52 protein-coding genes, 1 rRNA gene and 1 riboswitch (1 of these 54 cut by a window edge) are annotated in these 55952 nt (G+C 64.4%); of the genes, 23 read left to right on the forward strand and 30 right to left on the reverse strand.

Annotated elements, in window-relative coordinates; all coding sequences use genetic code 11:
* Positions 1 to 157: 157 nt before the first annotated feature.
* Positions 158 to 1646: ribosomal RNA gene (locus AC0L30_RS09635) — 16S ribosomal RNA — on the reverse strand.
* Between the two features lie 1093 nt (positions 1647 to 2739).
* Here AC0L30_RS09635 and AC0L30_RS09640 point away from each other — a divergent pair.
* Together AC0L30_RS09640 and AC0L30_RS09645 are read left to right on the forward strand one after the other, a co-directional pair.
* A complete protein-coding gene (locus tag AC0L30_RS09640) occupies positions 2740 to 4803 on the forward strand; it encodes a M23 family metallopeptidase (RefSeq protein ID WP_219680432.1) in 2064 nt (687 codons plus the stop codon).
* Positions 4804 to 4959: 156 nt separating this feature from the next.
* Positions 4960 to 6579 (forward strand): NHL repeat-containing protein, encoded by a 1620-nt coding sequence (locus AC0L30_RS09645; protein ID WP_354169049.1) that lies wholly within the window; start codon positions 4960 to 4962, stop codon positions 6577 to 6579.
* Between the two features lie 184 nt (positions 6580 to 6763).
* Here the strand turns inward: AC0L30_RS09645 and clpB are convergent, their stop codons facing one another.
* Positions 6764 to 9403: an ATP-dependent chaperone ClpB gene (clpB, locus tag AC0L30_RS09650; RefSeq protein ID WP_473404192.1), complete on the reverse strand. Its 2640-nt coding sequence runs from the start codon at positions 9401 to 9403 to the stop codon at positions 6764 to 6766.
* A gap of 256 nt (positions 9404 to 9659) precedes the next feature.
* Here clpB and AC0L30_RS09655 point away from each other — a divergent pair, with 256 nt between their 5' ends.
* A complete protein-coding gene (locus AC0L30_RS09655) occupies positions 9660 to 10448 on the forward strand; it encodes an MOSC domain-containing protein (RefSeq protein WP_473404193.1) in 789 nt (262 codons plus the stop codon).
* A gap of 112 nt (positions 10449 to 10560) precedes the next feature.
* On the opposite strand, the gene AC0L30_RS09660 is transcribed toward AC0L30_RS09655, so the two are convergent.
* Complete coding sequence (locus tag AC0L30_RS09660; protein ID WP_473404194.1) at positions 10561 to 11382, reverse strand: TIGR02594 family protein; 822 nt, start codon at positions 11380 to 11382, stop codon at positions 10561 to 10563.
* 209 nt (positions 11383 to 11591) lie between these two features.
* Between AC0L30_RS09660 and AC0L30_RS09665 the strand changes: the two genes are divergently transcribed.
* Positions 11592 to 12455 carry an alpha/beta fold hydrolase gene (locus tag AC0L30_RS09665; RefSeq protein ID WP_219680445.1) on the forward strand — a complete coding sequence of 288 codons (864 nt, stop codon included), beginning with the start codon at positions 11592 to 11594 and terminating at the stop codon, positions 12453 to 12455.
* A 122-nt stretch (positions 12456 to 12577) separates the two neighbouring features.
* On the opposite strand, the gene metW is transcribed toward AC0L30_RS09665, so the two are convergent.
* Together metW and metX are read right to left on the reverse strand one after the other, a co-directional pair.
* Complete coding sequence (metW, locus tag AC0L30_RS09670; RefSeq protein WP_007597293.1) at positions 12578 to 13240, reverse strand: methionine biosynthesis protein MetW; 663 nt, start codon at positions 13238 to 13240, stop codon at positions 12578 to 12580.
* A 15-nt stretch (positions 13241 to 13255) separates the two neighbouring features.
* Positions 13256 to 14458, reverse strand: a complete 1203-nt coding sequence (gene metX, locus AC0L30_RS09675; protein ID WP_473255124.1) for a homoserine O-acetyltransferase MetX — start codon at positions 14456 to 14458, stop codon at positions 13256 to 13258.
* Positions 14459 to 14548: 90 nt separating this feature from the next.
* A riboswitch (SAM riboswitch) is annotated at positions 14549 to 14628 on the reverse strand.
* A 204-nt stretch (positions 14629 to 14832) separates the two neighbouring features.
* Between metX and AC0L30_RS09680 the strand changes: the two genes are divergently transcribed.
* Genes AC0L30_RS09680 through AC0L30_RS09690 form a run of 3 tightly spaced genes read left to right on the forward strand, consistent with a single transcriptional unit; the run spans position 14833 to position 17745 of the window.
* Positions 14833 to 15681 carry a chorismate mutase gene (locus AC0L30_RS09680; RefSeq protein ID WP_354169066.1) on the forward strand — a complete coding sequence of 283 codons (849 nt, stop codon included), beginning with the start codon at positions 14833 to 14835 and terminating at the stop codon, positions 15679 to 15681.
* Between the two features lie 34 nt (positions 15682 to 15715).
* Entirely contained in the window at positions 15716 to 16810 is a 1095-nt protein-coding gene (gene hisC / locus AC0L30_RS09685) for a histidinol-phosphate transaminase (protein ID WP_219680453.1), read from the forward strand.
* Entirely contained in the window at positions 16807 to 17745 is a 939-nt protein-coding gene (locus AC0L30_RS09690; RefSeq protein WP_007597298.1) for a prephenate/arogenate dehydrogenase family protein, read from the forward strand. Before hisC ends, AC0L30_RS09690 begins: the two co-directional genes overlap by 4 nt.
* Before the next feature lie 114 nt (positions 17746 to 17859).
* Here AC0L30_RS09690 and AC0L30_RS09695 read toward each other — a convergent pair whose 3' ends face one another.
* The 4 genes from AC0L30_RS09695 to AC0L30_RS09710 all read right to left on the reverse strand — a co-directional run bounded on the left by AC0L30_RS09695 (position 17860) and on the right by AC0L30_RS09710 (position 22902).
* A complete protein-coding gene (locus AC0L30_RS09695) occupies positions 17860 to 19428 on the reverse strand; it encodes a hypothetical protein (protein WP_219680459.1) in 1569 nt (522 codons plus the stop codon).
* 286 nt (positions 19429 to 19714) lie between these two features.
* On the reverse strand, positions 19715 to 19942 hold the full coding sequence (locus tag AC0L30_RS09700) for a hypothetical protein (RefSeq protein ID WP_354169073.1): 228 nt from the start codon (positions 19940 to 19942) through the stop codon (positions 19715 to 19717).
* 190 nt (positions 19943 to 20132) lie between these two features.
* The gene (locus AC0L30_RS09705; RefSeq protein ID WP_473404195.1) at positions 20133 to 21476 is read right to left on the reverse strand and encodes a GDSL-type esterase/lipase family protein; all 1344 of its coding nucleotides are present in this window, start codon (positions 21474 to 21476) and stop codon (positions 20133 to 20135) included.
* A gap of 241 nt (positions 21477 to 21717) precedes the next feature.
* Positions 21718 to 22902: a DUF2125 domain-containing protein gene (locus AC0L30_RS09710; RefSeq protein ID WP_473404196.1), complete on the reverse strand. Its 1185-nt coding sequence runs from the start codon at positions 22900 to 22902 to the stop codon at positions 21718 to 21720.
* 110 nt (positions 22903 to 23012) lie between these two features.
* On the opposite strand from AC0L30_RS09710, the gene AC0L30_RS09715 reads away from it, so the two are divergent.
* Positions 23013 to 23624 (forward strand): gamma-glutamylcyclotransferase, encoded by a 612-nt coding sequence (locus AC0L30_RS09715; protein WP_007597305.1) that lies wholly within the window; start codon positions 23013 to 23015, stop codon positions 23622 to 23624.
* On the opposite strand, the gene AC0L30_RS09720 is transcribed toward AC0L30_RS09715, so the two are convergent.
* The 4 genes from AC0L30_RS09720 to ftsE all read right to left on the reverse strand — a co-directional run bounded on the left by AC0L30_RS09720 (position 23621) and on the right by ftsE (position 26826).
* Positions 23621 to 24394, reverse strand: a complete 774-nt coding sequence (locus tag AC0L30_RS09720) for a lysophospholipid acyltransferase family protein (RefSeq protein ID WP_219680471.1) — start codon at positions 24392 to 24394, stop codon at positions 23621 to 23623. The two genes, AC0L30_RS09715 and AC0L30_RS09720, sit on opposite strands and share 4 nt — an antisense overlap.
* Positions 24395 to 24427: 33 nt before the next feature.
* Positions 24428 to 25132, reverse strand: a complete 705-nt coding sequence (locus tag AC0L30_RS09725) for a YdcF family protein (protein WP_007597307.1) — start codon at positions 25130 to 25132, stop codon at positions 24428 to 24430.
* Positions 25133 to 25205: 73 nt separating this feature from the next.
* Positions 25206 to 26174 carry a cell division protein FtsX gene (locus AC0L30_RS09730; protein ID WP_027514144.1) on the reverse strand — a complete coding sequence of 323 codons (969 nt, stop codon included), beginning with the start codon at positions 26172 to 26174 and terminating at the stop codon, positions 25206 to 25208.
* A complete protein-coding gene (gene ftsE / locus AC0L30_RS09735) occupies positions 26167 to 26826 on the reverse strand; it encodes a cell division ATP-binding protein FtsE (protein WP_007597309.1) in 660 nt (219 codons plus the stop codon). Before ftsE ends, AC0L30_RS09730 begins: the two co-directional genes overlap by 8 nt.
* A gap of 191 nt (positions 26827 to 27017) precedes the next feature.
* On the opposite strand from ftsE, the gene AC0L30_RS09740 reads away from it, so the two are divergent.
* Together AC0L30_RS09740 and AC0L30_RS09745 are read left to right on the forward strand one after the other, a co-directional pair.
* The gene (locus AC0L30_RS09740) at positions 27018 to 27899 is read left to right on the forward strand and encodes an MJ0042-type zinc finger domain-containing protein (RefSeq protein WP_473404197.1); all 882 of its coding nucleotides are present in this window, start codon (positions 27018 to 27020) and stop codon (positions 27897 to 27899) included.
* Positions 27900 to 27926: 27 nt separating this feature from the next.
* Complete coding sequence (locus tag AC0L30_RS09745) at positions 27927 to 28301, forward strand: response regulator (protein WP_007597312.1); 375 nt, start codon at positions 27927 to 27929, stop codon at positions 28299 to 28301.
* 103 nt (positions 28302 to 28404) lie between these two features.
* Here the strand turns inward: AC0L30_RS09745 and AC0L30_RS09750 are convergent, their stop codons facing one another.
* The gene (locus tag AC0L30_RS09750) at positions 28405 to 29565 is read right to left on the reverse strand and encodes a DUF4175 family protein (RefSeq protein ID WP_007597314.1); all 1161 of its coding nucleotides are present in this window, start codon (positions 29563 to 29565) and stop codon (positions 28405 to 28407) included.
* On the reverse strand, positions 29553 to 31499 hold the full coding sequence (locus AC0L30_RS09755) for a TIGR02302 family protein (RefSeq protein ID WP_473404198.1): 1947 nt from the start codon (positions 31497 to 31499) through the stop codon (positions 29553 to 29555). Before AC0L30_RS09755 ends, AC0L30_RS09750 begins: the two co-directional genes overlap by 13 nt.
* Before the next feature lie 177 nt (positions 31500 to 31676).
* On the opposite strand from AC0L30_RS09755, the gene AC0L30_RS09760 reads away from it, so the two are divergent.
* Entirely contained in the window at positions 31677 to 32060 is a 384-nt protein-coding gene (locus AC0L30_RS09760; RefSeq protein ID WP_007597318.1) for a carboxymuconolactone decarboxylase family protein, read from the forward strand.
* A 222-nt stretch (positions 32061 to 32282) separates the two neighbouring features.
* The gene (locus tag AC0L30_RS09765; RefSeq protein WP_473255049.1) at positions 32283 to 33179 is read left to right on the forward strand and encodes an NAD(P)-dependent oxidoreductase; all 897 of its coding nucleotides are present in this window, start codon (positions 32283 to 32285) and stop codon (positions 33177 to 33179) included.
* Positions 33180 to 33580: 401 nt separating this feature from the next.
* Here AC0L30_RS09765 and AC0L30_RS09770 read toward each other — a convergent pair whose 3' ends face one another.
* The 3 genes from AC0L30_RS09770 to AC0L30_RS09780 all read right to left on the reverse strand — a co-directional run bounded on the left by AC0L30_RS09770 (position 33581) and on the right by AC0L30_RS09780 (position 34741).
* Complete coding sequence (locus AC0L30_RS09770; protein WP_473404199.1) at positions 33581 to 33736, reverse strand: DUF1330 domain-containing protein; 156 nt, start codon at positions 33734 to 33736, stop codon at positions 33581 to 33583.
* A 34-nt stretch (positions 33737 to 33770) separates the two neighbouring features.
* A complete protein-coding gene (locus AC0L30_RS09775) occupies positions 33771 to 33908 on the reverse strand; it encodes a DUF1330 domain-containing protein (protein ID WP_473404200.1) in 138 nt (45 codons plus the stop codon).
* Between the two features lie 134 nt (positions 33909 to 34042).
* On the reverse strand, positions 34043 to 34741 hold the full coding sequence (locus tag AC0L30_RS09780) for a winged helix-turn-helix transcriptional regulator (protein ID WP_354169094.1): 699 nt from the start codon (positions 34739 to 34741) through the stop codon (positions 34043 to 34045).
* Positions 34742 to 34923: 182 nt separating this feature from the next.
* On the opposite strand from AC0L30_RS09780, the gene AC0L30_RS09785 reads away from it, so the two are divergent.
* Positions 34924 to 35442, forward strand: a complete 519-nt coding sequence (locus tag AC0L30_RS09785) for an SRPBCC family protein (RefSeq protein ID WP_473404201.1) — start codon at positions 34924 to 34926, stop codon at positions 35440 to 35442.
* A 57-nt stretch (positions 35443 to 35499) separates the two neighbouring features.
* On the opposite strand, the gene lysA is transcribed toward AC0L30_RS09785, so the two are convergent.
* The 3 genes from lysA to argH all read right to left on the reverse strand — a co-directional run bounded on the left by lysA (position 35500) and on the right by argH (position 38571).
* The gene (gene lysA, locus AC0L30_RS09790; protein WP_354126838.1) at positions 35500 to 36765 is read right to left on the reverse strand and encodes a diaminopimelate decarboxylase; all 1266 of its coding nucleotides are present in this window, start codon (positions 36763 to 36765) and stop codon (positions 35500 to 35502) included.
* Between the two features lie 23 nt (positions 36766 to 36788).
* Positions 36789 to 37079 (reverse strand): LPS translocon maturation chaperone LptM, encoded by a 291-nt coding sequence (lptM, locus tag AC0L30_RS09795; protein WP_007597331.1) that lies wholly within the window; start codon positions 37077 to 37079, stop codon positions 36789 to 36791.
* Positions 37080 to 37173: 94 nt separating this feature from the next.
* Positions 37174 to 38571, reverse strand: a complete 1398-nt coding sequence (argH, locus tag AC0L30_RS09800; RefSeq protein WP_219680488.1) for an argininosuccinate lyase — start codon at positions 38569 to 38571, stop codon at positions 37174 to 37176.
* Positions 38572 to 38677: 106 nt separating this feature from the next.
* Between argH and tlpA the strand changes: the two genes are divergently transcribed.
* The gene (gene tlpA / locus AC0L30_RS09805; protein WP_473404202.1) at positions 38678 to 39367 is read left to right on the forward strand and encodes a thiol:disulfide interchange protein TlpA; all 690 of its coding nucleotides are present in this window, start codon (positions 38678 to 38680) and stop codon (positions 39365 to 39367) included.
* Between the two features lie 10 nt (positions 39368 to 39377).
* Here tlpA and AC0L30_RS09810 read toward each other — a convergent pair whose 3' ends face one another.
* From AC0L30_RS09810 to AC0L30_RS09835, 6 genes are all read right to left on the reverse strand, one after another.
* The gene (locus tag AC0L30_RS09810) at positions 39378 to 39572 is read right to left on the reverse strand and encodes a putative motility protein (RefSeq protein WP_007597338.1); all 195 of its coding nucleotides are present in this window, start codon (positions 39570 to 39572) and stop codon (positions 39378 to 39380) included.
* A 145-nt stretch (positions 39573 to 39717) separates the two neighbouring features.
* On the reverse strand, positions 39718 to 40599 hold the full coding sequence (locus tag AC0L30_RS09815; RefSeq protein ID WP_007597339.1) for a 3-hydroxybutyryl-CoA dehydrogenase: 882 nt from the start codon (positions 40597 to 40599) through the stop codon (positions 39718 to 39720).
* Between the two features lie 192 nt (positions 40600 to 40791).
* Entirely contained in the window at positions 40792 to 41736 is a 945-nt protein-coding gene (locus tag AC0L30_RS09820) for an electron transfer flavoprotein subunit alpha/FixB family protein (protein ID WP_007597340.1), read from the reverse strand.
* Entirely contained in the window at positions 41736 to 42485 is a 750-nt protein-coding gene (locus AC0L30_RS09825) for an electron transfer flavoprotein subunit beta/FixA family protein (protein ID WP_007597346.1), read from the reverse strand. The genes AC0L30_RS09820 and AC0L30_RS09825 overlap by 1 nt, the downstream gene beginning before the upstream one ends.
* A gap of 125 nt (positions 42486 to 42610) precedes the next feature.
* Entirely contained in the window at positions 42611 to 43183 is a 573-nt protein-coding gene (locus AC0L30_RS09830) for a cob(I)yrinic acid a,c-diamide adenosyltransferase (RefSeq protein ID WP_007597347.1), read from the reverse strand.
* A gap of 1 nt (position 43184) precedes the next feature.
* Entirely contained in the window at positions 43185 to 43379 is a 195-nt protein-coding gene (locus tag AC0L30_RS09835; RefSeq protein ID WP_035974492.1) for a twin transmembrane helix small protein, read from the reverse strand.
* Between the two features lie 173 nt (positions 43380 to 43552).
* Between AC0L30_RS09835 and AC0L30_RS09840 the strand changes: the two genes are divergently transcribed.
* Entirely contained in the window at positions 43553 to 44446 is an 894-nt protein-coding gene (locus AC0L30_RS09840) for a YihY/virulence factor BrkB family protein (RefSeq protein ID WP_473404203.1), read from the forward strand.
* Here AC0L30_RS09840 and AC0L30_RS09845 read toward each other — a convergent pair.
* On the reverse strand, positions 44373 to 45668 hold the full coding sequence (locus tag AC0L30_RS09845) for an ATP-binding protein (RefSeq protein ID WP_473404204.1): 1296 nt from the start codon (positions 45666 to 45668) through the stop codon (positions 44373 to 44375). The two genes, AC0L30_RS09840 and AC0L30_RS09845, sit on opposite strands and share 74 nt — an antisense overlap.
* Positions 45669 to 45772: 104 nt before the next feature.
* Positions 45773 to 46645 carry a tRNA glutamyl-Q(34) synthetase GluQRS gene (gene gluQRS, locus AC0L30_RS09850; RefSeq protein WP_354126842.1) on the reverse strand — a complete coding sequence of 291 codons (873 nt, stop codon included), beginning with the start codon at positions 46643 to 46645 and terminating at the stop codon, positions 45773 to 45775.
* Positions 46646 to 46756: 111 nt separating this feature from the next.
* Between gluQRS and AC0L30_RS09855 the strand changes: the two genes are divergently transcribed.
* Positions 46757 to 47410 carry a DNA-3-methyladenine glycosylase family protein gene (locus AC0L30_RS09855; protein WP_219680501.1) on the forward strand — a complete coding sequence of 218 codons (654 nt, stop codon included), beginning with the start codon at positions 46757 to 46759 and terminating at the stop codon, positions 47408 to 47410.
* Here the strand turns inward: AC0L30_RS09855 and AC0L30_RS09860 are convergent.
* On the reverse strand, positions 47407 to 48294 hold the full coding sequence (locus AC0L30_RS09860) for a LysR family transcriptional regulator (RefSeq protein ID WP_473404205.1): 888 nt from the start codon (positions 48292 to 48294) through the stop codon (positions 47407 to 47409). The genes AC0L30_RS09855 and AC0L30_RS09860 overlap by 4 nt on opposite strands.
* 176 nt (positions 48295 to 48470) lie before the next feature.
* Here AC0L30_RS09860 and AC0L30_RS09865 point away from each other — a divergent pair, with 176 nt between their 5' ends.
* The 7 genes from AC0L30_RS09865 to AC0L30_RS09895 form a co-directional block, all read left to right on the forward strand.
* Entirely contained in the window at positions 48471 to 49445 is a 975-nt protein-coding gene (locus AC0L30_RS09865) for an NAD(P)H-dependent flavin oxidoreductase (RefSeq protein ID WP_473404206.1), read from the forward strand.
* A 33-nt stretch (positions 49446 to 49478) separates the two neighbouring features.
* The gene (locus tag AC0L30_RS09870; RefSeq protein ID WP_007597363.1) at positions 49479 to 50663 is read left to right on the forward strand and encodes an ABC transporter substrate-binding protein; all 1185 of its coding nucleotides are present in this window, start codon (positions 49479 to 49481) and stop codon (positions 50661 to 50663) included.
* A 22-nt stretch (positions 50664 to 50685) separates the two neighbouring features.
* Positions 50686 to 52194 (forward strand): acyl-CoA synthetase, encoded by a 1509-nt coding sequence (locus tag AC0L30_RS09875; protein WP_354199943.1) that lies wholly within the window; start codon positions 50686 to 50688, stop codon positions 52192 to 52194.
* A 172-nt stretch (positions 52195 to 52366) separates the two neighbouring features.
* On the forward strand, positions 52367 to 52687 hold the full coding sequence (locus tag AC0L30_RS09880; RefSeq protein WP_007597366.1) for a PepSY domain-containing protein: 321 nt from the start codon (positions 52367 to 52369) through the stop codon (positions 52685 to 52687).
* A gap of 12 nt (positions 52688 to 52699) precedes the next feature.
* Positions 52700 to 53329 (forward strand): general stress protein, encoded by a 630-nt coding sequence (locus AC0L30_RS09885; protein WP_007597374.1) that lies wholly within the window; start codon positions 52700 to 52702, stop codon positions 53327 to 53329.
* A 252-nt stretch (positions 53330 to 53581) separates the two neighbouring features.
* Positions 53582 to 55357: an NAD(P)/FAD-dependent oxidoreductase gene (locus AC0L30_RS09890; RefSeq protein ID WP_473404207.1), complete on the forward strand. Its 1776-nt coding sequence runs from the start codon at positions 53582 to 53584 to the stop codon at positions 55355 to 55357.
* A 132-nt stretch (positions 55358 to 55489) separates the two neighbouring features.
* Positions 55490 to 55952, forward strand: partial view of a peptidyl-alpha-hydroxyglycine alpha-amidating lyase family protein gene (locus tag AC0L30_RS09895; protein ID WP_473404208.1) — the 5' end (the start) only. It continues 515 nt past the right edge of the window; the window shows 463 of its 978 coding nt (coding positions 1–463); it begins with the start codon at positions 55490 to 55492; the stop codon falls past the right edge of the window.

A 55952-nucleotide genomic window follows, 5' to 3' on the forward strand; every position in this document is an offset into this window, starting at 1 on the left:
CTGCAAGGTTGCAGCCCCAGCGCGTGTTCGTCCGCGAAGAAAGAGAAACGAAGACGGCGAAATCCCGCCAATGCAGCTCAACGATCCTGACGACCGTTGGCCACTGATGTTTCTAAAACGGTTCGATAGAAGCAAGCTTCTGAAGAACCATCCTTAGAAAGGAGGTGATCCAGCCGCAGGTTCCCCTACGGCTACCTTGTTACGACTTCACCCCAGTCGCTGACCCTACCGTGGCCGGCTGCCTCCATTGCTGGTTAGCGCACCGTCTTCAGGTAAAACCAACTCCCATGGTGTGACGGGCGGTGTGTACAAGGCCCGGGAACGTATTCACCGTGGCGTGCTGATCCACGATTACTAGCGATTCCAACTTCATGGGCTCGAGTTGCAGAGCCCAATCCGAACTGAGACGGCTTTTTGAGATTTGCGAAGGGTTGCCCCTTAGCGTCCCATTGTCACCGCCATTGTAGCACGTGTGTAGCCCAGCCCGTAAGGGCCATGAGGACTTGACGTCATCCCCACCTTCCTCGCGGCTTATCACCGGCAGTCTCCTTAGAGTGCTCAACTAAATGGTAGCAACTAAGGACGGGGGTTGCGCTCGTTGCGGGACTTAACCCAACATCTCACGACACGAGCTGACGACAGCCATGCAGCACCTGTGTTCCAGGCTCCGAAGAGAAGGTCACATCTCTGCGACCGGTCCTGGACATGTCAAGGGCTGGTAAGGTTCTGCGCGTTGCGTCGAATTAAACCACATGCTCCACCGCTTGTGCGGGCCCCCGTCAATTCCTTTGAGTTTTAATCTTGCGACCGTACTCCCCAGGCGGAATGCTTAAAGCGTTAGCTGCGCCACTAGTGAGTAAACCCACTAACGGCTGGCATTCATCGTTTACGGCGTGGACTACCAGGGTATCTAATCCTGTTTGCTCCCCACGCTTTCGTGCCTCAGCGTCAGTATCGGGCCAGTGAGCCGCCTTCGCCACTGGTGTTCTTGCGAATATCTACGAATTTCACCTCTACACTCGCAGTTCCACTCACCTCTCCCGAACTCAAGATCCTCAGTATCAAAGGCAGTTCTGGAGTTGAGCTCCAGGATTTCACCCCTGACTTAAAGACCCGCCTACGCACCCTTTACGCCCAGTGATTCCGAGCAACGCTAGCCCCCTTCGTATTACCGCGGCTGCTGGCACGAAGTTAGCCGGGGCTTATTCTTGCGGTACCGTCATTATCTTCCCGCACAAAAGAGCTTTACAACCCTAGGGCCTTCATCACTCACGCGGCATGGCTGGATCAGGCTTGCGCCCATTGTCCAATATTCCCCACTGCTGCCTCCCGTAGGAGTTTGGGCCGTGTCTCAGTCCCAATGTGGCTGATCATCCTCTCAGACCAGCTACTGATCGTCGCCTTGGTGAGCCATTACCTCACCAACTAGCTAATCAGACGCGGGCCAATCTTTCGGCGATAAATCTTTCCCCGTAAGGGCTTATCCGGTATTAGCACAAGTTTCCCTGTGTTGTTCCGAACCAAAAGGTATGTTCCCACGCGTTACTCACCCGTCTGCCGCTGACGTATTGCTACGCCCGCTCGACTTGCATGTGTTAAGCCTGCCGCCAGCGTTCGCTCTGAGCCAGGATCAAACTCTCAAGTTGGACTTGAACTTTGAACCGGCTGATCACAACGTTTTGACGAGGTCCCACCATTTTTCATCGACCGAAGTCGATGAGCTGCCCGCGATTCACATCGCTGGCAACGATGGTGTAACCTTAAAACGTGTACCGCCGAAGTCTTTCGTCCGGCCCCGATCCAAAAAGCCGAAGCTCTTTAAATGCGAGACCCGCAAGGACTCCGCCGTCCACGTTTCTCTTTCTTCATCTTCACTTGTCAAACAGCCCGGGACCAGGAGGCCCCAACCTTCCAGAGAGGAAGGGTTCCGACACCCTTACCGACGATGGATGAACTCCAATCGACTTACGTCGACTGTTGTGTCACTCAACAAGGTGAGGAGCATCAGTGGCGCGTTCGCTCGCCTTGGTCAGTGACCCGGCGGCGCCGCGCTCAGTGGTCGGGTTATAGGCCCCACCCATCGGGGTTGTCAACGCCGATTGTCAGAAAATCGTCGCACGGTGGATTATTCAAAAAATACACGTAATTACAGCTGGTTAGAAAGGCGCCGAGCGGATGGATCGGGCCGACGCTGAGAAAAAACCCAAAAAAAGATTGGGCCTGAGCGGGCTCCGGAAGCGGCTTGGACGTGACTTGGACGTGACTTGGCGCGGCTTGGCGCGGCTTGGCCGCGGCTTGGCCGCGGCTTGGCCGCGGCTTGGCCGCGGCTTGGGGCGCCCGCCCCTGGAAGGCCCTCGGCCCCCCTGCCGTTCCGGAAACTTTTCCATATTAGGCGCCGTACTTGAGCCACAATCCCCCGGCGTTCTGGTACAGACGAAGCTTGAATCGCATGGATGCCAGTGGGGGCTGCCGGCGGTTTGTGTGGGGTCAGAGGAAGGCGATCATCCGATGAAGCAGCCTTCTTCAGACATTCGAGACACATCGAGAGATCTTTTTCCGCTTAGCTGTTCGTAATTTCGGCCGGTCCGTCATCTGGGCCTTCTGACCGCGGACGCCTATGCGGCTTGCCTTTTCCAGAGACGCCCCAGAGAGGGCGGCGTAAGGAGGGGCTCGAAACAGGACTGTCCGGAACGGGCTGCTCGAAATCGGGCTCTCGGGTCGTTGATTGGGGGACTTGGGTTGAACCACAGGACGTCACGCGGCGCTTACGGGCGTGAGACCGGGATCATCGATCTCGGCCACGAGCCGCCGCTGTCCGTCGATGGTTCCGAAGCCGCTGTCATCGATCGGCGCCGCGTCTCGGTGCAATGGTTCAGCGGGACTATTCTAACCGGACTTTGCGGCGCAGCCCTGATCGGCGGCGCCGTTTTCGCTTCGCTCGACGGCGAGATGACCTTCGCCAAGGTGCCGGAGCGCGTCGAAGGCGCGCTGCGCGGCGCATTCGGCGCAGCCGACCGCGCCGCCACGCTGCACAAGAGCGACCGCCTGCCGCCGCCGAACGAAGCCACGGCCTCGCGCAACATCGTGCGCGTCTCGACCGTCGCCCGCGTCGGCAACCGCGACGTGATGCGGGTGCGTCCCTTCATCCGGATTGCCGGCAATCTGTCGATGACGACGAGCGACCTGTCGGCGAAGATCCCGCCGTTCAACGCCCAGCGCCTTCTCACCGATGTCGGCTCCGATCCGAAGACGGCATCCGAGGATCCGAACAATCCGGAGGCCGTCGAACCCGACGCCGAGGTATCCTTCGTCACCAAGGACCTCTCCCAGGTGCTGCCGAAAGCCAAGATTACCGCAGTGGTGGCGCTCGACGACATCCTGATGCGGGTCCGCGATGCCGCCAACTGGCGCGGCAATGGCGGGGTGCGCTATGCCGCGCTCTCCAATGCTGCGGCCGACGTCTCCGGCGCGACCGCCCCGTCCGAGATCAGAAGCGCCTACGCCACCGAAGTGTCGCCGTCCGATCCGTACGCCGGCTTCGAGACGCGCGTGGTGCCGGAAAACGTCACGCTGCTGCCGAAGACCAAGGAACAGATCACCGGCGGCAATCCCAACGGCGAACGCGTCCACGTGGTCAAGAAGGGCGACAGCGTCGCCGGCGTGCTGCGCGATCTCGGCGCCACGGCCGAGGAGATCAAGGCGATCACCGCGACGCTTGGGCCGCGCGGCCGCGACGGCGGCCTGAAGGAAGGCGAGAAGCTGCGCATCCTGATGGCGCCCGCAAGCCCCGGCGCCCGTCTGCAGCCCTACCGCGTCGTCATCGCCAACGAGACCATGGTCGAGGCGATCGCGGCGCTGTCCGATCTCGGCAAATACGTCGCCGTCGACGTCTCCAGCATGAATACCGTCGCCGACGCGGCGGCGAACGCCAACAGCGACGACGATGACGACGATGACGGCACGGGCGTGCGGCTCTACCAGAGCATCTACGAGACCGCGATGCGCAACAAAGTGCCGATGCCCGTCATCGACGACATGATCAAGATCTACTCCTACGACGTCGATTTCCAGCGCAAGGTGGCGCCGGGCGATTCATTCGACGTGTTCTACGCCGGCGAAGACGAAGGCGTGACCGCGAGCGAAAAGAACGACGTGCTGTTCGCTTCGCTCACGCTCGGCGGCGAAACCAAGAAATACTACCGCTACCAGAGCCCCGACGACGGCGTCGTCGACTACTATGACGAGACCGGCAAGAGCGCGAAGAAGTTCCTGGTGCGCAAGCCGGTCAACAACGCCATCATGCGCTCCGGCTTCGGCGGCCGCCGTCACCCCATCCTCGGCTTTGTGAAGATGCACACCGGCGTCGACTGGGCCACCTCCTACGGCACGCCGATCTTCGCCTCCGGCAACGGCGTGATCGAGAAGGCCGGCCCCGAGGGCGGCTACGGCAAATACATCCGCATCAAGCACAACAACGGCTACGAGACCGCCTATGGCCATATGTCGGCCTTCGCCAAGGGCATGGAGCCCGGCAAGAAGGTGCGGCAGGGCCAGGTGATCGGCTTCGTCGGTTCGACCGGCGCGTCGACCGGCCCGCACGTCCACTACGAAATCCTGGTCAACGGCCGCTTCGTCGATCCGCTGCGTGTGAAATTGCCGCGCGGCCGCTCACTGGAAGGCCCGATGCTGGCCGGCTTCGAGAAGGAGCGCGACCGGCTCGACGGCATGATGAGCGGCCGCGCCGGCGCCATCGCCCGGATGTCGGACGCAACCGGCGGACCGTTGCAGGTCACCAACCGGTAAAGCCGGCGAACCGGCCGAGATCGGCCGGTCATCTTCAAACACGATCCGGATTTGACGTCGATGCGCGAGGCCCACTTGGCGCCATCACAACGTCAAGTTTCGTTTGCCAAAGCGGCGTGGGGAGCGAATACTTTCCAAAAAACAGGAGGTCTCGCCATGAAGAACAGGCTCGCCTGCGCAGCCTTCGTCGCTGCGATTGTCTCCGCCACCAGCGTTTCGGCCGAAAACTGGGAGGTCACCCGGCTCGTCCCCGGCTCGGCGTTCCACGGCGTGCACGGGCTTGCGATCGACAAGGCCGGCCATCTGTTTGCCGGCAGCGTCGCGGGCGCGGCGCTCTACGAGGTCGACATCGCCGGCGGTACCGCCAAGGTTGCAATCCCCGCCCCGATCGGAATGGCCGACGACATCGCATTCGCCCCCGACGGCACCATGGCCTGGACCGGATTTCTGGCCGGCGATCTTTATTCGCGCAAGGGCGACGGCCCGATCACGAAGCTCGCTTCCGGCCTTCCCGGCATCAACTCGCTCGCCTTCCGCAAGGACGGCAGGCTCTACGCCACCACCGTCTTTCTCGGCGACACGCTCTATGAGATCGACGTCGAGGGCGTCAAACCGCCGCGCCAGATCATGGAGAAGATGGGCGGCCTCAACGGCTTCGAGTTCGGTCCCGACGACAAGCTCTACGGTCCGCTCTGGTTCAAGGGACAGGTCGCAAAGGTCGACGTCGACAAGGCCGAGCTGACCGTCGTTGCGGACGGCTTCAAGGTCCCGGCCGCGGTGAACTTCGATTCCAAGGGCAATCTCTGGGTGGTCGACACCGCGCTCGGCCAGCTCGTTCAGGTCGATCCCAAGTCGGGCACCAAGACCATGGTCGCGCAATTGAAGCCGTCGCTGGACAATCTCGCGATCGACGGCAAGGACCGCATCTACGTCTCCAACATGGCCGACAACGGCATCCAGGAGGTCGATCCGGCGACCGGCCAGGCGCGGCAGGTCATCATCGGCAAGCTCGCCTTGCCCGGCGGCATCGGCGTCACGTCAGAGAACGGCAAGGACACGATCCACGTCGCCGACGTGTTCGCCTATCGCACAGTGGACGGTGCTACTGGCGAGGTCACCGAGAAGGCCCGCATGCACGCCGCCGGCGTCGCGCTCGAATACCCGATGAGCGCAACGGCGAAGGGCAACGACGTGGTCCTGTCGAGCTGGTTCACCGGCACGGTGCAGGTGATCGACGGCAAGACCGGCGCGACCCGCGACATGCTGCACGGCTTCAAGGCGCCGCACGACGCGATCGTGCTCGCGGACGGCAGCATTCTGGTGGCCGAGCTCGGCACCAAATCGCTGGTCCGCGTCAGCGGCGAGCACGGCAAGGACCGCACCACACTGATCGGCGGCCTCGAGGGCCCGGTCGGGCTCGTCGCCGGATCGCGTGGCGAGGTCTACGTCACCGAAGCCTTTTCCGGCGTCGTCTCGATGATCGAGAGCAACGGCGAAAAGACGGTGGTCGCCAAGGACCTGAAAATGCCCGAAGGGATCGCACGCGCCGGCGACGGCAAGCTGATCGTGGCGGAGGTCGGCGCCAAGCGATTGATCGAGATCGCACCTGAGAGCGGCACGGTCACCGAGATCGCGGCCAATCTCCCGATCGGCCTGGTGGGCGCGCCCGGAGGACTGCCAACGCATATTCCGACGGGCGTCGGCATCGGGGAATCCGGCACGATCTATTTCTCGTCTGACATCGAGAACGCGATCTACAAGGTCACGAAGAAATAAGTCCCCGCGCTCAAAAATGTGGATTGGATTGCATATGCCGGTAGGGCCCCACCGTAAAGATTGCACGACCTAGACAAACCACACTCCGGCTGCAGCAAAATCGTCAATAACCCACAAAGAAACCGCCCCGGAGAGATTGAACTCTCCGGGGCGGCTTGTTGCTTCAGGCTTCGAATGCCGGCGCTCAGTTCAACTTCCGCTTCGACACCGGCGCCTCGAACTGGGCGATCTCCGCGGTCTGCGGCGCCTTGCCGTTGAAGGTCAGCACGTTGCCTTCGGACGAGATCGCAACGCTGTCACCGTCCTTGACGTCGCCGGCCAGGATCATCTCGGCGAGCGGATCCTGGACGTGACGCTGGATCACGCGCTTGAGCGGCCGTGCGCCGTAGGCGGGATCCCAGCCCTTGGCGGCGAGCCAGTCGCGGCCCGCGGCGTCGAGCGTCAGCACGATCTTGCGATCGGTCAAAAGCTTTTGCAGCCGCGCGAACTGGATCTCGACGATCCGGCCCATCTCGCTTCTCTGCAAGCGATGGAACAGGATGATCTCGTCGACGCGATTGAGGAATTCGGGGCGGAAATGTCCCCGCACCATTCCCATCACCTGCTCGCGCACGGCCGAGGTGTCCTCGCCCTCCGGCTGGTTCACCAGAAACTCCGAACCAAGGTTCGAGGTCATGATGATCAGTGTGTTGCGGAAATCGACGGTGCGGCCCTGGCCGTCGGTGAGGCGGCCGTCGTCGAGCACCTGCAACAGGACGTTGAAGACGTCGGGATGCGCCTTCTCGATCTCGTCGAACAGCACGACCTGATAGGGCCGGCGCCGCACCGCTTCGGTCAGCGCACCGCCCTCGTCATAGCCGACATAGCCCGGAGGCGCGCCGATCAACCGCGAGACCGAGTGCTTCTCCATGTATTCGGACATGTCGAGGCGGACCATCGCGGTCTCGTCGTTGAACAGATATTCGGCGAGCGCTTTCGTCAGTTCGGTCTTGCCGACGCCGGTGGGCCCGAGGAACATGAACGAGCCGGTCGGCCGGTTCGGATCCTGCAGCCCCGCGCGCGAACGGCGCACGGCGGTCGCGACCGCACGCACGGCCTCGGCCTGGCCGACGACGCGCTTGCCGAGCGAGTCCTCCATCCTCAGGAGCTTGTCCTTCTCGCCTTCCAGCATCTTGTCGACGGGCACGCCGGTCCAGCGCGAGACCACCTGCGCGATGTGGTTGGCGGTGACCGCCTCCTCCATCATCTCGCCGGAGTTCTCCTTGGCCTCGATCTCTGCAAGCTGCTTTTCGAGCTCGGGGATCCGGCCATAGGCCAGCTCGCCGGCCTTCTGGAATTCACCGCGCCGCTGTGCGTTGGCAAGTTCGACCCGCAAGCCGTCGAGCTCGGCCTTCAGTTTCTGGGCATCGGAGAGCTTGTTCTTCTCCGCGCTCCAGCGTGCGGTGAGCGCCGCGGACTTCTCCTCGAGGTCAGCGAGCTCCTTCTCCAGCGTCTGCAGGCGGCTCTTCGAACCGGCATCGCTCTCTTTCTTCAATGCTTCCTGTTCGATCTTCAGCCGGATGATTTCCCGATCCATCGAATCCAGCTCTTCCGGCTTGGAATCGACCTGCATCTTGAGCCGCGCGGCGGCCTCATCCATGAGGTCGATCGCCTTGTCGGGCAGGAAGCGATCGGTGATGTAGCGGTTGGACAGCGTCGTGGCGGCGACCAGCGCGGAATCGGTGATCCGCACGCCATGGTGCTGCTCGTACTTGTCCTTCAGCCCGCGGAGGATCGAGATCGTATCCTCGACCGAGGGCTCGCTGACGAAGATCGGCTGGAAACGCCGCGCCAGCGCCGCGTCCTTTTCGACGTGCTTCTGGTACTCGTCGAGCGTGGTGGCGCCGATGCAGTGTAGCTCGCCGCGGGCGAGCGCAGGCTTGAGCAGGTTGGACGCGTCCATCGCGCCATCGCCCTTGCCGGCGCCGATCAGCGTGTGCATCTCGTCGATGAACAGGACGAAATTGCCATCGCTCCCGGTCACCTCCTGGAGCACGGCCTTCAGCCGCTCCTCGAACTCGCCGCGATATTTTGCACCTGCAATCAGCGAGCCGAGGTCGAGCGACAGCAGCTTCTTGTCCTTCAGGCTCTCCGGCACGTCGCCGTTGACGATGCGCAGCGCCAGACCCTCGGCGATGGCGGTCTTGCCGACGCCGGGCTCTCCGATCAGGACGGGATTGTTCTTGGTCCGGCGCGACAGCACCTGGATCGTGCGGCGGATCTCCTCGTCGCGGCCGATGACCGGATCGAGCTTGCCGTCGCGCGCCGCCTGGGTGAGGTCGCGGGCATATTTCTTCAGCGCGTCATAGGCGTTCTCGGCCGTGGCGGAGTCCGCGGTCCGGCCCTTGCGCAGCGCTTCGATCGCCGCGTTGAGGTTCTGCGGGGTGACACCGCCCTTGGCCAGGATCGCACCCGCCTCGCTGGACTTCTCCAGCGCGAGGCCGAGCAGCAGCCGCTCGACCGTGACAAAGCTGTCGCCGGCCTTCTCGCCGGCCTTTTCGGCGGCGTCGAAGGTGCGGGCGAGCTCGGGCGCCAGATAGATCTGGCCGGCTCCGCCGCCAGAGACCTTCGGCACCTTGTTCAGGGCGTCCTCGGTCGCCTTCAGGATTGCGCGGGAATTGCCGCCGGCGCGGTCGATCAGGCCGGCAGCGAGGCCTTCATTGTCGTCCAGCAGCACTTTCAGGACGTGCAGGGTCGAAAACTGCTGGTGCCCTTCGCGCACCGCAAGCGACTGCGCAGACTGGACGAAGCCCCTGGAGCGTTCGGTATATTTCTCGATGTTCATATCTTCTCTGTCCCTCGGCCTGCCCCTGGAGCCCTCTAAGGCACTCCAAACGACATCTTCATTGGGTTTCCGATGACCGCATTGACGTTTCTCAACCGGCAACGGTCGTTATCAGCCGGCGCTGGCGCCGGCCTGACCCAGATGTGGGAAGCGAGGCCTCGGACCGGAAGAGGCGAGTTCACAATTTCGTGCGCGGATCCGCCCGCTTGGCGCCGCTGGGCCGAATCCCCTAAGTAGCGGCATGACACCGAGCGCAATGACAGCCAGCCAGACTGCCGAGATCGCCGGCCTCTACCGCTATCCGATCAAGGGCCTGACGCCGGAGCCCCTGCCCCGCGTCTCCCTGCGGACCGGCCAGACCCTGCCCGCCGACCGCCGCTACGCCATCGAGAACGGCCCCAGCGGCTTCGATCCGGAAGAGCCGCAGTGGAAGCCGAAGATCCAGTTCCTGATGCTGGCGCGCAATGAGCGGCTGGCTTCGCTCGACAGCCGGTTCGAGGACGCGACCCATCGCCTGACCATCCGCAAGGATGGCCAGATCGTCGCCGTCGGCGATCTCGAGACCGCCGCCGGGCGTGCCGCGATCGAGGACTATTTCAGCCAGAACTTTCAGCCGGAGTTGAAGGGCCCGCCCAAGGTCCTGTCCGGCCGCGACCACAGCTTTTCCGACGTCGCCCGCAAGGTCGTGTCCATCATCAATCTCGACAGCGTCCGCGCACTCGAGACCATGCTCGGCGGCGCCGCCGTCCACCCGCTGCGCTTCCGCGCCAATCTCTACGTGAAGGGCTGGCCGGCCTGGTCCGAGCTCGACCTCGTCGGCCAGACGCTGGCGATCGGACAGGCCCGGCTGAACGTGGTCAAGCGCATCAAGCGCTGCCCGGCCACCAATGTCGATCCTCAGACCGCCAGGCGCGATCTCGAAATCCCGGCCACGCTCTCGAGCAATCTCGGCCACATGGACTGCGGCATCTATGCCGAGGTGATCGCCGACGGCGACATCGGCGTGGGCGACGCGGTTGCGGTGGAACAGCCGAAGCTGGTGTGACGGGGCGCTTTCTCGGCAAACTCCGTCATTGCGAGGAGCGAAGCGACGAAGCAATCCAGACTGTCTCCGCGAGGGATTCTGGATTGCTTCGCTGCGCTCGCAATGACGCGCCTCAATTCGGCATCACATAGGCATAGATCCGGCCGCGCGAGATCGGCGCTTCGCGGACGCGGTTGCCGTTGTTGCCGGAGATCATGATCGGATTGCCCTGCGCATCGACGCCGGTGATGATGCCGACATGACCGCCCCGGCCGCCGCGCGACATGACCGCGATGGCGCCGACCTGAGGACCGGAGACACGCGTGCCGTAATGCGCGAACGAGTTCGCCATGTCGGAGCCGGTGCCACGGTGACCGGTCTTTTCAAGCACCATGTTCATGAAGCGCGCGCACCACAGGCTGCCGCGGCCGGTCGGATTGCCGCCGACATAGCGGCGTGCCTCGGACACGAGGCCCGACCCGCCGCCGAAGCCGCTGCTGCTCGTGGCGCTATTGGCCACGCCGCCGACATTCGCGTTAGTGGCCATCCCACCGCCACGCCTCATGGTTCGACGGCTGGCGCGCGTGGTCATCCCACCGCTATCGCTGGTAACCATTCCAGCGTTGCCGCTCATGGCCATTCCACCGCTGCCGCTCATAGCCATTCCACCGCTGCCGCTCATGGCGATGCCGCCGCTATTGGCGTTCGGGTCATAGCTGGCGAAGGTGTTGCCGAAGCCGCTCGCCTGCAATTGCGCCGCGCCGCGCTCGAAGCGCGAACTGCGTGCATGCCGGTAATGATGATATCTGCTGGCGTGATGCGCGTAAGCGTGCCGCTCTGCGCTATGACGATGAGATCGTGCTGACGCCGGAGAGGTGAAGGCGGCGACCGCCGCGAAGAAAACAGCCAGCGCGACGACACAGCGCGACAGGCGAGACGCAAACAACTCGAACATTCTTCATCCTTCGTTGACACCCCCACTTCCCAATCGGCCCGTGCGGTGGCCGACATCCGCGGGCTGTATCAGTATCCTGATGTGGCGAGAACAAGACGCGGTCGCGGAGATTTTGGACGATGATTAAGATGATTAATAAGTGTTAGGTTCGTATGCGCTAACCGCAGGACGGCATTCCAATGTCGCAGCCACCTCTGGGAGAAAACCGGATGCCTCACGCCCTCACGAAGGACAATTGCCGGCTCTATTTCGAACAAGCAGGCACGGGCACGCCAATACTTTTTCTGCACGAATTCGCCGCCGACTACACCAATTGGGAGCCGCAGATGCGCTACTTCTCGCGCGGCCATCGCTGCATCACCTATTCCGCGCGCGGCTACACGCCATCGGACGTGCCTGATGGCGAGGTCTACGGCTACACGCATTTCTACACCGATGCGCTCGCGGTGCTCGATCATCTGAAGATCGATCGCGCGCACTTCGTCGGCCTCTCGATGGGCGCCTATTCATCGCTCCAGATCGGGCTCAACGCGCCCCAACGTGCCCTGTCGATGACGCTCGCCGGCGTCGGCTCAGGCTCGGAGATCGAGAACCTCGACGCCTGGCGCCAGCAGTGCCGCGCCAACGCGGAGCAATTCGAGATGCTCGGCTCGGCCGAAGTCGCAAAGGTCACGCGCGAGGCGCCGAGCCGGATTCCCTTCCTGGTGAAGGACCCGCGCGGCCACGCCGATTTCTACGCCGCCCTGGCGCGGCACGACGCCAAGGGATCGGCGCGCACGATGCGCGGCTTCCAGGCCGGCCGTCCCTCGATCTTTACGATGACAGACGCGATCAGAGCCGCCACGACGCCGGCACTCATCATCTGCGGCGACGAGGACGATCCGTGCGTCGGCGCAAGCCTGTTCCTGAAGAAGCACCTGCCTGCGGCAGGGCTCGCCATGTTTCCGAAGTCCGGCCACGTGCTCAATCTCGAAGAGCCCGCGCTGTTCAACGAAACGGTGGAACGGTTCGTCACGCTGGTGGAAGCGGGAAGATGGCCGGCGCGCGATGCGCGGTCGTTGCCGGCGCATTAGCGCGAAGGCGTCGCCACACACTCCGTCGCGTAGTCCAGAGGGAGCGAAAGCGTAATCCGGGGCCTTCGCCTCCGCGGATAGAATCCCGGATTGCGCTACGCTTCATCCGGGCTACGGGAATCTTACTTCCTGCCGCCTCGCGTCAGAAGAAACACGCCCTGCTCGCCGAACAGATTCCACACCCACCAGGGCATCCGCAGCCGCAGCGGACGGCCGTAGAGGTCGAGCGCCTCGGCACGTTCCATCTTGACGTCGATCGCGTCGCAGAGCTCGACGAAATCCTTGATGGTGCAAAAATGGATGTTGGCGGTGTCATACCAGCTTGCCGGCAGATTTTCCGTCCGCGGCATGTGGCCTCCGATCAGGAGCTGGAGCCGCATCTTCCAGAAGCCGAAATTCGGGAACGACACGATGGCGCGGCGGCCGATGCGCAGCAAATTCTCCAGCACCACTTTCGGCTGCCGCGTCGCCTGCAAGGTCTGCGACAGGATCACGTAGTCGAAGGCGTCATCCGGATAGTTCACGAGATCGGTGTCGGCATCGCCCTGCACCACCGCAAGCCCCTTGGCGACGCAGCGGTTGACGCCCTCGCGCGACAGCTCGATGCCGCGGCCGTCGATGCCGCGGGTCTCCAGCAGCTGGAGCAGGTCGCCCTCGCCACAGCCGACGTCGAGCACCTTCGAGCCCGGCTTGACCATCTCGGCCACCAGCACATGGTCGGCGCGAAAATCGCCGGGCTGCCCGGTCGCAAGGCCGCCCAGCGGCAGCGCTTCCTGTACAGACATGACTAGCCGTCCTTGTTAAGCAGTCCTGGCGGTAAGCCCGCGCGCCTTGCCTGCCGACTGCAGGAAGGCACGGGCAATGTCGAAGAACTCGGGCACGTCGAGCAGGAACGCGTCGTGACCGCGATCGGTCTCGATCTCGGCGAAGGACACCCGCGCGCTCGACGCATTCAGGGCGTGCACCAGCGCGCGCGATTCCGAGGTCGGGAACAGCCAGTCGCTGGTGAAAGAAACCACGCAGAAGCGGGTCTGGATTCCCGCGAACGCCTTCGCCAGCACGCCGCCATGGTCGCCGGCGATGTCGAAATAATCCATCGCGCGGGTCAGATAGAGATAGGAGTTGGCGTCGAAGCGCTCGACAAAGGACGAGCCCTGGTAGCGCAGATAGGACTCGACCTGGAAGTCGGCGTCGAACGAGAAGGTCGGCAGCTCGCGGTCCTGCATGCGCCGGCCGAATTTTCGATGCAGCGCGGCGTCCGAAAGATAGGTGATGTGCGCCGCCATCCTAGCGACAGCGAGCCCGCGATGCGGATGGATGCCGTGATCGGCATAGCCGCCTTGGTGCCAGTCGGGATCGGCCATCACCGCCTGACGGCCAAGCTCGTGGAACGCGATGTTCTGCGCCGAATGTCGTGTCGAGCAGGCAATCGCCAGCGCGGAGAATACCCGAGTCGGATACGCCGCAGTCCATTGCAGCACTTGCATGCCGCCCATCGAGCCGCCGACGACTGCGAACAGCGTGTCGATGCCGAGCCGGTCGATCAGCATCGCCTGCGCGCGCACCATGTCGGGGATGGTGATGACGGGGAAATCGAGGCCCCAAACCTTGCCCGTCGCGGGATTGATCGAAGCCGGACCGGTCGAGCCCATGCAGCCGCCGATCACGTTGGAGCAGATGATAAAATACTCGCTGGGATCGAGCGGTCGGCCGGGGCCGACCAAGGTCTCCCACCAGCCGGGCTTGCCGGTGACAGGGTGCACATTGGCGACGTGCTGGTCGCCGGTCAGCGCATGGCAGATCAGGATCGCATTGGAGCGATCGGCATTGAGCTCGCCGTAGGTTTGGTAGGCGATCTGGAACGGGCTGAGATCGACACCGCAATCGAGCTGCAGCGGCTGCTTCGTGCCGAACTGCGCAACCTGCGAGCTCGGACGATCCACCTCGTGCGACCGCTCGTCGGCAGTGATCGCGGGACTGGGAATTGACTGGACGCCAACCATCTGACCATCGACCTCGTTTGCGATCGTAGAAGTGACCGCATTGACATCAGGCCATGAAAAACCCGGCCTGAACGATAGGTTCGGCCGGGATCGAAAGGGTCCCCGGCCTGTTTAGCGAGTTTTTTAACGTGGCTGCAAGCCGGCCGGCTCAAATGACCACGGAACGGATAAAAACTACCGTCTTGGACGGTTTTCGTCAAGTCGCGGCCCGGATCGACCAAATTCGCCTGTCGCGCCGCCGGCGGAAAGGGCCCGATTTCCCATTGCATTTCTCTTTGCTTTCGCAGCCCCGACTGCCTAATCAGGACATCCATCGTAGCGGTGACGGCTCGACTGATCCGCATTGGAACGCCCCTCAACAGCACCTGTCAGACATGTCCCAACGTCCGCCCGCGCCACCATCGCTCCAGGAATTGCGCAAGGAGATCGACGCGATCGACGAGGGCATGCATCGCCTGCTGATGCAACGCGGCGACATCATCGACCGCCTGATCCAGGTGAAGCAGACCCAGGAGGTCGGCTCGGCGTTCCGCCCGGCACGCGAGGCCTCCATGATGCGCGACCTCGTGCAGCGTCATCGCGGCATCCTGCCGCTCGACACGGTCGAGAGCATCTGGCGCGTCATCATCGCGACGTTCACCTATGTCCAGGCGCCGTTCTCGGTACACGCCGACATCTCGGCGAGCGAGCCCGCCATGCGCGATTCCGCGCGATTCCATTTCGGCTTCACCGTGCCCTACGTCGCGCATTTCAGCGCGCAGGCGGCGGTCGAGGCCGTCGCGAAATCCAAGGGCGACCTTGCGCTGGTCTCGGCAACCTCGAGCCGCACGCCGTGGTGGCTGTCGCTGGAAGAAGCCGGCGCGCCAAAGATCATCGCGCGGCTGCCCTTTGTCGAGCGCGCCGACCATCCGGCGGCGTTGCCGGTGTTCGCGGTCTCGCGCGTCGCCGACAGCGCCCTGGTGACGGAGGTCGAGACCTTCAGCGTACGCGTGTCAGGGTGGAACGCCGAAGTTGCGCGCGTCCTGTCGCCGCTCGCCGAGATCGTGGCGGTGCCCGACACCGCCTTCGACGGCGCCGCGCTGCTGGTCTCGGTCACCGCGACGAGCAGCCTCGACAAAATCAAGGCTGCCCTGATCGAAGCGGGGGCCTCGGTGCGCTCCACGGCCCTCGTCGGCAGCCACGCAACGCGCTATACGGTGCCCCCGACCGGGCCGAAATCGTAAGTCGCGAACTGCTTAAGCCACTCCGGAGTTGAAGATGTCCCGCCCAGTGCCGAATCCCGGCATTCTCGATATTGCGCCCTATACGCCCGGCAAGACTCCGGTGGCGGAGCCCGGTCGCAAGGTGTTCAAGCTCTCGGCCAACGAGACGCCGTTCGGGCCCTCGCCGAAGGCGATCGAGGCGTTCAAGAACGTGGCGGATCACCTGGAAGACTATCCGGAAGGGACCTCGCGCGTGCTGCGCGAAGCGATCGGGCGCACCTTCGGGCTCGACCCCAACCGCATCATCTGCGGCGCCGGCTCGGACGAGATCCTCAATCTGCTCGCCCACACCTATCTCAGCCATGGCGACGAGGCGATCTCGACCACGCACGGCTTCCTGGTCTACCCGATCGCAACCATGGCGGTCGGCGCCAGGAACGTCGTCGCGGCGGAGAAGAACCTCACCGCGGATGTAGACGCCATCCTGAAAGCCGTCACGCCGCGCACAAAACTGGTCTGGCTCGCCAACCCCAACAACCCGACCGGCACCTATCTGCCGTTCGACGAGGTCAAGCGCCTGCGCGCCGGCCTGCCCTCGCACGTGCTGCTGGTGCTGGACGCAGCCTATTGCGACTACGTCTCGCGCAACGATTACGAGATGGGGATCGAGCTGGTGGCGACCACCGAGAACACGGTCGTGACCCACACGTTCTCCAAGATCCATGGTCTTGCGGCGCTGCGGATCGGCTGGATGTTCGGCCCCGAACACATCATCGACGCGGTCAACCGCATCCGCGGTCCCTTCAACGTGTCGACGCCGGCGATGTACGCTGCCGTTGCCGCGATCGAGGACACCGCGCATCAGGCGATGTCGAAGCAGTTCACCGAGACCTGGCGCAACTGGCTGACCGAAGAGATCGGCAAGCTCGGCCTGAAGGTGACGCCGAGCGTCGCCAATTTCGTGCTGATCCACTTCCCGACCGAGGGCAAGACCTCGGATGCAGCCGACGCCTTCCTCACCAAGCGCGGGCTGGTGCTGCGCGGCTTGAAGAACTACGGCCTGCCGCATTCGTTGCGCATGACCATCGGCACCGAGGAGGCCAACCGCCTCGTCGTCGAGGGCCTGCGCGACTTCATGGCCGGAACATGAGCGCGACCCCGCACTTCCAGCGCGTCGCGCTGATCGGCTTCGGCTTGATCGGCGGCTCGATCGCGCGCGCTGCGAAGCTCCAGGGCTTGGCTGGCGAGATCGTCACCACCGCGCGCTCGGAGAAGACGCGCGCACGCGTGATGGAGCTCGGCATTGTCGATCAGGTCGTGGCGACCAATGCGGAAGCGGTGAAGGATGCCGATCTCGTCATCCTCTGCATTCCCGTCGGCGCCTGCGGGCCGGTGGCGCAGGAAATCGCCGCCTATCTCAAGCCCGGCGCGATCATCTCCGACGTCGGCTCAGTCAAGGGCGCCATCGTCAGGGATATGGCGCCGCATCTGCCGAAAGGCATCCATTTCGTGCCGGCGCATCCCGTCGCAGGCACCGAGCATTCGGGCCCCGATTCGGGCTTCGCCGAGCTCTTCATCAACCGCTGGTGCATCCTCACCCCACCGGAGGGCGTCGATGCGGCTGCTACCGATCGCCTGCGTGCGTTCTGGGCGGCGATGGGTGCCAAGGTCGAAATCATGACGCCGGATCATCATGATCTCGTGCTCGCGATCACCAGCCATCTGCCGCATCTGATCGCCTACACCATCGTCGGTACCGCCGACGAACTGGCGCAGGTGACGGAGTCCGAGGTCATCAAGTTCTCCGCCGGCGGCTTTCGCGATTTCACCCGCATCGCCGCCTCCGATCCGACGATGTGGCGCGACGTCTTCCTCGCCAACAAGGAAGCCGTGCTGGAGATGCTCGGCACCTTCACCGAGGATCTGGCAAAGCTCACCCGCGCGATCCGCCGCGGCGACGGCGAGGCGCTGTTCGACCACTTCACCCGCACCCGCGCCATCCGCCGCGGCATTGTCGAGATCGGCCAGGATTCGGCGGCGCCCGACTTCGGCCGGCCGCATGCGCAGCTCGGCAACAAGCCGTAGCACTGAAGTAGCCCGGATGGAGCGCAAGCGTAATCCGGGACCTCCGTCGCTTGAGGCAAGATTCCCGGATTGCGCTTCGCTCCATCCGGGCTACGAGCCCGCGTGGCTCCATGACTAGAACGGATAGTAGCGGATCTGCGTCATGACCACGTTGTCGTCCGTCTTCGGGGCGCCGCCGACGCCGGCGAATGCGAACCGCTGCGTGTAGGAATATTGCAGGCCGGCTTTGAGCGTGCCGAAATTGCCCTGGTAGATGGTGTCGTAGATCCCGGCCGTGATCTGCCGGACCTCCCTGGTGTTTCCGTTGCAGGTCGCGGCCGGCGAATTCTCGGTCAAGCAGCCGGTGTTGTTGTAGAGCGGATTGCCGTAGCCGAAGGGCACCGTTCCAACATTGGCGAAATTCGCCTTGGCCTTTTCGAGGCCTGCATAGGAGTAGACATCGAGGCTGGGCGTCGCGTGCCAGATCAGGCCGACGGCGGCCGCCGTGATCGTCAGCGGGAGGATGGTGCCGTCCTGCGCCACCGCCGCGTCGGGGAACGGCGTTGCCGTGAAGCGGCCCAGCACGCCGTGCGAGCCATAGAGCTGAAGATCGAGGGTTTTCGGAATCAGTTCGGCGAAGATGTGTCCCCCGAAGCTTCCGGTGTCGTAGGTGTGGTTGGCGTTGTTGAAGCGATCGAACAGCTGGCGGTAGAGCGCCCACGCCTCGACATGCAGCTTGGTGGGCCCGAGCCGTGGGTCCCAGGCTGCCTTGACGGTGACGTCGGGCACCTGATTCAGACTGACATTGTTGAGGTTGTTGAAGAAGCTGCCGCCGGGACCGGTCAGATTGACCTGAAGGTTCGGGTTCAGCACGCCCTGGGGTCCAATGGCGGGTGTGCCGACAGCCGGGACGTTGCCGCCGAAGAACGCGGTCTGGGCATTCTCGACCGACGCAGCCAGCTTGAACTCCGGTCCGATGTCCTGCCAGACGCGCAGCCCGGGCTGCCGTGCCGCAAGAAATCCCGGGACGGATTCGAAGTCGATCACGCCGGGCGCATCGACGCCGCGAGGATCGATGCCCGACTTGGTCGGCGCGTTGAGCGACCAGGATTGCCCGGCGAGGAAGTGAAGACCGAGATCGGTGCGGTCCAGTTCCAGGCTGAGCTGCCGCATGCGCGGATTGAATGAGTTGGTCGCCACCGAGTTCGCCGTCTGAGCCGCACCTTCGAAATCGATCTCGCCGTAACCAGCGAGGTGCGTGTCGGCATCGGCATTGCCTTCGGCCAACACCGAGAACCTGCTCTGGCGCGCGGAGAAGCGCGTTTCCGGGATGTTGAAATTGCGGCTCTGCTGATAGGGGATGAAGTTGTAGACCGAGCCGGTATCGGAAGCGAGATTGCGTGAGCGGTAGATGCCGGTGAGATCGACCCAGCCTCCGAATGTCAACGTCACGCCCTTGTAGCAGACCTTGCCGGCCGCACATGGATCGGCGGCGAGCGCCTTGTAACTTGCCGGTAACTGAACGGCCTTCGCCTGCGCTTCAACCTGCCGCGTCTTGCGCGCCTCAGAGTCCACGCGCTGCTGGAGCTCCTTCAGCTTCGCCTTCAGCGACTGGATTTCGGTTGTTACATTGTCGTCGGCACGCGCCTGCCCTGAACAGGCAGCGAGAATACCCAGCATCAGTCCGCAATTGATGATCCGCACTTGAAGCTTCCTCCATTTGGGAAGCGGATTGGATTCCGCGCGCCGTCTCCGGCGCCTGCATGCTTCCCTGGTGTGGAGTGATTTGAATGCGGCTGCGGTTATTCGCGGCGAGGTGCATCTTCTGCATCACGTTTTCCTGACGATCCTGTTCGGAATATTTTCGTTGGCCCCCGATCCGCACGCGCGACTGTCGCGATTGTCCAAGGCCACGTTCAAGGTAATGCGCATTGGGCCCGGCCGGGGCATGACCAGGCCCAGTTCGCGACGGGCAAGTGGTGGATGGCGACTATTTGCCCCTGGTCGCGCGCATCACCGTGGGGCGCGGTGATTTCCGCGAGGGGACGAATGCCATCGTCTCCCGCGTCGTGGGATTCGAGATGTTGCGATCACCATTAGGATACATCGAGGCGTATGCGGCCGGCTCCTGCGACTGCCATTCCCACTGCGCGAACGCGGGCGTCGCGAGCGTGGTCGAGATGGCGATAGCGGCAATGAACAGCCTGGACTTCGTCATGATATCTCTCCTGCCTGGGCGACCGCCTCAACGTGCGGCCGACATGGAGAGAGAGCGGACTTTGCGGCTCCGCATTCCCGGCGGGTCATCACGATCCGGCGAAGCGGCCGTGAGTTCAGCTCGTAACCTGCATGGAGGGAGTTACGACAGCTGAGGGCGATGAATGGAGACAGGCAACTCTGAATTCATCCTACTGCTTCGCGCTGCGATCAAACTTTCCCGGCTTGAACAGATCGAGGTCGATGGCCTGTCCCATCGCCAGATATCCGGTGCGGTTGGGATGAAGCTTGTCGCCGGCGCCGCCGGTCGTGCTTTCGGGAACGAACTCCGGCTTGAGGCCACCCGAGGCCGGATCGAGCGTCGCACGATCAAAATCTATCACGCCGTCGAATGTCCCCGAGCTACGGATAAATGCGTTGAGCGCCTTGCGCTTGTCATCCTGCTCGGGAAAACCATGTGCCGCGCTGGTGCTGCCCAGTGCCGAAACGACGGTGGCGCCAATGATCCGGGCTTGTGGCCATTTTGCGCGTAGCCTCGCGACGCCGTCCTTCATCGCGGCGATGACCTGGTCGGCGGTAAAATTGCCGTTCTTGCTGAAATCGTTGATGCCTTCCAGCCAGATCAGGCTCGATATGCCGGACAGCGACAGCACGTCGCGATCGAGCCGCTGGCCCGAAGCGGGGCCGCCCGCGTACGGTTTGTCGGAACCATATTCGGCGGGGCCTGCGATTTGGTTGCCACCAATGCCGCCATTCACGACGGCGACCTTGTTGCCGTAGACCGCCTTCAGGCGGCGCGACAGCACGTTGGGCCAGCGATCGTCGCCATTCATGGTTGAGGCGGTCCCGTCGGTAATCGAATCCCCAAACGCCGTGATGGCGAAGGCATCGGCAGGCGCAGTCATCTCGATCGCATCGAGAAAGAACCACGACGCAGTCGCATAGGGGAAGGAAGCCTCGTCTTCGAGGGCGCCCTTCGCGCCGGCGCCGGGCGCACTGACATAGGAGGTAGTCAGCGCTTTGGCGTGCCAGGTCATCGGACCGCTCTGGCCGGCGACATGAAAACTGACCGCAAGCCGGCGGCCGGCGAGGTCATCAGGCCGCTTTGCAAACGGCAGCGCGATCGCGTCGCTCCAGACCGAATTGCCCGGCGACACCGTAACGGAAGCCGTGCCGGCGAACGTCACCGGAGTGTTGGAGCCGCGGATCAACGCGGCACTGCCCGACTGCAGGCCGACGTAAACGCCGTCAAACGTGACGGGTTTGGCGCCGAAGGCGTTGCTGAGCCGGATGCGGGCCTGCCGGCCCCAGATATCCGGCCGCACGATCAGGCGAAAGGTCTGGTCCCGCGCACCGGCTGCAGGCTCGGGAAACGCGAATTTCTGTTCGGGCTGGGCAGACTGATTGCCCACGGGGTATGGGCCCTGAACCGCGCCCGTCCAGGACACCACCCAGTGTTCGCCGTCCTTGGCGCTTGCGGTCTGAAGCGAGGCGACGAGCAGCGATGCTGCGACGAGACAATTCAACGCGTTCATTGCTTCCCCCGAACCCCAGATAATTGGGCGCGACCCTAGAGCCGGCTAGTTGGCCTTCAATAGGGCGGCAGAACGCTTCCTGTCCAGACGCCGCTGACGCACTCCTCGGCCGACGCCGGAGAGGGCCTCGCGGTTTGCGTCACCGGCACCAACAAGAGGCCCTTCGGAAGCGATCTGTTCACAGCTTCGAGCGCGTCAGGCGGTCCAAGCTGTCCGCCCGGCAGATTGATGAATTCACGAACTAGTAAAGCGGCGGGATCTGGCCGACTTTGACCGGGCCGAGCAGCACAGCGCCGTCGACGAATTTCAGCGGGAAGGTGCGAGCTTTCTTGCCTTCCAGCGTGCTCTCGGTGCCGATCGAATTGATGCCGGCGGCAACGCCGGCATTGGCGTTCTGCTTGATGACCTTGCCGAGGCCGGGAACGGCGCGGTCGAGCGCGCCGAACAGATTGTTCAGGTCCTGCGACTTCACGCCGGGCGCGACGCGATCGAGGGTTGCCTGCGGCACTCCCTCCTCCAGCATCTTCTCGATGCCGAGCGCGGGGATCACGCGCTCGAGGCCCGTCACCGTCATCTGCAGTTCGCCGTCGAGACGGCCGTTCGCCGAGAGCCCGAGCGTGCCGGCCGCAACCGCGATCATCTCGCCCTGCTGGATCCGGGACTGCACGATCTCGATATGGCCGCCGGCGGCCTGGATCTCGCGGAAGCGCTGCGGCCACGGCTTTGGCGTGAGGTCGGACAGTCCGGTGATCTTCGCCCGCGTATCGGCTTCGAACGGCTCGGCGAGCAGCGGATGAACGCCCTGGATGCTGCCCTGCGCGATCTGCAGCACGGTCTCGATCACGGGATGATCTGACGGCGATCCATCCGCGAGGCGTCCATGCAGCTCGACCTGTTTCGCGCGCGCGAGCGGCACCTGCACGCTGCCGTCGACGCGATTGACGGTGGGATCCTCGAACACGATGGAGGCGCGCTCCGGCACGGCGGGCAGGCCGACGACACTGCTGCGACCCTTGCTCCAGTTCACGACGAACGTGCTTTGCGTGACGCCGTCAGTGAGCGTCGCGGGTGCGGTGAACTCGGCAATGATGCGCTTGGGGTCGTAGACTTGGGCGACGACCAGGATGTTGTCGAGCTTCGCCGTGAACGGCGTCTTGCTGGCGTTCTGCGACACCAGGGCGACGCTGGCGCCGGAACACTGGACCTCGAAGCGGAAGGGGAAGCCCGCGATCGAGCGCTTGGCGCAATCATAGATGCGCCCGGATTTGGCCTCCTGCGCGCGCCAGGCGTCGGCGGCGATTTCGGCCTGCGACGCCGCATAGAACCAGAAGCCGCTCCACGCCACCGCGAGGATCAGGAGGATGACAGGGGCGATGAAAAGGCCCCAACGGGAGCGCCGGCCTGCGGCAACGGTCATATCGGACATGCGGCGACCCTTTGATCCCTGATTTTGTCAAATGTAAGCGAGGTAAGTCTGCGACGAAAGGCGGAGAATTCGCTTCGCTTGGGGGCGCGGTTCTGGTAGCCGTGCCCGAAATGTCGGAAATCACCCTCCCCTCCGTCACCACTGCCAAAGGCGACCTCTGGGTGTTCGGCTACGGCTCGCTGATGTGGCGGCCAGGCTTCGAATTCGAGGAGCGCGTCCCGGCGCGGCTGGTCGGCGAGCATCGCGCGCTCTGTGTCTATTCCTTCGTCCACCGTGGCACGCCGGAGAAGCCGGGTCTGGTGCTCGGCCTCGACCGCGGCGGCGCCTGCCGCGGCATCGCCTTCCGCGTCGCCGAAAAGAAACGCGCCGATGTCGTTGCCTATTTGCGCGCGCGCGAGCAGGTGACGTCGGTCTATCGCGAAGTCATGCGCTCGGTGTGGCTGGAGAACGACGCACGGCAGCGCGTCTCCGCGCTCGCCTATGTCGTCGACCGTGGCCATGTGCAATATGCCGGCCGGCTGTCGCTCACCGACCAGCATCGGCACGTGCTCCAGGGCCACGGCCAGTCGGGCGCCAACCGCGACTACGTGACCGCGACGGTGAAGGCGATCGAGGCCGAAGGTTTTCGCGATGCGCCATTGCATCAGCTTGCCATGATGCTGCATGGTGATGCGCATTCTCAGCACGCGCCGGCTCCGGTGGACGATCGGGAAAACCGCTAGCTCTCCGACGGCGCATAGCTCGGCGCCGAGCCGATCAGCTGCTCCTGCTCCTTGCGACCCGCTTCGACCAGGCGGCCGGTCGCGTCTTCGATCGCCGTTTGCACACGGGAAAGATACTCGTCCTTGGGCAAGCCCGGCGGCAGCGGATCGAGAAACTCCACCACCAGCGTGCCGGGATAGCGCATGAAGGTGCGGCGCGGCCAGAACAGGCCGGAATTGAGCGCGATCGGCAGGCACGGCGCGCCGCAGGACGAATAGATCTGCGCGAAGCCGCTCTTGTAGTCCGGTGGCGCGCCTGGGGCGCGGCGCGTGCCTTCGGGAAAGATCACAAGCTGCCCGCCGCTGCGCACCGCCTCCCGCGCACGCCGCGTCATGTCCAGCAGCGCCTTGACGCCGGCGTTGCGGTCGATCGCGATCATCCCGGTCTTGACCAGGAACTGACCGAACACCGGGATCTGCATGAGCTGACGTTTGAGGATAAAAATCGGACGGTCGAAAAAACCCGGCAGGACGAACGTCTCCCAGAACGACTGGTGCTTCGCCACGACGACCAATGGTCCCGTCGGAATCTTTTCGAGGCCGCGGAATTCCACCTTGATGTTGCAGACCGCCCGCATCAGGAACAGCGTCGCCTTCGCCCACCATTGCGCGACCCTCAGCATGGCGCGCGGCGGCAATGCGAAGGTCGGCAGCGCCACGATCGCGAGGCACACCAGCACGGTGTAGAACAGCACGTTGAACACGAGCGATCGCAGGAAAATCAAGAACATCAAGGATCCGATCAATTGCCGATCAGTTACCGATCAATTGGCCTGTGCGGTGGCGGGCCGCTTCGGCTGCAGCCCGGAAGGCTGCTCCGACATCTCGGGCGAAAGGTCAATCCCGAAATCCTCCAGCCGCACCCTGAGCTCGGCCGCGATGTACTTGACATATTCCGACAGCAGCAGCCGCAAGGTGGACGCTGAGGTCCACCACGGCTCCTCGCGCCATTTGTCGCCGACCACCACGAACGGGATCAGTGTCGTCTCCGGCATCGCATGCGAGAATTCCACCAGCGCGCGCGGCATGTGATAGTTCGAGGTGACCACGATCAGCGATTTGAAGCCGCGCCCCGCGGCCCAGCGCCGCGCTTCCGCGGCATTGCCGCGGGTCGAGACCGCGGTGCGGTCGAGATCGACGCAGCAACGCATGAAGGACTGGTTCTCCGGCAGCGTCCGGGAGATGTCGCTCGCCGTCGAGGTCGGGTGCACGCCGGAGATCAGGAGCCTCCTGCCGTAACCTGCAGCGAGCAGCTCCATCGCATCCGACACCCGCGAGGAGCCGCCGGTCAGCACCACGATGCCGTCCGCCTTGCGGTCCGGCGCGATTTCGGCGCCGCGCAATTGCGACAGAAACGCGATGAAGCCCGCCGCCGCGCCAACGAAGGCGAGCGCGATCGTCGACATCACGGCCGCGCGCAGCCAGCCGCGCGGCAGTTTCGGCGATCGATCGTCGGTCGGCGCGGTCATGCGATGTCGGTGATCCCTTCCCAGAGGTGATTTTAGGACGTTTTGAGGCGAAGTGGAGTCCGGTTTGTCGGCCTCAATCGACATCATTCAGCGTCGCGAACAGCGTCTGGCGCGAGGCGACCGCGGTGATGGCGCCGATCAGCACGGCCTGCACCGCGAGCACGATGTAGCCGGACGGCCGCAGCGAGAAGGTGCCGAGCAGCGCGGCGAACTGGTCGCCGACGGGGGTGCCGGAAAACCAGCCTGCAATCGACTCGGAGAAGCCGAACACCAGCATGGCGGCGCCGCCGCCGATCACGCCGCCCTCCAGCCCCAGCCTGAGGAAATGACGCAGGAAGCGGTTGGCGATATAGCGGTCGCCGGCGCCGACGAAATGCAGCACCTCGACGATCGGACGGTTCGCCGCCATAGCGCCTCGGGTCGCGAACGACACCGAGATGATGGTGGCGACGATGACGAGCGCGAGGATGCCGAGGCCGGCGAGCACGGTGGCGTTGGTCATCGAGCGCATGCGCTCGATCCAGGCGCGGTGATCGTCGACGCTGGCGCTGGGCGCTACCTGGGTCACGCGGGCCCGCAGAGCACCGAGATCGAGCGCGGTGCCGGGCTGCACGCGCGCGATGATCATGCGCGGCACCGGCAGATCGTCCATCGACAGGCCGGTGCCGAGCCAGGGCTCGAGCAGCTTGCCGCTCTCGTCCTTCGTGAACGGCTTGACCTCGACGATGCCGGCTTGCGCGCGCATGGCCTCGGTCACCGCCGCGGTGTCGCGTTCGAGATCGCGGCCCGTCTGCGGGCGGACCTGAATGGTGATCTCGCTCGCGACATCCGACTGCCATTCGGCGGCGGAGGCGCTCACCAGTAGCACCGTGCCGGTCGTCATCGACGCCAGGAAGGTCATGATGGCGACGACGGCGACCAGCGCGCGGCCGTGGATCGAGGCGCGCGGCACGATCGGCGACATGTTGCGCGCCCTAGCCGGAAGCGGCGGCCCCTCCTGTCCGAGATCGACCAGCACGCCGCGCTCGTCGGGCCTACTCATAGACGTGCAGCCGTCCCTGGTGCAGCACGAAGCGTCGCGCCTCGTACTGGTCCATCAGGGCGATATCGTGGGTGGCGATGATGACGGCGGTGCCTGACTTGTTGAGCTCGATGAACAGCCGCAGCAGGCGGCGACCGAGCGTCGGATCGACGCTGCCGGTCGGCTCGTCGGCCAGCAGCAGTTGCGGTCGCGAGATCACCGCGCGCGCGATCGCCGCGCGCTGCTTCTCGCCGCCGGACAGGATCGGCGGCAGCGCGTCCATGCGTTCGCCGAGCCCGACCCATTTCAGGAGGTCGATGACCTCCTTGCGGTAGCTCGATTCGCTGCGGCCCATGACGCGGAACGGCAGCGCGACGTTCTCATAGGTCGTCATGTGGTCGAGCAGGCGGAAATCCTGGAGCACGATACCGATGCGCTTGCGCAAGTTTGCGATTTCGTCCTTGCCGAGCTGCGAGATGTCGTGACCGAACAGATTGACGAGGCCCCGCGTCGGTCGATGCGAGAGGAACAACAGGCGCAGCAACGAGGTCTTGCCCGCGCCGGACGGGCCAGTGAGAAACTGGAAAGAATGCGCCGGGATCTGGAAGTTGAGGTCGCGCAGGACCTCGGACCCCAGGCCGTAACGCAATCCGACATTTTCGAACCGAACCAAGCTCAGCTCCGTTCGAGAGAGGCCGCGGGCCGCACGGCTGTGCTCGGCTCCGCGCGATCAACGGGTTTTGCGGCCGTTATGGTTTCCGGTTCGTTAACGGTCGTCCTGTAGCATAATTGGTAGCATCTTTCCCTCTCGGTTCTCCGCGACCGTGTCACCGTCAAGACTTGTCCATGCATCAAGGCTCGTCCATGCATATCGTCTGCCCTCATTGTACGACATCCTACGCCATCAAGCCCGCGAGCCTTGGGGCGAACGGCCGGACCGTGCGCTGTTCCCGTTGCAAGGAAACCTGGGTCGCCCATGCCGAGGATGCCATCGAGGAGGCATCTGTCCCGGCCATGGCCGCAGCCAGCCGGGCCGACGACCAGTCCGATCTCGCCGAGCAGTGGAACTCATTTGCCCAGGACGACGGCGCAGCTGACGCGCCTGTCGTTGACAGCCCCTCGATCGCCAGCGACTGGCCGGACCAGGAGACCAGCGACACCGAAGACGAATGGTCGGCGGCTGCCCGGTCCGTCGAGGAGGAAGTCGTCGGCGAACAGCACCAGTCCTGGTTCCAAGGCCTGTTCGGCCGTCGCCGCGGCGCCCGAGTGCGCCGTCAAGTCGCCACCGCGGCCCCGCGAAAATCCCATTTCGGCCTGCCAACCGCCTGCGCCGCCATGGGCGCGCTAGTGCTGGCGCTGGTGATCTGGCGCGGCGATATGGTGCGACTGCTGCCGCAGACGGCCGCCTTCTACAGGATGGTCGGCCTCGAAGTTAACCTGCGCGCACTGGCCTTCAAGGACGTCAAGCTCTCCAGCGAGGCCGTGGACGGTAAGCAGGTGCTGGTGATCGAGGGCGTGATCGTGGGCCAGGGCAAGAAGCCGCTCGACATTCCCCGGTTGCGCTTCGCGGTGCGCGACGCGCAAGGCGCGGAAATCTACGCCTGGAACACCGTTCTGGAACAGACCGTGCTACAGCCCGGCGAGCGCGCCTTCTTCCGCTCGCGCCTGGCCTCGCCGCCCCCGGAGGGCCGCAATATCGACGTTCGCTTCTTCAACCGGCGCGACATCGCCGGCGGCAGCGTATAATCGATTTCGCAGGTCAAGGTTCGTCTCATGTCCAAAATCCTGATCGCCGACGACGAGGATTCGATGCGCCAGCTGGTGGCACGCGCCATCGCCATGGACGGGCACGAGATCGTCACCGCACAAGACGGCGCCGAGGCGCTGGAGATCCTGACCCGCGCGGGCGGCCAGTTCGACCTGCTGCTCACCGACATCCAGATGCCGGTGATGGATGGCATCGCGCTGGCGCTTTCCGTCGCACGCGATTTCCCCGATTTGACCATTCTGCTGATGACCGGCTTTGCCGACCAGCGCGAGCGCGCCTCGAATCTCAATGCGCTGGTGCATGACGTCGTGACCAAGCCGTTCTCGGTCGCCGACATCCGCACGGCGGTGGCGGATGCGCTGGCGGCGAAGAAGGGGTAGCAGGCGGGGTCGTAGCTTGTAGCCCGGATGAGCGCAGCGACATGCGGGGCCGGCGGCCCCGGATATCGCTTCGCTCATCCGGGCTACGAAAGCTGCGACAGCCTCAAAAATCCTTCAGCAGCCGCTCGATGTAGTCGAGTTCGATCTGCGGGCGCGAGCTATCCCCCAAGCGGCGGCGGAGCTCCTCGAGGATGCGCCGGACGCGCTGGGCGTCGATCTCGCCGGGGATCTTGACCGTGTAGTCGTCGCTCAGATCGCGGCCGTGAAGGGGGCGGCCGAGCGGATCGGTCTGATTGCCGCCGCTCTGCTGGCGGCCGGGCCGGTTGCCGGGACCATCGCCCTGCCCGTCGCCATCGCCCTGCTGCATCGCCTCGGCCATCTTCTGCGCGCCCTTGCGCAAGGCCTCGAGCGCTTTCCCCTGCGCGTCCACGGCACCATCCGAATTGCCTTCGCCGAGCTGCGAGCCGGCATCGCCCATGGCCCCGTCGGCGGCGTCCAGACTGCCGTCGTCATCGCCCTGGTCGCCGTCCTGATCGCCATCCTGGCCCGGCTGTCCCTGCTCGCCCTGCTGACCCTTTTGCCCCTTCTGGCCCTGGCTCTTCTGGCCCTTTTGCCCCTTCTGCGTGAGGCCGCGCTTGGCGAGTTCGTCCTGCAGCTTCTTCAGGCGATCCCGCAGCGACTGCTGATCCTGCTGGAGGTCCGACATCGACTGGTCGCCCTGCTGCTTGCCGCGCGAGCGCTCACGCCGGGAATCCTGGCCCTGCTTGAAAGTCTTGTCGCGCAATTGCTGCTGCTTGCGGATCATGTCGCTGAGCTCGTTGAGCGCCTGCTCCATGTCGCTGTCGCCGGATTGCCCGGGCTGCGCCATCTGGAGATTTTCCATGATCTGCGCGAGCTGCTCGAGCATGCGCTGAGCCGCTTCTTTGTTGCCTTCGCGCGCCGCCTTCTCGATTTGCTTCAGCAATTCGTCGAGGTCGCGCTGCGTGATGACGGAACGATCGCGATTGGAGGATTGGCTCTTTTCCGTCGCGCGCTTGTAGTCCTCGAGCTTCTGAATCGCATCGGATTGATTGTTCAGGCTTTTGCCGGATTCCTTCTGCCTGAGGCTGTCGCCGGAATCCTGCATCGCCTTTTCAGCGCCATCGAGCAGGGCATCGACATCCTGATCCTGCTGGGCAGCCACGGGCGAGACGCCTCCCAACAGGAAGGCGAGGCAGGCGATCGAGATCGCCTTCAAGACTGGCACGCGTGCTAGCTTCCGCATTTACGGTCTCGCGTCGACTGGTTGGCACCGTCGTTGCCCGGCTTCGCCCGGTTGTTCGCCGACTTGCGATAGGCCTGAAGCTGCTCGCGCAACGCGTCCTGCTGCTTCGCCAGCTCTTCGAGCTGCTCGGGCGTGGCGTTCTGGGTCTTTTGTTTCAGCTCGACAGACTTGTCGAGGATGAGCTGAACCTCTGCCGGGAAAGGCTGCCGCGGTCCAAGCGGATTCTGCTCGGCGCGCCGGGCGAGATCGCGCACCTTGCCGGCCATCGCTTCGCGAAGCTTTTGCGTCAGCGCCTTGATCTCGTCCTCGCTGGCGCCGCGTTCCAGCGCCCGCTTGAGCGCGTCCTGGGCCGAGCGCAGCGCGGCGTTGACGCTGCCGGCGACACCGTCGTCCTCAATGGTGACCGCGAACGCCCACATGCTTCCCACCACATCGCGCAGCGCGTCGTCGGTGCGGGCGGCTTCCAGCTGCAGCGCCAGGCTGCGCAGGCCGAGATAGCAGCCCGCATCCGGCGTGAACAATTCGGGCGCGATCATCAGCGCGTCGAGCGCGGCGTAGACATCCGAATTCTTGTTGGCGTCGAGCGCGAGGATGCGGCGCTGTTCGACCAGCGCGCGCGCGAGCGAGTTGGTGAACAGTCGCTCGGGCAGGCGCATGTTGAAGGGCTCGCTCCGGGCCTCGTTGCCGGCCTCGTCCTTGGCGGTGAGGGTCAGCGTGACATCGGCGCCGGCATAGGGATCCTCGCTGAGATCCTTCACCGTCTGGCCGACGCCGTTGCGGGTGCGCGCATTCGGCAGCACGAGCGGGAATTGCGGAGGCTGGAATAGCGGCCGCGCGGCAGCCTTGGTGTCGGCCTCCTTGCTGCCATCCTTGACACCATCTTTGGCGTCGGCGGGACGCAGGCCGATTTGCGCGTCGGCGCCGGTGACGCCGTAATCGTCCTCGACCTTGTAGGTGAGCTGGAGTCCGCCACGGGCCTGGCGCTCGGGATCCTTGGCCAGCGCGATCGTCGGCGCACGATCCGGCGTTGCCGCAAACGCCCATTGCGGCTGGCCAGAGGGCGCACGGACATGCGCGGTGCCGTCGCCGCTGATGGTAAAATGCTTCTCGTTGGTGCCCTTGGGCGCAGCTTCGGTAGGCGCGACCTCCTTGAGGCCGCCGGAGACGGCAACATCCAGGCTGCCGCCGGAGGAGCGAACGATCAGGGTCGAGCCAGCGGGAACGGCAAGCGGGCCGCTGGCCGGCAGCGCCGCGGCCTCCTTGTTCGCGGCCGACAAGATGATTGGCGGCTTACCGGTGTAGAGCGGCGGCGTGACCCAGGCATCGACGCGAACATTCGCCGGGGCCAGCATGCCGTTCAAGTGGAAGGCGGCCCCGAGCCGCATCGCACGTTCGTCGCCGGCGGCGAAGAAGGTCGCCACCAGCATCACCATGACCAGCGCGCGCAACGCCCAGGGATCATGCAGAGCGAGCCGGGGCTTCGGCAGACCGGCGCGGATGCGCTTGATCGAAGCCAGCGTGCGCTCGCGCTGCGCCCGCCACAATGCCTGCGCAACCGGGTCCTGCGAGCTGAGCGTGTCCGTCAGCGTGGTGGCCGGCCGATGACGGATGCCGGAGCCGCGATCGAGCCGGGCCAGCGCCTCCTCGCGGCTCGGCCAGCGAAAGCGACTCAACGGGAACAGGACGGCAATCGCAATGCCGGCGAAAACCACGAGCCCGATGGCGCGGGCAATGAAGGGCAGCGCCAGCCAGAGGCCGGCCCAGGACACCACAAGGAACAGGCCGACGACAGTGAGAAGCCGCGCCAAATTCGGCCAGGCACGCTCCCACGCGATGGCATAAGTGGCCCGCTGCAGGGCTTGCGCCAGCTTCAGCCGCGACAGAGCGTCGCCATCGCGGATCGGGTCTGACGGGTCGGGGGTGACGCCGTTCAATCAACTCTCCAGGTTGCCCGGTAGAGAAGCGTACCACAACGGCAGCACTGAGGCATCCGTTCCTGTACGGGAGACACCCCTTTTCCCGCATAACACGAGGACGTGACTGACCCGCCGCAACCCCGTAATTTCCGCGCCGCCAGCCAAGAAAAACGCAAGAGAAGCAAAGGAAACGCCATGGACAAGAAGATGCATGACAAGGGCCTGGAAGTCCGCAAAGCGGTGCTGGGCGAGGCCTATGTCAACAACGCCCTGAAGACCGTCGACGATTTCAACCGTCCGTTCCAGGAGATGCTCAACGAATATTGCTGGGGCACCGTGTGGGGCCGCGAGGAGCTGCCGCGCAAGACCCGCAGCATGCTCAACATCGCGATGATCGCGATCCTCAATCGTCAGCACGAATTCCGCGCGCATCTGAAGGGCGCCCTCACCAACGGTGTCAGCCGCGACGAGATCCGCGAGATCCTGATGCAGGTCGCAATCTATGGCGGCATGCCGGCTGCGGTCGACAGTTTTCGGATCGCGCGCGAGGTGTTCGCGGAGATCGACGGCAAGGCGTGAGCGGTGCCGGCGTGAGGGACGGGGACGCGACGTCCCTCTCCCACGTCGTCCTGGCGAAAGCCAGGACCCATAGCCCCCGGCAGGTGTGGTTACGGGGACTCGGAGTTGCCACTTCGCGCCACAACCTCTCCCCGGGGTAATGGGTCCTGGCTTTCGCCAGGACGACACCGAGGATGGATGCGCGCGATCAACAACAACGAACATTCAACACAAGGAAACACCATGGACATCGGATTCATCGGCCTCGGAAACATGGGTTTCCCGATGGCGCGACGGCTGATCGAAGCCGGCAACCGGCTCGTCGTGTTCGACACGCGCCGGGAGGCCGTCGACAAGCTGGTGGCGCGCGGCGCCACTGCGGCGACGTCGCCGAAGGAGGTCGCTGACCAGGTCGAGACGGTCATGGCGAGCCTGCCTTCGCTGCAGGCGTCGCTCGCGGTTGCGACGGGGCCGAACGGCGTGATCGAGGGGAGCCGCGTCAAACGCTTCATCGATCTCTCCACCGTCGGCTCGGCGATGGCGGTGAAGATTCACGGCCTGCTCGCCGAGCATGACATCGTGCAGATCGACTGCCCCGTCTCCGGCGGCGTCGGCGGCGCCGAGAAAGGCACGCTCGCAGTGATGGTCTCGGGGCCGAAGACCGAGTTCGAGCTGCTCAAGCCCGCGCTCGACATCATCGGAAAGGTGTTCTTCATCGGCGAGAAGCCCGGCGCGGCGCAGACCATGAAGCTCGCCAACAACTTCTTGTCCGCCACCGCGATCGTGGCGACCTCGGAAGCGGTGGTGATGGGCGTCAAGGCAGGGCTCGATCCTGCCGTGATGATCGACGTCATCAATGCCGGCTCCGGCATGAACACCGCGAGCCGCGACAAGTTTCCGCGCGCTGTGCTGCCGCGCAGCTTCGACTTCGGCTTCGCCACGGGACTGATGGTGAAGGACGTGCGGCTGGCGCTGGAGGAGATGAAGCAGCTCGGCCTGTCGATGGAGGTCGCGGATGCGGTCGGCCGCTTGTGGGAGACGGTCATCAGCGCGGAAGGCGCCGAGTCCGATTTCACCGCGGCGATCAAGCCGATCGAGAAGAAGGCGGGCGTCGTGGTTGGCGGCAGGCCACCCAGCTAGCGCCAACACGAGAACGCAGCGCCGACGACCGGCGCTGCGCTGTCCTCCTTGGATCGATCTGCTACGTGCGGCGTCTGCCAAGGTCCGGAAGGTCGATCGGCTGCTCCAGTTGCAGGGAGGCCGAGCCCCCGCTGCATTTGATGTACTTCTCGTCGCACCTGCGCATGCACCGTCTCTCGCTCGAGCATTTCGCAGAGGTGTTGTTGCAGCTGACCCACGTGATGTCGCACCGCGTGACCCGGGCCGACGCGACGGCGGAAAGTCCGAGCAGGAAGGCCACGCTGCAAGCTACGAAAAGCATGCGAAGCAGGCCAGCGCCGGCGAGTGAACCGTTCATTCCAATCTCCTGTGTTGGCCGGGCACGTCTGCGCCTGCGGCCGAGTGTTTGACGAAGACGCAGTTCAAGCCTTGGCGAGATAGGGGATCGTGCCGGCCAAGTCCGTATCGTCGATCAACTGGAAGCGGCTCTCGCTGCCGCCCCTGCGCGCTGCCGCGAAGCGGCCGTAGGCGGGATCAGCGACGAAGGACTCCGCTGCCTTCGCGGTTGGAAACGACATGATCGCGATCAGCGATGTGTCGAGAGGGGCACCTTCAAGGGTTTTTCACATTGCCGCTGCGGGAAAGATACTTGCCGCCATGCTTGTGCACCAACTCGTGGACGGACGCTGCGTAGTCCGGCACCCACTTTCCGTCAGTCACTTTGATGTCCGCGATCAGATACGCTGTCATGTCGTGTCTCCTGGCTCGAGTTCAGCTCCGCGTTGATACAGGCGGGCATCATTTGGGTGCCAGAACACGGCGCGGGCTCGCCAGTACGGGAACTGTAGCGGGGCGATACAAATACTGAATTGCGCCGCCCTGGATCAGCTCGCCAGCTTGCGTTCCTTGGCGAACGGGCTGAGGCCCAGCCAGCTTTGCATGGCCGCGGCAAGCTGCCGGTCGCCGGTGAGCAGCATCCGCCGGCTTGCGACGGCCGCGCGCACGGTATCGAGTCCCATCCAGATCGCCGTCATGGTGCGCAGATCAACCGACACGTAAAGGTCGACGTCGAAACCGGGATCAATCGAGCAGAGGTCGACGCCGTCGTCGGGATCGACGATCAGCCACCACAATCGCTGCGTCGAAGGTAATTCCGGATAGGCGAACTGCAGCACGGTGCGACTGGTCGGCATCGGGGTCGTGTTCAGATTCCGCCGCATGTCCCACATCAACAGCTGGACATCGAGATGCTGAAGCGACAGATGCGACTCGATGCGGCGCTGGCCCCAGATGCCGAACGCCTCGACGATGGGGCCGAGTTCGCGTCCGGCGGCGGTCAGCTGATACTCGATCACGCCGCGCTCGGAAGTCGACGGCTGGCGGATCACGATGCCTGCAGCTTCGAGTTCCTTCAGGCGCTGGGAAAGCAGCGCAGGCGACATGCGGGGAACGCCGCGGCGCAACTCGTTGAACCGGGTCGAGCCGGCGACGAGTTCACGTAGCAGTACGACGGTCCAGCGCGTGCATAATATCTCGGCCGCCATCGCGACCGGACAGAACTGCCTGTAGCTGCCGATGGTCATGCGGGCCTCCGTGACAAGCGAAGGCGCAAGCTTAGGGCCGCGGCGCGCGGCTTCCTAGTTCAGTTTCTGTATCAGCAGCGATTCATTCTCTGAACTGGCCGCGGACCGTGGTGAGCGTCTATTCGACCGGCATTGGCAAGCCGGCCGCCGCAATCACGGCCCGCCGGACACAGGAGATTACCATGAAGAAATACGATTCAGCGGCTTCCAGATTGCTCGTTTCGGTTCGCAGCGCCGCGATTTGCACCCTCGGCCTGGGCGTCGGCGTCATGCCGGCATCCGCAGCCAATCTGACGAGGAGCATCGAGGTCAGCAGTGCTGCGGCCGAGGTGTGGTCCGTCATCGGGCCGTTCTGCGCGATCAAGGATTGGCTGCCGCCGGTGGGGCCGTGCATTGCGGACGGGAAGTCGCCGCCAACCCGGACGCTCGTCACCAGGGACGGCAAGGCTTCGTTCGTGGAGACGCAGACTGCGCGGAACGACAAGGACTTCAGCTATTCCTACGCGTTCCTGTCGAGTCCATTGCCGGTGAGCCAGTACAAGTCGACCATCAAGGTCACGGCAAAGGGTGAAGGCGCGTCGGTGGTGACATGGACCGGCATCTACACGCCCGACCCGGGGCGGGAGAAGGAAGCGGTCGATGCCCTCGGCGGCGTCTATGATTCCGGCCTCGCCGCGATCAGGGACCGGTTCAAGAAGTAGGGGTCAATGCAGCGATGGGCGCAGCGCTAGCTGCGCTCATCGTGGACAATCACAGCCTCACAGCCACGGCGCCGGCGTATCCATCGCGATCAATTGCTCGACCTCGATGCGCGGACGCACGACGGCGTACTGGTCGCCCTTCACCAGCACCTCGGGCACCAGCGGCCTCGTATTGTAGGTGCCGGCCTGCACCGCGCCATAGGCGCCGGCGGTCATGATGGCGATCAGGTCGCCGGGCTTTGGCGTCGGCAGCGTGCGGTCGAGCGCGAGGTAGTCGCCGGTCTCGCAGACCGGGCCGACGACGTCGGCCATGATGGTCGCGGCCCCCTTCGCAGGCTGCGTCACCGGCAGGATGTCGTGATGGGCCTCGTACAGCGTCGGACGGATCAGATCGTTCATGGCGGCGTCGATGATGACGAAATTCTTGCCGTCACCGTGCTTCACATAGATCACCTTGGCGACCAGAATGCCGGCATTGCCGACGATCATGCGCCCCGGCTCGAACATCAGCGTGCAGCCGAGATTGTGGCTGACGCGCTTGACCATGGCGGCATAGGCGTCGGGCGCCGGCGGCGCCTCGCGGTCCATGTAATAGGGAATGCCGAGGCCGCCGCCGAAATCCACATGCGAGATGTTGTGGCCGTCGGCGCGCAGCGTCTGCACGAATTCGGAGAGGATGCGGAACGCGATCTCCATCTTGGAGAGGTCAGTGATCTGGCTGCCGATATGCACGTCCGTGCCTGTGACCTCGATGCCCGGCAGCTTCGCGGCGCGGGCATAGACCTCGCGGGCATGCGTAATCGGGATGCCGAACTTGTTCTCGGACTTGCCGGTCGAGATCTTTGCATGCGTGCCGGCATCGACGTCAGGATTGACACGGATCGAGATCCGCGCGGTCTTGCCCGTCTCGGTCGCAAGGCGCGACAGCAGCTCGAGCTCGGGCTCGGATTCGACGTTGAGGCAGAGGATGTCGGCGGCCAGCGCGGCGCGCAGCTCGGCTTCCGTCTTGCCGACGCCGGAGAACAGGATCTTATTGGCGGGAATGCCGGCGGCCAGCGCGCGCTTCAATTCGCCGCCGGAGACCACGTCCGCGCCGGCGCCGAGCCTGGCCAGCGTGCGCAGTACCGACTGGTTGGAATTCGCCTTCATGGCGTAGCAGACCAGCACCTTCTCGCCGGCGAAAGCGTCGGTGAAAACCCGATAGTGCCGCTCGAGCGTCGCGGTCGAATAGCAATAGAACGGCGTGCCGACGGTTGCGGCCAGCTCGGACAGATTCACCGCCTCGGCGTGCAGCACGCCGTTGCGATAGTCAAAATGGTTCATGGCGTTGGCTCAGTTGCCCCAGCCTATCGGCTGGGTCTTTCGTCCAGCAGCGGGTCGAGGATGAACGGTCTCTTTTTGCCCTTGGTCGCCGCCGGTGCGGCGTCCGCGCCATAGGTGGGATTGAACACGCTCGGCGTCCTCTCGGCTTCGGTCTCGGTGTCGGTCGGTGGCGCGATGTTCGCCGTGGACGCGCTGGAGGCGGTCGGCGGCAGATCCAGCGGGCCCTTGCGGCCACAGCCGGCAAGCGCGAGCGCCGTCAGGCTCAAGACAATGATGGCCCACCCCGAGCCGGCCGGGCGAAACTTTGACGTCACGACGAAATCCCCACTACGCGCGGCGCACCATACAGAGATTGGCGCGCTCTGGCGAGACCCGGATGATCATGAAACATAAGCGAAATTTTGCCCCTCAGCCCAATTTTCGCTCTTTTTCCAGCCGCCTCAGCCAGGCCTTGGCCTGCGATGCCACGTTCTTCGGTGCGGTGCCGCCGAAGCTGGTCCGGCTCTTCACCGACGATTCGACCGAGAGCACGCCGAGCACGTCTTTCGTGATCTTCGCTTCGATTGCCTGCATCTCCTTGAGCGGGAGCTCGTGCAGCGCCACGCCGCCCTCGGCGGCTTTCGCGACGATGCGGCCGGTGACGTGGTGGGCCTCGCGGAACGGCATCTTCAGCGTCCGCACCAGCCAGTCGGCAAGATCGGTCGCGGTGGCGTAGCCCTCGCCTGCAGCAAGCTTCATCTTCGCTTCATCAGGCACGAGATCCCGGACCATGCCGGTCATGGCGCGGATCGCGAGCGACAGCGCGGCGAAGCCTTCCATGGCGCCCTGCTTGTCCTCCTGCATGTCCTTTTGATAGGCGAGCGGCAGGCCTTTCATCACGATCAGCAACCCATTGAGCGCGCCGATCACGCGGCCGGTCTTGGCGCGCACCAGCTCGGCGGCGTCAGGATTGCGCTTCTGCGGCATGATCGAGGATCCCGTGGTGAACTTGTCGCTGAGGCGGATCATGCCGACCAGCGGCGAGGTCCAGATCACGATCTCCTCGGCGAAGCGCGACATGTGCACGGCGCAGATCGAGGCCGCCGACAGCGTCTCCAGCACGAAGTCGCGATCGGAGACCGCATCGAGCGAGTTGGCCATCGGACGATCAAAACCGAGCGCCTTCGCCGTGGCGTGACGATCGATCGGGAACGAGGTACCGGCGAGCGCCGCAGCTCCGAGCGGGGATTCGTTCAGCCGCTTGCGCGCGTCCTGGAAACGGCCGCGATCGCGCGCGGCCATCTCGACATAGGCGAGCAGATGGTGGCCGAAGGTCACCGGCTGCGCGGTCTGCAGGTGCGTGAAGCCGGGCATGACCGTCCCGGCATGCTCCAGCGCGCGCTCGACCAGCGCCTGCTGGAACGCGGCGAGTGAGGCGTCGGTCTCATCGAGGACATCGCGGACATAGAGACGGAAATCGGTCGCGACCTGGTCGTTGCGCGAGCGCGCGGTGTGGAGGCGGCCGGCGGCGGGGCCGATCAGCTCGGACAGCCGGCTCTCCACATTCATGTGAATGTCCTCGAGCGCGCGCTTGAATTCGAAGCCGCCCTTGCCGATCTCTGACAAAATCGTGTCTAGACCCTTGCCGATATTTTTCGCATCAGAGGCCGTGATGATGCCCTGCGCGGCCAGCATCGCGGCGTGGGCCTTGGACGCGGCAATGTCCTGGGCAAAGAGGTGACGATCGACGTCGATGGAGACGTTGATCTCTTCCATGATCTCGTCGGGGCGTTCCGAGAACCGGCCGCCCCACATCTTGTTGCTCATGATCCCCTGCTCACGCCTTGCCTGTCGCCGCCGCACGTTTGCTGACGGCTGCCAGCCGTATTAAGAGGCCTCTGATAGCCATATCTGCGACCGGATGACAAACGATATGCTCGACCCCAATGACAGGCTCGACCAAAGATCAGCACGGTCGACCACGCGCCGGATCCCCGTCGTCATCGCCACCGTGGTGGTCGGGGGCCTGGCTGGCTTTGCCGCGCTGTACGGGCTGGGCCTGGGCCGGGCCCCATCCGGCGATCCCGCCTGCCGGGCGGCGGTGAACACCGCACAGAAGATCGCCCCGCTCGCCCATGGCGAGGTAGCGGCGCTGACCATGGCGACCGCACCGCTGAAGCTGCCGGACCTGGCCTTCGAGGACGCCGACGGCAAGCCAAAGAAGCTGTCGGATTTCCGCGGAAAGACGCTGCTGGTCAACCTCTGGGCCACCTGGTGCGTGCCATGTCGAAAAGAGATGCCGGCGCTGGACGAGCTCCAGGGCAAGCTGTCAGGCCCGAATTTCGAGGTGGTGGCGATCAATATCGATACCCGCGACCCCGAGAAGCCTAAGACGTTTCTGAAAGAGGCCAATCTTATCAGGCTCGGCTATTTCAACGATCAGAAAGCCAAGGTTTTTCAGGATCTTAAGGCGATAGGCCGGGCCTTGGGCATGCCCACCTCGGTGCTGGTCGATCCTCAAGGCTGCGAGATCGCGACGATCGCGGGGCCGGCGGAATGGGCGAGCGAGGATGCGCTCAAGCTGATCCGGGCTGCGACGGGCAAAGCCGCCGCGTCGTTCTAAGCGATGATGTTTAGGCGGTGACGTTGATGTTGCCGCCGACGCCGGCGCCGACATTGGCGAGCGAGGGCTGTCCGGCGCCGAGCAGCGTCAGGACGGTGGATTTCTCCGCATCCGCGTTCTGCTTCATCAGCGTCGCCGAGATATTCGACTGCAGCGCGCCTTGCTGAGAGGCCAGCATGCTGCTGACCATCGCCATCATGTCCATTACGCAAACCCTCGTACCGCGCGTAACCTAGAGGCGAGCGGTTAACGGGACATGAATTGTCACGAAGCGCTGTAGGGGGCTTTGTCCGTGTTCCGGACGCGGGCGGCACGAAGTGACGCACCGCAGAGCCGGGGCACGAGACCGCTTATCTCGTCGGAACCGGCTTGGCGCCGCGATAGTCATAGAAACCGCGTTGGGTCTTGCGACCGAGCCAGCCCGCCTCGACGTATTTCACCAGCAACGGGCACGGGCGGTACTTGGAGTCGGCGAGGCCCTCATGCAGCACCTGCATGATCGACAGGCAGGTATCGAGACCGATGAAATCGGCGAGCTCCAGCGGGCCCATCGGATGGTGCGCCCCGAGCTTCATCGCCGCGTCGATCGCCTCCACGTTGCCCACGCCTTCGTACAGCGTGTAAATCGCCTCGTTGATCATCGGCAGCAGGATGCGGTTGACGATGAAGGCCGGGAAATCCTCGGAGACCGCGACCTGTTTGCCGAGCTTGCCGACGAATTCCTTTGACGCCTCGAAGGTCTGGTCGTCCGTGGCGATACCGCGGATCAGCTCCACCAGCTCCATCAACGGCACCGGATTCATGAAGTGAATGCCGATGAAGCGTTCGGGCCGGTCGGTGGCGGCGGCGAGCCGGGTGATCGAGATCGAGGAGGTATCGGAGGCAACGATCGCCTCCGGCTTCAACACGGCGCAGAGATCGTGGAAAATCTTGCGCTTGACCTCTTCCTTCTCGACCGCGGTCTCGATCACGAGATCGCAGTCTGCGAGATCGTCCAGCTTTTCGCCGGCCACGATACGCGCCATCGCCTTGGCTTTGTCGTCCTCGCTAACGGCTTTCTTGGAGACCTGGCGCGTCAGGTTACCGTTGATCGTGGCCATGCCTGACTTGAGGCGGTCGGTCGAAATGTCGTTGAGCACCACGTCGAAGCCGGCCAGCGCAGCGACATGCGCGATGCCATTGCCCATCTGCCCCGCGCCGATCACGCCGACCTTCTTGATTACTGCCGCCATAATGTCATCCACCGGAACGGCGCGCTATCAACCGCGCCTGCCTATCCCCCGAGCCGGGAGATCCGATTTAATCAGAACCCGGCCTCGAAACCTAGATTGGATCGCTTCGAAGGCGTGTCCCACGCCAAAGAAAACGCCTCAAAAAGCAACACCGGCCGGAGTTTATAGCTCCGGCCGGTGTTTTAGCGCGTTTTACTTGCCGAGCTTGCCGAGTTCGGCGGTCAGCTCCGGAACCGCCTGGTAGAGGTCGGCGACCAGGCCGTAATCGGCAACCTGGAAGATCGGCGCGTCCTCGTCCTTGTTGATCGCGACGATCACCTTGGAGTCCTTCATGCCGGCCAGATGCTGGATCGCGCCGGAAATGCCGACCGCGACATAGAGCTCGGGGGCCACGACCTTGCCGGTCTGGCCGACCTGCCAGTCGTTCGGCGCATAGCCCGCATCCACCGCGGCACGCGAAGCGCCGACACCGGCGCCGAGCTTGTCGGCGAGCGGCTCGATGTACTTTGCGAAGTTCTCGCGGCTCTGCATGGCACGGCCACCGGAGACGATGATCTTGGCCGAGGTCAGCTCGGGACGGTCGCTCTTTGCGACTTCCTCGCCGACAAAGGACGACAGGCCCGGATCGGCCGCCGCCGCGACGCTCTCGACCGACGCGCTGCCGCCTTCGCCCGCTGCAGCGAAGGTGGAGGTGCGCACCGTGATGACCTTCTTGGCGTCCTTGGACTTCACCGTCTGGATGGCGTTGCCGGCGTAGATCGGACGCTCATAGGTGTCGGGGGCGACCACCTTGGTGATCTCCGAGACCTGCATGACGTCGAGCAGGGCCGCGACGCGCGGCATCACGTTTTTGAAGCGCGAGGTCGCGGGCGCGACGATGGCGTCGTAGCCGGGAGCCAGCGAGACGATCAGCGCGGCCAGCGGCTCGGCCAGATCGTGCGCGTAAAGCGCGCCGTCGGCGAGCAGCACCTTCTTCACACCGGCAAGCTTTGCGGCCGCGTCCGCCGCGGCCTTCGCATTCTCGCCGGCCACCAGAACCTCGACATCCGCGCCGAGCGCGGCCGCTGCGGTCAGGGCCTTGTTGGTCGCATCCTTGAGCGACGCATTGTCGTGTTCGGCAATCAGAAGCGTCGTCATCAGAGCACCCCGGCTTCGTTCTTGAGTTTCGACACCAGCTCGGCGACGTCCTTGACCTTGACGCCCGCCTTGCGGCCCGCCGGCTCGGTCGTGTTGAGAACCTCTAGGCGCGCGGTGAGATCGACGCCGTAATCGGCGGCGGTCTTGTCCGCTATCGGCTTCTTTTTGGCCTTCATGATGTTGGGCAGCGAGGCATAGCGCGGCTCGTTGAGACGGAGATCGGTGGTCACGATCGCCGGTCCCTTCAGCTTCACGGTCTGCAAGCCGCCGTCGACTTCGCGGGTGACCTTGAAGTCGCTGCCTTCAACCTCGAGCTTCGAGGCGAAGGTCGCCTGCGACCAGCCGAGCAGCGCGGCCAGCATCTGGCCGGTCTGATTGCTGTCGTCGTCAATCGCCTGCTTGCCGAGAATGATCAGGCCCGGCTGCTCTTCGTCCGCAATCTTCTTCAGGATCTTGGCGACGGCGAGCGGCTCGACCGCACCCTCGGCCTTCACCAGGATGCCGCGATCGGCGCCCATGGCGAGACCGGTGCGGATCGTTTCCGACGCCTGCGCCGGTCCGATGGAGACCACCACGACTTCGGTCGCCTTGCCGGCTTCCTTCAGGCGCAGCGCTTCTTCGACCGCAATTTCGTCGAACGGGTTCATCGACATTTTGACGTTGGCGAGTTCAACACCCGATCCATCGCTCTTGACGCGGACCTTGACGTTGTAATCGACCACCCGCTTTACCGGCACCAAGACCTTCATCGATCCTCTTTCACTCAATCTGGGAGGGGGGTTATCAACTGGCGCGGAACCTAAAGGCCTGATCCGGCCCGGTCAACGCGCGAAGGGGTCTAATTTTGGCGCCCAGAAATGCGCGGCCCAATGGGTCAGCGGTTCTGGCCCGGAACCCAGAGCACGTCACCGGCGCCGTCATCGTTGGCGGCGCGGCTCGCCACGAACAGGAAGTCCGACAGGCGGTTCATATATTGGATGCCAGCGGCACCAACGGGCTCGTCCGGCCGGGCCGCCAGTTCCACCATCACACGTTCCGCCCTGCGGCAAATCGTACGGGCGACATGGAGGTAGGCGGCGGCTGGCGTGCCGCCCGGCAGCACGAAGGAGGTCAGGGGAGCCAGCTTGTCGTTGAGCGCGTCGATGTCGCGCTCAAGCCGCTCGACCTGGCTCGCCACCACCCGCAGCCGCTCCGCCTTGCCCTCGCGTTCGGGCACTGCGAGGTCCGCGCCGAGGTCGAACAGATCGTTCTGGATGCGGCCAAGCATCGCGTCGAGCTCGGGCGCATCCCTGGTGTGAAGCCGGACCACGCCGATCGCAGCATTGGTCTCGTCGACCGTGCCATAGGCCTCGATGCGCAGATCGCATTTCGGCCGGCGTTCGCCCGAGCCGAGCGCTGTCGTGCCGTCGTCACCGGTTTTCGTATAGATGCGGTTGAGCACGACCATGTTAACGCCCCATCGCCCACACGGCGACCATCGCGATGACGATCGCCACGAACTGAAGCAGCACGCGCCAGCGCATCAGCTTCTGCGAAGTATTGGGCGAGCCGCCGCGCATCATGTTGATGAGGCCGAGCAGCAGCACCAACGCCACGGCGCCGGCCGCAATCGGCAGGATGAAAGTACTCAGGAGAGATGCCATTCGAGGGTAGATAACACCCTGCGCGCCGGTCCGCCATGGCGTTCCCGATCTGGCTTTTAAGCCAATAATATCAGAAGCTAGCTGGATGATCTCCGATTTGCGCGAATTGCCCGCCTTCTTCGTCTCTCCCCGCAAGCGGGGCGAGCGAGCGGCGCCAGCGGTGTAGGTGGCGCGTGAAGGCAATCCGCACCATCTACCTTGTCGTAATGGACGCGTTCTACACGTTCCTCGCCGATGACGGCTGGGCGATCGCGAGCCATATCGCGCTGTCGACGCTGATGGCGCTATTCCCGTTCCTGATCGTCCTGACATCGCTCGCCGGCTTCTTCGGCTCCAAGGAACTCGCCGATCAGGCCGCAAGCCTGATGCTTCAGGTCTGGCCCAAGCAGGTCGCGGATTCGATCTCGGGGGAAGTCCACGACGTGCTGACCACGACCCGCACCGGCCTATTCACCATCGGTGCGGTGCTGTCGGTCTACTTCGCCTCCAACGGCGTCGAGGCGCTACGGGTCGCGCTCAACCGCGCCTATGCGGTGGTGGAGATGCGGCCCTGGTACTGGCTACGGCTGGAATCGATCGCCTACACGCTGATTGCGGCCTTCACCGCGCTCGCCATGGCATTCCTGATCGTGCTCGGGCCGCTGCTCATCGAGGCCGCGCGTGCGCACATTCCGCTGTTCGTTGAATCCAACGAGAGGATCCTCACCTGGCTGCGCTACGGCATCACCGTCGCCGCGTTGGTGGTGGCGCTGATCATCCTGCATACCTGGCTGCCGGCGGGACGGCGCCGGTTCCTCCAGATCCTGCCCGGCATCGTCTTCACCATCGTGGCGTCGCTGATCTCGGGCATCGTGTTCGGCCAGTACCTCGCGCGCTTCGCCAACAATTACGTGACGATGTATGCGGGGCTCGCCTCGGTGATTATCGCGCTGGTGTTCCTGTACTTCATCGCCGCGATCTTCGTTTTCGGCGGCGAGCTCAACGCCGCGATCATCAAGTCGCGGCTTCCTCACGGCGTGTCGCTGCAAGCAGCGCAGTCGCTAGCGCCCGCGGAGACACAGGCTTGACCAGAAAGGCGTCGGCGCCGGCCTCGCGTGAGGCGACTTCGTCTTCGCCGCGACCTGACACCCCGATGATGGGGATCTGAGCCAGCGGCGTCGCCATGGTGCGGATCCGCCTGATCGCCTCGACGCCATTAATGCCCGGCAGCACCATATCCATCAGCACCGCGTCGAAGGCGCCCTGCGCGAGCCGGTTCACCGCGTCCTCGCCGCGCCCGATGAACTCGGCATGATGACCGAGCTCGGTCAGGATGGTGTTGAGCACGACGCGGCCGAACGGATTGTCCTCGACGCTGAGCAAGCGCAGCGCCGGGACCGCATCCATCTCGGCTTCGCCCTTCGACTTGCGGGACTTGCCCGATCCCGTGGCACACACCGACACCGTCAACGTGAAGGTGGCGCCGCCGCCGGGCCGAGGGGCGACCGTGATGTCGCCGCCCATCGCGCGCGCCAGTTGCTTCACCGACGACAGGCCCAGTCCGGCGCCGCCGAAGCGCGAGGCAATGGTGACATTGGCTTGGGTAAACGGCCGGAACAACCGTTTGATCTCGGCCATGGTGAGGCCGATGCCGCTGTCGGACACGGCGAAGGCGACGCCGACCTTGCCTTTGCCCTTTGCTTTGCCTTGGCTCTTGGTCTTGCTCTTGACGGAACGCCAAGGCGCGACCGTGAGCGCCACGCCGCCGTGCTCGGTGAATTTCACGGCATTGTCGATCAGGTTCTCGAGCGCGGCGCGCAGGCGGACGGGATCCCCGACTACCAGCCCCGGCAGCTTCTCCGAGATATCGACCTCGGCCTGGAGACCCTTGGCCGCGGCGCGACCGGCCAGCGAATCGCCGGCGTTGCGGGCGAGGGTCCGCAGGTCGAACAAATCCTGCCGCAGCGAGCTTCCACCTCCGACGCTTTTGCCGGTCCCCTTGCCGGTTCTGGCGGCATCGACGAACAGGGTGGCAAGGTTCGCCAGATGCTCGGCACCGGCCTTGATCGTGTCGGCCCAGCGTCTTTCCCGTTCGCCGAGATCCGAAGTCGCGAGCAAGTCGCTGATCGCGAGAATGCCGGTCAGGGGGGTGCGGACCTCATGGGCGAAGGCGGCAAGCGCGGCCTGGACGACGTCCGGCTCGGCCCGCTTGATGCTGCGCTTGCGCAACCGGGCGGTCGGCCCGGAGCGCTTCCGAGCCACTCGCTTGGACGTCCCCGTAGTGCGCGCTCCGCGCGTTTTCGCCGCCATAACTCCCCTTCGAAGTATCCCCCTTCGAACCCGGGCCGTGAGGTGAGCATGGCACGGCGGAACACCCGGAGTCACGGCGGCGTTTGGCTAACCCCCAGAGAAACTTAACCTAATCCCACCAGCTGGCGGATACCGGCCGGCATGGCGCCGGCAGCGCGCAATTCACGTAGGCCGGTCGAGCTGGTTGATTTCGACAGCTTCCGGCCGGCCTCGTCACGAAGTAGCCCATGGTGACGGTAGACGGGTTCGGGCAGGCGGAGCAGAACCTGAAGCAGACGGTGGACCGAAGTGGCGTGGAACAGGTCCTGGCCCCGCACGATCTCGCTGACGTCCTGGAGCGCATCGTCGACAACGACGGACAGATGGTAGCTGGTCGGCGTCTCCTTGCGGGCCAGAATGACGTCCCCCCAGGCTTCTGGCCGCGCCGGGACGACGCCACGCTCACCATCGGGCCCCACGCCCAGTTCGTTCCAGCTCAGGCCGGCGGCGCGGCGGCAGGCGGCCGCCATGTCGAGCCGAAGCGCATAAGGCGCGCCGGTGTCGATGAGGCGGTCACGCTCGTTGGCGAACAGCGATCTGGCGGCGCCGGGATAGAGCGGCGCGCCATCGGGATCGCGCGGCCACGGCCCATCCGCTTCACGCGCCGCAACCTGCCTTGCGATCTCGGCGCGGCTTTCGAAGGCGGGATAAACCAGGCCGAGCGCCGAGAGCCTGTCCAGCGCCGTCCGATACGCGTCGAGATGCTCCGACTGCCGCCGCACCGGCGTCTCCCAGGCAATGCCGAGCCAGGCGAGGTCTTCGTAGATCGCAGTCTCATATTCCGGCCGGCAACGCGTCGCGTCGATGTCCTCAATGCGGAGCAGCAACCGCCCGCCAGTCTCTCGCGCGCGGTCGGAATTCAACAGCGCTGAATAGGCGTGGCCGAGATGCAGGTAGCCGTTCGGACTGGGGGCAAATCGGAAAACGGGTGGCGACATATGCACAAATCTCGTCATGGCCGGACTTACCCGATCATCCATCTCCAACACTCTGTTACGATAGGAGATGGATGCGCGGGTCAAGCCCGCGCATGACAAGTTGAGCAAGCGATGACCATCCACCTCGAGACCCAGTCCGACCTCGAAGAAGCCGTCCACTCGCTGGTCAAGCGCGATCCGCGCCTCAAGCCCGTGCTCGCAATCGCCGGCATGCCGGCGTTGCGGCGGCGCGAGCCGGGCTTTGCGGGGCTTGCCCATATCGTCTGCGGGCAGCAGCTCTCCACAGCCAGCGCCGCGGCGATCTGGGGGCGGCTGTCGGCGGCTTTCGATCCATTCGACCATGACGCGGTCCGCCGCGCCCGCACCGACCGATTGGGGCGGCTCGGCCTGTCCGCCGCCAAGATCAAGACGCTGAAACATCTCGCGCGCGAGATCACCGCACAGCGGCTGAACCTCGACGTGCTCGCCGAAGAAGACGCCGATGCCGCGCATCACACGCTGATCGCACTGCCCGGCATCGGACCCTGGACTGCGGACGTCTATCTGCTGTTCTGCCTCGGCCATGGCGACGCCTGGCCGGCCGGCGACCTCGCCGTGCAGGAAGGCATCCGCATCGGGCTCGGCTTGCAGGCGCGGCCGACGGAGAAGCAGATGGCGCCGCTCGCCGAACCCTGGCGCCCCCTGCGCGGCGCGGCGGCGCATCTGTGGTGGAGCTATTATCGCGCGGTGAAAAAACGCGAAGGCGTGCTCGCCGGATCAGCTTAGCCCCGCAGCCTAACGCGATCGGTCCGGGCGCAATCGGCGACGAAGTCGATGACGGCCCGCACCGCCGGCAGCTCGACGAGGTCGGGGTGTGCGAGCAGCCACAGGTCGGCCACGCTTGCGAGCTTCTGCGGCGCGATGCGCACGAGATCGGGGTAGCTTTCGGCGACAAAACACGACAAGGCGGAGATTCCGAGTCCGGCGCGGACCGCCGCCAGCATATCGCCCTGGGACGAGCAGCGCATCACCACCCTGGCCTGACGCGTGACGATGTCGCTCCAGCGCGCAAGCTGGATGTTGGAGGTCTGATCGGCGAAACCGATGACGCTGTGCCCCTTCCACTCGCCGCGCCGTTCCGGCAAGGACCGCCCGCCGGCGTAGTCCCGCGAGGCGTAGAACCCGGTGCCCAGACGGCCGATCTTGCGGCCGACCAGATTTTCCTCGCCGCTGTCGAAGGGCCGCAGCACCACGTCCGCCTCGCGCCGGCGCACGCTCGCCGGAAACGGATGGGTGATGATCTCGAGCTGGACGTGATCATGCGCGCGCAGGAAAGCAGGCAGGCACGGCATCAGCCAATGCGACGCCAGCGTCGCCCCGATCGACAGCTTGACGGTCCCGCGCGCCTTATGCCCTCCGGCCGAGACTGCCGTCTCCGCCCGCAGCGCGGCCGCCGCCATCGCCTCGGCGTGCTCGCGCAATGTCCGTCCATCCGCGGTCAGCGCCAGGCCGTCGGCGGCGCGTGCCACCAGCCTGGTGCCGAGCTGGGCTTCCAGCGCCGCGATCTTGCGACTGACGGTGGGATGGCTGCTGTGCAGCCGGCGTGCCGCGCCGGTGAAGCTGCCGGTTTCGGCTACGGCGACGAAGGTCTTGCAAAGGTCCCAGTCCATAAGCGGCCTCTGTTCAAATCTGAATAGTCGTCCGTTCAATATTGAACGATCGGAGGCCGCACTCCAACCCCTATAATGGCGTCAAATGAAACATGGGCGGCAACTCGCCCGCGACGACCAACAGGGAAACGCCTCGTCATCCGCCTGCCGGCGGGCTGCGTTTCCGGGAGGACATCATGGCGCTGCCCGCTCTCTTGAAGGATTCGCTCGAGCTGCCCGTGGTCGGCTCGCCGCTCTTCCTCGTCTCCGGTCCCGAGCTGGTGATCGCCCAGTGCAAGGCCGGTGTCGTCGGCTCGTTTCCGGCGCTCAATGCCCGTCCGGTGGAAAAGCTCGACGAGTGGCTGAACCGCATCGAGGACGAACTCGGCGAATACAAGTCGCGCAATCCCGGCAAGAAGGTCGCGCCCTACGCCGTCAACCAGATCTGCCACGCCTCCAACGACCGGCTGATGAAGGACATGGAGACCTGTGTGAAGCACAGGGCGCCCATCATCATCACCTCGCTACGGCCGCCCGCCGAACTCGTCGAGGCCGCGCATTCCTACGGCGGCCTCGTTTTCCACGACGTCGTCAACGTCAAGCACGCGCGCAAGGCCGCCGAGCAAGGCGTCGACGGCCTGATTCTGGTCTGCGCAGGCGCTGGAGGACATGCAGGAACGCTCTCGCCTTTCGCGCTGGTACGTGAGGTCAAGCAATGGTTCGACGGCGCGATCCTGCTGTCGGGCGCAATCAGCGACGGATTCGCAATCGCTTCCGCGCTGACACTGGGCGCCGACCTCGCCTATATGGGCACGCGCTTCATCGCGACGAAGGAAGCCAACGCTGACGAAGCCTACAAATCCGCCCTGACCCAGCACGCTGCGCACGACATCGTCTACACCAACCTCTTCACCGGCGTGCACGGCAACTATCTCGGCCCTTCGATCGCCGCGGCCGGGCTCGATCCGGACAATCTGCCGGCCGCCGACAAGACGAAGATGAATTTCGGCTCCGGCGGCAACATGAAATCCAAAGCGTGGCGCGACATCTGGGGCTCCGGCCAGGGTATCGGCCAGATCGCCGACGCGCCGCCGGTCGCCGAGCTCGTCGACCGGATGAAACAGGAATTCGACCAGGCCCGACAGGATTTCCTGATGCGCGTCAGCGCCTGACGTCTCAGACCGACAATAAAACGGGAGGACACCATGAAGCTGGCAGCCGCACTGATCGGCATGTCGCTGCTGACGCTCGCTGGCGGCAGCGCCCACGCCGAAGGCAGCGACGAGATCCGCATCGGGCAGACCCTGCCCTACAGCGGTCCGGCCTCTGGCTTCGGCGCGATCGGACGGACGCAGGAAGCGTTCTTCGAGAAGGTCAATGCCGAAGGTGGCATCAACGGCCGCAAGGTCAAGTTCATCACGCTGGACGACGCCTATTCGCCGCCGAAGACCGTCGAGCAGACCCGCAAGCTGGTGGAGCAAGAGGAGGTGCTGATGATGTTCGGCTCGCTCGGCACCGCCACCAATAGCGCCGTGCAGCGCTATCTCAACGCCAAGAAGGTGCCGCAGCTATTCGTGCTCTCCGGCGCCACCAAATGGGCCGATCCACAGAAGAACCCGTGGACGATGCCGGGCATGGCGGCCTACGAATCCGAGGGCGTGGTCTACGCCAAATATATTTTGCAGGCCAAGCCCGACGCCAAGATCGCGATCCTGTCGCAGAACGATGATTTCGGCCGCGATTATGTGGCGGGGTTCAAGCGAGCGCTCGGGCCCAAGGCCGCAAGCATGATCATCGCGGAGGCGAGCTACGAGACCAGCGCGCCGACGATCAGTTCGCAGCTCTCGACGCTGAAGGCGTCAGGCGCCAACGTGCTGTTCGGCGTCGTGCTCGGCAAGTTCACCTCGCAGATGGTCAAGGGCGTGGCCGAGATCGGCTGGAAGCCGGAGCTGTTCTTCGTGCCGACCTCGGCGTCGTCGATCTCGTTTCTGGAGCCGGCGGGCCTCGACAACGCCGTTGGTCTGATCTCGTCGAGCAACCAGAAGGACACGATGGATCCGCAATGGGCCGACGATCCCGGCGTGAAGGAATACTTCGCCTTCATGAAGCGCTACATGCCGACCGCGGACCTCTCCAACTCCAACTACGCCGCGGGCTATCACTATGCCACGCTGCTGATGACGGTGCTGAAGGCGTGCAAGGATGATATCAGCCGCGACAACATCATGCGCCAGGCGGCCTCGTTGAAGGACGTGACGTTGCCGCTGCTGCTGCCGGGAATGGCTGTTGCGACCGGCCCCGACGACTATCTGCCGTTCCAGCAGCTTCAGCTCCGGCGCTTCAATGGCAAGAGCTGGGTCAGCTTCGGCGACGTGCTGGATGATCGCTAGACGAGCGGAATGAGGAGACGCCATGATCATCAGCGGCGAACGCCAGATCAGCTATGACGACATCCGGGCCCGGATCAAGCGGGCGATGAGCGGCTTCCGCGCCCTGGGGCTCGCCGAGGCCGCGCCGGTCGCGATGATGCTACGCAACGATTTCGCCCTCTTCGAGGTGGTTGCGGCCTCCGCCGCGCTGGGCAGTCCGGTGGTGCCGATCAACTGGCATCTGAAAGCCGAGGAGGTCCGTTACATTCTGGCCGACAGCGGGGCGAAGATCCTGGTCTGCCATGCCGATTTGCTGCCGCAGATCCGTGAAGGCATACCTGCCGATGTCCTTCTCCTGGTCGTCGCGACCCCGCCCGAACTCGCAGCGACCTTCTCGATCCCTCGGGAGCTGACCGAGATCCCGGTGGGACTGACCGATTGGGACCGCTGGCGCGACGACCATCCGCAAGCGCAGGAGCCGCCGCGGCGCGCGGCAGCAATGATCTACACATCGGGGACAACGGGCATGCCGAAGGGCGTGCGGCGCATGCCGATGCAGCCCGAACAGGCGGCCGCCTCGGAACGTGTGGGCGGGATCGCCTACGGCATCAAGCCGCGGGAAGACCAAATCGTGCTGATCAACGGGCCGATGTATCACTCGGCGCCGCATTCCTACGGCATGCTGGCGTTCCGCAGCGGTTGCACCATCATCCTCCAGGCGCGGTTCGATGCCGAGGAGCTGCTGGCGCTGATCGAGCGCCACCGCGTCACGCACATTCACATGGTACCGACCATGTTCGTCCGGCTGCTGCGGTTGCCCGAAGCGGTCAGGCAACGTTACGACCTGTCGTCCCTGCGTTTCGTCGTGCACGGCGCCGCGCCCTGCCCGCCAGACGTCAAGCGCGCTATGATCGAATGGTGGGGACCGGTCATCAACGAATATTTCGGCTCGACGGAGACCGGGATCCCGGTGTGGCACTCGGCCGAGGAAGCCCTGAAGAAGCCCGGCACGGTCGGCCGCGCCATCGAAGGCGGCATCGTCAGGATCTTCCGCGATGACGGCAGCCAGTGCGGTGCCAACGAAGTCGGCGAAATCTACATGCGCCAGACGGCAGTGCCCGATTTCGACTATCACGGCAGGTCGCAGGCAAGGGCCGAGGCCGGCCGTGACGGCCTCGTCAGCGTCGGCGACGTCGGTTACCTCGACGCGGACGGCTATCTGTTCCTGTGCGACCGCAAGCGCGACATGGTGATCTCCGGCGGCGTCAACATCTATCCCGCGGAGATCGAGAACGTGCTGATCGGAATGCCCGGCGTGCGCGACTGTGCCGTGTTCGGCATCCCGGACGCGGAATTCGGCGAACGGCTGTGCGCCTTTGTCGAGCCTGAATCCGATGCCGAGCTCTCGGCCGACGCTGTCCGATCGTTCCTGCGCGAGCGGCTTGCCAATTTCAAGGTGCCAAAGGACGTCGAATTCCGCGACGCTCTGCCGCGCGAGGCAACGGGAAAGATTTTCAAGCGCAAACTGCGGGAGCCCTATTGGGCGGCGTGAAAGCACGCGTCCGAGAGAGCGCGACCGTATAAACGGGAACGAGTGGCAATCGTTCCTGGGCCTCTTCAATATCGACCAGTTTGAAGACCCGCGCTTCCGTCGCAAATGGCAGAGCAACCAATTCGAATCTCGTCTGTTGTCGACCGGCACAATCACTGCCGGAGGATAAACTATGTCACGTCTAGTTTCGCTCGCTGCGGCTGTCCTGCTGCTCGGATCAATGCCCGTAAGCGCACAGTCGCAAAAGGCACAAAGCGGCCCGGGCAACAACGCCGTCAACAGCTCTGATCACAACAACTCCAACGCACCGGTTGCAGGCCGCAACAGCTTCACCGAGGGACAGGCGAAGTCGAAGATCGAGGGCGCGGGCTATTCCAATGTTTCCGGCCTGCAAAAGGACGACAATGGCGTCTGGCGCGGCAAGGCCGACAAGTCCGGGACCAAGGCGGACGTGAGCGTCGACTTCCAGGGCAACGTGAACCCCGCCAAGTAAGGAGGATCAAGCATGACCACCACCATTTCTCGACTCTATGACACCTATCCGGATGCGGAACGTGCGGTCAGGCGTCTGGAGGCCGCGGGCGTGCCGCACTCCGACATCAGCATCGTCGCGAACAATTCCGATAATTGGTACGGCTCCTCCACCGCCAAGGTCGACCGCGATCGCGACGGCGTCGACGATCGCGCCGAAGGCGCCGGCACGGGTGCCGGCATCGGCGCTGGAATCGGCAGCGCGGCGGGCCTGCTTGCAGGACTCGGCTTGCTGGCCATTCCGGGGCTCGGACCGGTAGTTGCCGCCGGATGGCTGGCTTCGACCGCAGTTGGTGCCGCGGCCGGCGCCGCGACGGGCGGCATCGTTGGCGCGCTGACCGAAGCCGGCGTCTCCAAGGATGATGCGTCGCGCTACGCGGAGGGCGTCCGTCGTGGCGGAACGCTGGTATCGGCCCGGGTACCCGACCAGGACCGCACGCGTCTCGATGCCCTTCTGCACGAGAAGGCCGTGAACCTGCAGGAACGGAGCACCGCCTGGCAGAAGTCCGGCTGGAATGGCTTCGATGCCGCAAGCCCACCGCTGTCTCCTGACGATATCGGCCGTGAGCGCGAGCTGTACGGCACTGGGATGCGGGGTAGGTAGGGATGTTCGCTCGCCGCTACGCGAGCGGCTGTGAATCCCAAGAGCGCGAGGGAGGCTCCACCAAGGTGGAGCCTTTTTCGCGTGCCCCCTCCTTGAAACCACGAGGGTGCCGCAGGTCTCTCTCAACGGGTGCATTCCGCTGAAGCAGGGGCACATGTTCTCACTGCTCGGGTAATCGGCTATTGGCCGTCTGCGAAACAGTATAGCTTTCGACCCTAGAGGAAACGCCGCGAAGACGGCACGAGGTCGCGCATGCTGGACAGGACGAAGGATATTGCCGCATCCGCGCAAGCCTGGCTCGATGAATTTGAGCGCACGCTTGGCGCACCCGATGGCGCTGGGCTGGATCGTCTGTTCCTCGCCGACTGCTATTGGCGCGACGCGCTGGCATTCAGCTGGAACCTGCAAACGATCGCCGGCGGCGGCTCGATCGAGCGGGAGCTGACAACGCTCGCCGCAAAGGTCGCGCCGGGCAGCTTCAAGATCGCGCCGAACCGCCCGCCACCGCGCTGGGTGACGCGTGCCGGGACCAACAATATCGAAGCGATCTTCAATTTCGAAACCGCACTGGGGCGCGGCAGCGGCATCGTCAGGCTTGTGCCCGACGCCAACGACGGCGACCGCCCGAAAGCGTGGACGCTCCTCACCGCGCTCGACGAGCTTAAGGGCTTCGAGGAGCAGCTCGGCACCTCGCGGCCGCGCGGCCAGGCCTATTCACGCGACTTCCGTGGACCGAACTGGCTCGACCTGCGCAGCGCCTCGCGCGACTACACCGATCGCGATCCCACCGTGCTGGTGGTCGGCGGCGGCCAGGCCGGGCTCGCAATTGCGGCGCGGCTGAAGCAGTTGAAGATCGACACACTGATCGTCGATCGCGAGGCACGGATCGGGGACAATTGGCGCAAGCGCTATCACGCGCTGACCCTGCACAACCAGGTGCAGGTCAATCATTTGCCCTACATGCCGTTTCCGCCGAGCTGGCCGACCTATATCCCCAAGGACAAGCTCGCCAACTGGTTCGAAGCTTACGTCGACGCGATGGAGCTGAACTTCTGGACCGGCACCGAATTCGAGGGCGGCGCCTACGACGATGCGAAAGGCCACTGGACGGTCACACTGCGGCACACCGACGGCAGTGAGCGTATCATGCACCCCCGCCATGTGGTGATGGCAACCGGCGTCAGCGGCATCGCCAATGTGCCTGTTATTCCGACCCTCGATAACTTCAAGGGCACGCTGCTGCATTCGAGCCGCTACGAGGACGGCGAGAGCTGGACGGGCAAACGCGCCATCGTCATCGGCACCGGCAATAGCGGTCACGATATCGCGCAGGATCTTCACTCCAGTGGCGCCGACGTGACGCTGGTGCAGCGTTCACCTACGCTCGTCACCAATATCGAGCCGTCGGCCCAACTCGCTTATGCGACCTACAATGAGGGCACGCTCGAGGACAATGATCTGATCGCCACCTCGATGCCGACGCCGCTGGCGAAGAAGACCCATGTGATGCTGACGGAGCAGTCGAAGGAGCTCGACAAGGAGCTGCTCGACGGATTGCGGCGCGTCGGCTTCAAACTCGATTTCGGCGAGGCCGGCACCGGTTGGCAGTTCAAATATCTCACCCGTGGCGGCGGCTATTATTTCAATGTCGGCTGCTCCAACCTCATCGTCGAGGGTGCGATCAAGCTCAGGCAGTTTTCCGACATCGAGGGCTTCGTCACCGAGGGCGTCCGGATGAAGGACGGCGCAAGCCTTCCGGCCGAATTGATCGTGCTCTCGACCGGTTACAAGACGCAGGAATATCTGGTGCGGAAACTGTTCGGCGACCGCGTCGCCGAGCGAGTCGGCCCGATCTGGGGTTTTGGCGACGGCCTCGAGCTGCGCAACATGTATGCGCGCACCAGGCAACCCGGCCTCTGGTTCATCGCCGGCAGCCTCGCGCAATGCCGGATCAACTCGAAATATCTCGCGCTCCAAATCAAGGCGATCGAGGAAGGGATTTTGGGGCGTGAGGCGGGCACGGCTTAAGCCTCGTCATTGCGAGCGCAGCGAAGCAATCCAGAATCTTTCCGCAGAGACAGTCTGGATTGCTTCGCTGCGCTCGCAATGACAGTGTGGAGACGATCGCGCATCGCCGATACGAATAAGAGGAGAACACCCATGCCAGCCATTCTCGGCACCGGCGAGCACCGCTACCGCGTCGTTGAGAACTTCGCAAAGCTGCCGGACGGCTGGCAGCTCACCGACGTCGCCTCGGTCGGAGTCGACAGCAAGGACCGCGTCTACGTCTTCAACCGCGGGGCCCATCCGATGGTGGTGCTGGACCGCGACGGCAATTTCTTGCGCAGTTGGGGCGAAGGCCTGTTCTCGCGCGCCCATGGCCTGCATATCGATGCCGACGACAATCTCTATTGCACCGATGACGGCGACCACACCGTGCGCAAGTGCACCACCGACGGCAAGGTGTTGCTGACGATCGGCATCCCCGAAAAACCGTCACCGTTCATGAGCGGCGATCCGTTCCACCGCTGCACCCACACCGCGCTGTCGCCGAAGGGCGAAATCTACGTCTCCGACGGCTATGGCAATGCGCGCGTCCACAAATTCACGCCTGGCGGCAAGC

This window comes from Bradyrhizobium sp. MI1.11, assembly GCF_055811255.1.

What these genes read in the sequence shown, in the direction of transcription:
- AC0L30_RS09645 (WP_354169049.1), top strand. Translation starts at nt 4,960, where the DNA reads ATGAAGAACAGGCTCGCCTGCGCAGCCTTCGTCGCTGCGATTGTCTCC.
- clpB (WP_473404192.1), bottom strand. Translation starts at nt 9,403, where the DNA reads ATGAACATCGAGAAATATACCGAACGCTCCAGGGGCTTCGTCCAGTCT.
- AC0L30_RS09655 (WP_473404193.1), top strand. Translation starts at nt 9,660, where the DNA reads ATGACAGCCAGCCAGACTGCCGAGATCGCCGGCCTCTACCGCTATCCG.
- AC0L30_RS09660 (WP_473404194.1), bottom strand. Translation starts at nt 11,382, where the DNA reads ATGTTCGAGTTGTTTGCGTCTCGCCTGTCGCGCTGTGTCGTCGCGCTG.
- AC0L30_RS09665 (WP_219680445.1), top strand. Translation starts at nt 11,592, where the DNA reads ATGCCTCACGCCCTCACGAAGGACAATTGCCGGCTCTATTTCGAACAA.
- metW (WP_007597293.1), bottom strand. Translation starts at nt 13,240, where the DNA reads ATGTCTGTACAGGAAGCGCTGCCGCTGGGCGGCCTTGCGACCGGGCAG.
- metX (WP_473255124.1), bottom strand. Translation starts at nt 14,458, where the DNA reads ATGGTTGGCGTCCAGTCAATTCCCAGTCCCGCGATCACTGCCGACGAG.
- AC0L30_RS09680 (WP_354169066.1), top strand. Translation starts at nt 14,833, where the DNA reads ATGTCCCAACGTCCGCCCGCGCCACCATCGCTCCAGGAATTGCGCAAG.
- hisC (WP_219680453.1), top strand. Translation starts at nt 15,716, where the DNA reads ATGTCCCGCCCAGTGCCGAATCCCGGCATTCTCGATATTGCGCCCTAT.
- AC0L30_RS09690 (WP_007597298.1), top strand. Translation starts at nt 16,807, where the DNA reads ATGAGCGCGACCCCGCACTTCCAGCGCGTCGCGCTGATCGGCTTCGGC.
- AC0L30_RS09700 (WP_354169073.1), bottom strand. Translation starts at nt 19,942, where the DNA reads ATGACGAAGTCCAGGCTGTTCATTGCCGCTATCGCCATCTCGACCACG.
- AC0L30_RS09705 (WP_473404195.1), bottom strand. Translation starts at nt 21,476, where the DNA reads ATGAACGCGTTGAATTGTCTCGTCGCAGCATCGCTGCTCGTCGCCTCG.
- AC0L30_RS09710 (WP_473404196.1), bottom strand. Translation starts at nt 22,902, where the DNA reads ATGTCCGATATGACCGTTGCCGCAGGCCGGCGCTCCCGTTGGGGCCTT.
- AC0L30_RS09715 (WP_007597305.1), top strand. Translation starts at nt 23,013, where the DNA reads ATGTCGGAAATCACCCTCCCCTCCGTCACCACTGCCAAAGGCGACCTC.
- AC0L30_RS09720 (WP_219680471.1), bottom strand. Translation starts at nt 24,394, where the DNA reads ATGTTCTTGATTTTCCTGCGATCGCTCGTGTTCAACGTGCTGTTCTAC.
- AC0L30_RS09725 (WP_007597307.1), bottom strand. Translation starts at nt 25,132, where the DNA reads ATGACCGCGCCGACCGACGATCGATCGCCGAAACTGCCGCGCGGCTGG.
- AC0L30_RS09730 (WP_027514144.1), bottom strand. Translation starts at nt 26,174, where the DNA reads ATGAGTAGGCCCGACGAGCGCGGCGTGCTGGTCGATCTCGGACAGGAG.
- AC0L30_RS09740 (WP_473404197.1), top strand. Translation starts at nt 27,018, where the DNA reads ATGCATATCGTCTGCCCTCATTGTACGACATCCTACGCCATCAAGCCC.
- AC0L30_RS09745 (WP_007597312.1), top strand. Translation starts at nt 27,927, where the DNA reads ATGTCCAAAATCCTGATCGCCGACGACGAGGATTCGATGCGCCAGCTG.
- AC0L30_RS09750 (WP_007597314.1), bottom strand. Translation starts at nt 29,565, where the DNA reads ATGCGGAAGCTAGCACGCGTGCCAGTCTTGAAGGCGATCTCGATCGCC.
- AC0L30_RS09760 (WP_007597318.1), top strand. Translation starts at nt 31,677, where the DNA reads ATGGACAAGAAGATGCATGACAAGGGCCTGGAAGTCCGCAAAGCGGTG.
- AC0L30_RS09765 (WP_473255049.1), top strand. Translation starts at nt 32,283, where the DNA reads ATGGACATCGGATTCATCGGCCTCGGAAACATGGGTTTCCCGATGGCG.
- AC0L30_RS09770 (WP_473404199.1), bottom strand. Translation starts at nt 33,736, where the DNA reads ATGTCGTTTCCAACCGCGAAGGCAGCGGAGTCCTTCGTCGCTGATCCC.
- AC0L30_RS09775 (WP_473404200.1), bottom strand. Translation starts at nt 33,908, where the DNA reads ATGACAGCGTATCTGATCGCGGACATCAAAGTGACTGACGGAAAGTGG.
- AC0L30_RS09780 (WP_354169094.1), bottom strand. Translation starts at nt 34,741, where the DNA reads ATGACCATCGGCAGCTACAGGCAGTTCTGTCCGGTCGCGATGGCGGCC.
- AC0L30_RS09785 (WP_473404201.1), top strand. Translation starts at nt 34,924, where the DNA reads ATGAAGAAATACGATTCAGCGGCTTCCAGATTGCTCGTTTCGGTTCGC.
- lysA (WP_354126838.1), bottom strand. Translation starts at nt 36,765, where the DNA reads ATGAACCATTTTGACTATCGCAACGGCGTGCTGCACGCCGAGGCGGTG.
- argH (WP_219680488.1), bottom strand. Translation starts at nt 38,571, where the DNA reads ATGAGCAACAAGATGTGGGGCGGCCGGTTCTCGGAACGCCCCGACGAG.
- tlpA (WP_473404202.1), top strand. Translation starts at nt 38,678, where the DNA reads ATGCTCGACCCCAATGACAGGCTCGACCAAAGATCAGCACGGTCGACC.
- AC0L30_RS09810 (WP_007597338.1), bottom strand. Translation starts at nt 39,572, where the DNA reads ATGGACATGATGGCGATGGTCAGCAGCATGCTGGCCTCTCAGCAAGGC.
- AC0L30_RS09815 (WP_007597339.1), bottom strand. Translation starts at nt 40,599, where the DNA reads ATGGCGGCAGTAATCAAGAAGGTCGGCGTGATCGGCGCGGGGCAGATG.
- AC0L30_RS09820 (WP_007597340.1), bottom strand. Translation starts at nt 41,736, where the DNA reads ATGACGACGCTTCTGATTGCCGAACACGACAATGCGTCGCTCAAGGAT.
- AC0L30_RS09825 (WP_007597346.1), bottom strand. Translation starts at nt 42,485, where the DNA reads ATGAAGGTCTTGGTGCCGGTAAAGCGGGTGGTCGATTACAACGTCAAG.
- AC0L30_RS09830 (WP_007597347.1), bottom strand. Translation starts at nt 43,183, where the DNA reads ATGGTCGTGCTCAACCGCATCTATACGAAAACCGGTGACGACGGCACG.
- AC0L30_RS09835 (WP_035974492.1), bottom strand. Translation starts at nt 43,379, where the DNA reads ATGGCATCTCTCCTGAGTACTTTCATCCTGCCGATTGCGGCCGGCGCC.
- AC0L30_RS09845 (WP_473404204.1), bottom strand. Translation starts at nt 45,668, where the DNA reads ATGGCGGCGAAAACGCGCGGAGCGCGCACTACGGGGACGTCCAAGCGA.
- gluQRS (WP_354126842.1), bottom strand. Translation starts at nt 46,645, where the DNA reads ATGTCGCCACCCGTTTTCCGATTTGCCCCCAGTCCGAACGGCTACCTG.
- AC0L30_RS09855 (WP_219680501.1), top strand. Translation starts at nt 46,757, where the DNA reads ATGACCATCCACCTCGAGACCCAGTCCGACCTCGAAGAAGCCGTCCAC.
- AC0L30_RS09860 (WP_473404205.1), bottom strand. Translation starts at nt 48,294, where the DNA reads ATGGACTGGGACCTTTGCAAGACCTTCGTCGCCGTAGCCGAAACCGGC.
- AC0L30_RS09865 (WP_473404206.1), top strand. Translation starts at nt 48,471, where the DNA reads ATGGCGCTGCCCGCTCTCTTGAAGGATTCGCTCGAGCTGCCCGTGGTC.
- AC0L30_RS09870 (WP_007597363.1), top strand. Translation starts at nt 49,479, where the DNA reads ATGAAGCTGGCAGCCGCACTGATCGGCATGTCGCTGCTGACGCTCGCT.
- AC0L30_RS09875 (WP_354199943.1), top strand. Translation starts at nt 50,686, where the DNA reads ATGATCATCAGCGGCGAACGCCAGATCAGCTATGACGACATCCGGGCC.
- AC0L30_RS09880 (WP_007597366.1), top strand. Translation starts at nt 52,367, where the DNA reads ATGTCACGTCTAGTTTCGCTCGCTGCGGCTGTCCTGCTGCTCGGATCA.
- AC0L30_RS09885 (WP_007597374.1), top strand. Translation starts at nt 52,700, where the DNA reads ATGACCACCACCATTTCTCGACTCTATGACACCTATCCGGATGCGGAA.
- AC0L30_RS09890 (WP_473404207.1), top strand. Translation starts at nt 53,582, where the DNA reads ATGCTGGACAGGACGAAGGATATTGCCGCATCCGCGCAAGCCTGGCTC.